Raw genomic sequence first — 41,368 nt, 5'->3', positions numbered from 1 at the left:
GTTCCGCTATGCGGTTGTCAATTTGCGAAAGAAATTATGCGTCACCAGCGCGTGAACGAGCTCATCTCTTGAGCTCCCAAGAAATTCGCGAGCGCATCAACTCGGGCGTGGCCACCCTGCTGGCCGCGCCCCTCTGCATCGCACTGCTGCTGGTTTTACCATTTCTGATTTGGGATAGGCACCTTCGCTAGCTCCATGCAAGTGAATTGTGGTCCCACGTGGATTCTTTGGGCCCGATCGCGAGCGCGGACCCGAAGGCTGTAGTAGCTGGCCCATGCCTGGCGCGACGGGTCGCAGACGCTTTCCTGGCTGCCGCCGTCCCAATAGGTGGGCACGTCCATGCGCGCCTTGGCCTGGGACGAGCCGTTGGTTTGGGTTACGTGGAAGGTCGTCGCGGTGCCCGCGGGGGCGTCGTTCCACGATACGGTGAAGGTGACGCCGTTTTGGCTTGCCGTGGCGGAGTGGGCGTAGGTGGTTTGTGACGTGGTGGAGATGGCCTCAGGCGTGGGGTTGGCTTGGGCTCGGAGGGATGGGGCGGGGGTGCCGGTTGCGGCGGCGGTGCCGTCGGCGCTTTCCGTGTTGACGGCGCTGGTGCCGGTGGATGTTGCGGTGCTGTCCTCTACGGTATCTGCTGTCGTGCTTGTGTTGGTGCCGTCTTCGGCCTTGCCTGCGTCGCTGCTCGTTGCGTCGGCTTGCGCCTGCTGCCCGGCGGTTTCTTGAGGCTGCATAGCTTCTGCGATGGCTGCCATAGGCAACGTCGCGCCGACCATGGACGTGCACGCGATCGCGCAGAGCAGGTAGTAAAGGGATCGTTTCATAGCGGAGCCTCTCGGTGAGCAGCCAATAGGGTCCGAAGGCAGCTCCAGGCCAGCACTCCGCACATATTTTGTTGGGGTTTATTTTACGGGAACCCCAGTCAACATCAGCGAACTTTCTGGGGAATGTTGGGGAGGGGGAGTCTTAGGAGACGGCTTGGTGCATGTAAACAACCTTCTTAGGACTACTCTTATGATTTACAAGCCTCTCGAAGTGGCTGTGCCTCAAGTTCAGTACAACACGAGGCGTGTTAGATTGTTGGAAGCCATAAAACCATAAAGGTCGGGAGGACGCATGAGGATCTCTAAACTGAGGATTGAGAACTATCGGAATCTCGATGGAGTGTCGATTAGTTTTGACGAGGACGTGAGCTATATTGTCGGCGAGAACAACCTCGGCAAAACGAATGTGCTTGACTTGCTCAATACAATTTTCAATCAAGCGACGATTAGCGAAGAGGATTTCGCTGACATTGAAAAGCGCGCAGGGGCTCTAGTAACTTTAAAGTTGGACGAGGACGAGATCGGAATAACGAGGCTCGACATCGATCCTACGACCGGAAACACTATTACCATCTGCGCTTTTGCTGACGACCCGGATTCTCGAATTGAATTTAAGGCCGAAGGGAGCGGAGAAAGTATTCCACCCTCTCTGATGCGATCCGTTCACATGTTCAGGTACTCGACTGCATCCTTTAATAGGGGAGACCTGGCGTTTGATGGTACCCGAGGTGTCGGTAAAGTTCTCTCCAAAGGTATCGCTCTTTATCTAGATAAGGAGGGTAAAGAGGTCTCCGATTTTCTGGATGGGAGCGAGCTCGAAGGTCTGGTTGCAGATCTCGGCGAAATCGTCGGCGACGTTCCGATCCTGTCATCATATGGTGTGAGGCCTGGCGTCGATTCATCGGATGGCGGAACGCTTGGAAGTTTGGTTACCTTGCTTGACAAGAGGGGCGTTCATTTTAAAAAGGCAGGGGTAGGCTTGCAGTACCTCGCTATTGCCTCGCTCTCGATAATCGAGAGCATTATGCGTCTTTCGCCTAAACGCCTTCAAGAGAGCCTTTGCTCAGATGATGATGACAGACGCGTGCTGCATGCCGTTCTGGCTTATGACGAACCCGAAGCCCACCTTCACCCGTATATGCAGAGGCGTCTCTCGAAGAGCTTGCATAGGATTTGCGAAGGGAAGGATGATAGATTTAATGCTCTTCTAAAGGACTATTTCGGAATTGATTCAATCAAAGCTCAGCTGATCATGGTGACGCATTCGCCTAACATTCTGGCTCGCGGCTATAAGAACATTGTGCGATTCGGGCAGGGCGAAAATTCGCCGAAGGTCATATGCGGTAGGGATATTGACCTGTCCGACAAGGTTGAAAAGCATCTTATGCTGAACTTTGAGTCGATACGAGAGGCCTTTTTCGCGCGGTCGGTTTTGGCTTTTGAGGGGCAGACAGAGTCTGGAGCCATTCCGGTGTTCGCTCGCAACCTTGGGATGGATCTGGATGATTATGGAGTTGTGCCTATCAGGGCCGGCGGGAAAAAGAACGTTAAACCACTCTGTGAACTTCTGGGCAAGTTCGAGATCCCAAATTATTCAATTGTCGACAGAGATGAGGATGAGCTGCAAGAAACTTCTGAAGACCATATAACGACAACCGAACGGGATTTCGAAGGTGAGGTCGTTGACTCGTTCTTCGCTAGCGATAACCAGGGTGCGTTTATTGCGCTTCTTGAGTCGATTGATCCTCTTCAGAGGGCAACTTGCATCAAGGGGAATAGTAAAGCTTTGAAAAGCGCCTGTGCTGTCTACGGCGTTAACTTGCGGGACCCTGAATACGATTTCCGGGGATCGGAGTTTGACGGGTTATTCGCAGACACGCCCAAATCACGTGCGCTTATGTATGCATGGCTTTCATCGAACAAGGGCGTCGTGTCTGGCGTCGCCCTCGCGGAGGCTCTTGGTGCTAATGGCGTTCCCACATGTTACAAAAGTATTATTCGCAAGGCCGTGGGGCTCGAATGCTGATGAGTCAGACTGACCTGCGGGATAGTGTTAGAGCCGAGATTGAGGCGCGCTGTGGTGGGGATGCGTCACAGTGCTCCGCGATTTTCTCGCCATCAAAGAGGGTGTTCGTGGAGGCGCCGGCAGGCTACGGGAAGACCACGGTGATGACTGGGCGGGCTTGCTGGCTGCTGGCATCTGGCGAAGTCCATCCGCCAAAAAGGATTTTGGCCCTGACCTTTAGCGTTGCCGCCGCGCGGAGGATGCGTATGAATTTGGGCATCACTATGTCGGCACTTCCTGGTCCCGTGGCCAAGCGTTTTGAGGACAGCGTCATGGCGACCAACTTCCACGGCTTTGCTTGGGCTCTGCTACGCAGATACTGGAAATCGCTCTCGCTCCCAGTGAACGTTGGCGAGCTCTCTATGGTTGATGACAACAGCGCCGTTAGCGAGCTGGTTTCGCGAGGTGGCAGGCTGACCTGGGATGAAAAGAATGCCGTTGACGACTTCCTCCGCTTCATGAGAAACGGTCAGGAAATGGACTTGAGGCGTGTGATGTTTTCCTTTAATAGGATCATCAAGGAAAGGTTTGCATCGAACGGTCTCTTGCCATACTCTGCAATGATTTCCCTTGCAATTGAATTGCTCGCTCATTTTCCCAAGTTAAGGTCCTATCTGTCGGCAGCATATCCTGTCGTGCTTGTCGACGAGGCGCAGGACACGAATGCGTTGTGCTATGTCTTCCTAAGGGGTCTGATTTCTGATGAGTCGGGGATCTGCATGTTCGGCGACCCCATTCAGCGTGTTTATGGTTTTATTGGTGCAATGGAAGGCTTAAAGGCAAAGGCCACTACCGACCTGCGTCTAACGCCGTTGGAACTCGAGCATAACCATAGGTTTTCTGGGAGATCTATCGTCGGAGAGCTCGGTGCTGCGATTCGCTCCAACATGAAGGGCACCATTGCCGGCGGTACGCCCCGACTTCCCATATTTGTTGGCTCTACTCAGCAAGACGAAGCGACTGCCATCGTTTCCAAGGTTACGGCGCTCGCTCAAAGCAGTGGCGGGAGGATTGCGATTCTTGTTCGTAAGCGTGGTGCCCTTGCCGATCTCATTATGGAAGAGCTTGCTAAAGAAGGTATCTCTTACTTCAACGGACTCTTCTCGGATACAAGTCGGGGGTTCATCGAATTCAATGCGTTTGCTTTATCCAGGATTACTGATGCAGTGTCTGGAGAAAAGGGCGTCAGCCGGTCTGCTGCGGACAAAATAATCGACTCCATCTCTGATGAACTGCTGACTGGCTCCAAGAGGTTCGAGTATGGGCGGTCCTATGCCATGCTTCTAGGAGCGCTGCGGAAACACCTTAAAAATGACTGCGTCGCGATGGGACCTTCGGAGCGCTTCGACTATATAGTTAGTATCTTTTCCGAGGGCTCCCTGCGACGTTTCTCCGATTACCTTGATGTGGGCATCTCCATGATGACCGCTCACTCCGCTAAGGGGCTCGAGTGGGACACCGTTTTCATTCCGGGCGTTACGCGTTTCGATTGGCCTGGAGGGATTTGCTCTCGTTGCGAAAATGCTGGTATATGCTTACGTTCTGCGCGAGGTTGCCAGATTGCTGATGCGAAGAAAATGCCAGATGGGCTTATTGAGGAAATAGGCCTGCTGTACGTCGGCGTCACTCGCGCCCGCAAAGCGGTATACGTCTCCGCTTCGATGCAGCGCAGAACAAATTACGGGAACTATCAGGTTGCCTGCCCCTCTTGCCTAACGTCTCTTCCGGGCATTGAGCCTGTGAGCTGGACGGTCATGGACGGGGAGGGGTGATTGCCGGTGGGATGGAGCGTGTCTGCTTCTGACGCGAGGTCCGGTTGCGGCCCTTACTATGGTCTCATGGAGTGTGCCCAAGCTGCTCTTTGACTAGAACGGCTTGGGCACTGGCGTCTTGGTAGGATGCGGTGTTTGTTTAATTAGCCACTGTTGAATATTGCGAAGTGGTACCGCAGCATTGCGCCTAGGCGCCGTGGCCGTCATGGGCCCTCGTTGCCTTTTTCTTGCTAACGTTCGGCTCTGCGGTGCTGCCGCGTGTTGTTTTTGCTCATGTTGGCGCGGGTCGTGTCGTGTGCGTCTTTGTCCGTGATGGTTGCTTCTTCTCGGATGAAGTGGTCGAGTGCCATTGCCTCGAGCCCGGATGCGGGCGTCATGGAGCTGTGCATAAGGCCACTGGACGGATCGCCGCCGCCCTACGATGGTGGCGTCAGGCGCTGATATAGCTGCTGATTGAAAGACATTCTGGTAAGTTCACAATTGCCCAGTTCTTTGACCCGTGGGTCCCTGTCATCGTTGCCGTATATCAACGCGCATAGATCTTCTACAATACGCTTGCGTCTATTTTCAATATCCTGCTTATAGGGAAGTTCATCCTTATTGGCTCCCCATACCGATTCAATCACTTCATCAAGATATTGGATGAAGCGATTGCTGTGTTTCGCAAGTTCGTAGACAGCCCCGAAGTCAGTGCTGGTTTTCATTTCGTGCCAGGCGAGCGGGTCATAGTAAGCAAGAATATTTATTACAGGAAGCAGGCCCTGGTCTTGGAAATGCTGAACCCTTCCATCCCCAAAGTGCTCCCAGTGGTTAGTAATGTATCCGGACAGACTTGTTATAGAGTCGATAAGCCTGTTGCAGGCTCTTAGTGAGGCATGTTTGTAGCTGAGCAAATCGACGGTTATATCCATGAAGGTATATCCATCCATTGTATTGATGCCTTTATACAGAAGGTAGTCAGCCGGCTTTATCGGATTTAGCTCTAGGCGCTTGTCGTAGAAGCGCTCGAGGTATTTTCTCCCTTCAAATCTTGGGCCATATACGCCTTGGAGGGAATGTGCAAGCTGCGTGATGCTGGTCGAATAAACCACAACAATGCTTTCTTGTTGAAACAGGGTTTTGGTCTGCTCGAGCACCTTTATAGCGAATTCGGGCCGGCAGCGGTCAAGCTCGTCGATAAAGATGATGGCTCGTTTGGCTACCTTGGGCAGATGGCTCTTTATGAGCTCGCCAATTTTGCTCCTAAGCTCTTTTCCGCTTTGTACTGTTCGAGAAAATCGGTGCCGCTGAAATTTTCAATGATGCCATTAATGTCAACGCCGTATCCAATAATGGAGGCGGCGGTTTCTATGACGCTAATGACTCCCTTGCCGAAATCCTTTCCTCCCTTGACGCTCTGTTCGTCTACGGCGTTAGCGATAGAGGCCAATATAGGCAAGATCGGATTGTCGAAATGGTCGTCTTCCCATGCGTTGAAATAAATGGGGAGGCATGGTGTCGCGGGGAGTTCTGTTGCGGTTTCTCCTAGTGTCGCGTTAAGTGTCTCGAAATCGTGGTTGAGAGTCGGATTTGCCATTTGCAGGACTCTAGCTACTTGTTTTACAAAGAATGTCTTACCAGATCCCCAAGGCGCGTCAATAACAAAGGTATACGGAGGCTCAACTGTAATGAGCATCTTTAGAAAGTCCTCAATTTCTCTCTTGCGGTGAAGCGGATCCTGGCTGAGGGCGTTGTCAATCGCTTTCGGCGTGGGCTCCTCATCGACTCGTTTCATGGTGGCCGCCTTCTTTCTGTGGTCTTAGATTGTGTTTCGGTCTTATTCTTTCCGTAAATAGGATCGGTAGGTCTCTTCTTATCTGGCTTCCATCCGTAGGTTTTACCCTTTTAATGTTTAACAATGCCTAGACCGTAAAATGGGCTTACTGGTTATGCTGATTGATTGGATGGTTTAGATGGCGCTTTCAATGAGTCAAATACACTGGGATTACTTCATTTTGCTCGAGGAAGATGTCATTCGTATATTGCATTACATCGAGCCAACCGAAGCGAACTATGGCACCTATGGCGCCGAGCTCGTCAAAGCCTATCTCTCGATTTGTTCCGAGATCGACGTCGCCTTTAAAGATCTTAACCACCTTGTTGGGCGTTACGAGAGCGTCAATTGGGGTGTGGTTAAAAACATTTCCGGAGCGCGTGAGATGGTTCACGCTCGCTTCTCGCAACAGTTTCGTTTTAGCTGGGTTGTTATTGATGCCAGCGAGATCGTTATTAACCCCTGGTCATCTTGGTGGGCAGATGATGGGACCGAATCCACCATGAATCCTGAATGGTGGATCTCGTATAACAATGTCAAACACCATCGCTTAGATAGCTATGCCGAAGCCAATCTTGGCAATGTGCTCCAGGCGCTTTCAGGATTGTTCGTTCTCCTTTCCTGTTTATATCGGTATGAGTATGAACACAATGCGGATGAGGCCCCTCGCTATCTGCCCGCCCCGCAGCGATTGAAGTTCTCGAGTCGGGGGATCGAAATCGGCTCGAGCGATCCGTTATATGTTATCGATACCGCGCTCTGCTCTTCTCCGGGCTTTCATGTTGACAAGCCACTGCAGCTGCCTTCATCAGGCGAGAGAGATTCTCGTGATGATTGCGAACGGGGCGTGAGTTCGATTCAAGTGAATGATTGAGTGTAGTTGCCGACTAGCAATTAGGCGAACCCGCTCCATTCCCGTCAAGTTCGATTAAGCAGTGACTCAAGAGTTGTGAGTTCGCGTGGCGATGTAACGTGAGTATTTTCTCGCTTGAGCTTGAGTCGTCTGCGGAGGGCGGCGGAGATTGCGCCGTGCCCCAGTTCCATTAGTTCCTTGCGGTATTGAGTAGGGTTCCATTGTGGCTTTTCGAGTGGTCGATTGCTTGCTCGTCGACTTGTTATTTAGCTAACGGCAGTTTAAGCATGAGGCCGCCTTTAACCTCCGTGAGGCTCGATACCGGCACCTTCCAGGAAAAGTCCATAAGGCTGCCGCCTAAGTCCAGTTCCGCATGTCCATACTCTTCGATTTTGTAGTCAGGGTTGTTCTTGTCGGGCTTAAGGCGCCACTTGACCGGTTGCGATCCGACGATTCGATACTCCCGTTGGTATGCAAATTTGGGTGTTTTGATAACAAGGTTGTCCGGGATGCCTTGGAATGCCTCGGCAGTTACGCTTGGACTAGGGGCGCCGTAAAAGACGGGGCCGTGCAGGGATACGCCATCTCCCGAATCAAACTTCCTATTTAGCAGCCGCTCAAAGCGGTCATACCGCACGATGCCGATCCAGCCGTCGGAACACCTGAACTCCTCGACCATTCGCTTGGTAATTACGACAGCGTTGTCAACGATGTCGCTCTCCCACACCGTGTACATGCAGTAGATCGGCAAGAGCCAATGGGCGTAGATGCCCATGCCGCATGCCAGAGACGCTTCTAGCGGATCGCCCTGCTCTCCGGGCAGACCGTGATAGTAGCCGGCGGCGTTCATATAGAGGCGCCCGTTCATCAGGTCGTCGATGTACGCCTCTTGGGGAGCGAACTTCAGTAGGTAGATGATTCCGTCTATTGGCATGGCGAGTCCTCTCGTTGGTTGATGTATCCCGAGCCTCGTCATGTGCTCAGGTTCTTAGTGCAAATATAAGAGCGTCTCCTCAAACCCGCGTGCCGGATTGGGTAATGTCGTGAAAGTTGACGTAGCGTCCGATCTAAAGCAATGCGTCTCGACGTTGAAGAACCTGGTATGCGGTTGATTCGATCATCCTCTAGCTTGTGGGCATTGATGCTTTCGTGGCGGGCGAACTGGGTATGATGCTTCACCTTATTGAGGTGTATAGTACGTAGTCATAGTACAAAAGCTCTTTGGGGCTTTAAGGGCGACGCTTTCAGTTAGAGGGTGTTGCCCTTTTTTATGCGTTTAAAGTCTGGCACGCCGGCCGTGTCCGCTTCGACGATGGACTCATTTTTACCGCACTTCCGTGTTCGGCGCCCTATACCTGTTGTCTTGGGAGTGGTAAACACTTGATTGATGTTTCTTAAAGTCTATAATCAAATAAAAACTCTGAAATATCTTTTCAAAACAATGAAAGGAATTTTGAGGACGATGCTTTGTCAGTTCACCTTCAGGAACTATAGATCCTATCGCGACGAGACCGAGCTTTCTATGCAGGCAACATCGATGAGGGAGTTCGAGCGCTCCCTCATAGAGTGCCCTGACGGGCAGAGTTTTCTTCCGGTGGCTGCGGTGTACGGACCTAACGCTGGCGGCAAGTCTAACCTGCTCGAGGCGCTTGACTACATTCGTTCGGCGGTGGCCAGGCCGATCAGATTGCTGTCTGCCAGCACTGATGCGCCAGAGGGTAACCGTCCTTCGATACCCCGTTGCTCTGCGTTTGAGTTCGATGACGTGTCTGCTGCCGAGCCCACCGAGTTCGAGCTCTACTATCGCGCGGGTGAGCACGAGTACCGCTATGCCCTGTCCGTGCATGCGGACGAGATCGTGTCCGAAGGCCTATGGCGGCGAAAATTGGGAGCGTCACGCACGGCGATGCTGTTCGAGCGTGAGGGCGCAGAGGTTGAGCTCGGTCCCACGCTGCGTAAGCTCGTGACGGCTGCGAGATTCAACCCGAGACTGCCGTACCTGTCGTTTCTCTGCATCAACTTTGACGCGCCGGTGGTCAAGGAGGCTGCCAGCTGGTTTCTTGACGGGGTGTTCCTGAACTATAACAGCTCCTATCTGGAGCAGATGCTCGAACAATTGCTCGATGAGGATGACTCACCCGAGGTCACGCGTTTTTTGCGCGCCGTTGATGTACGTATTGATGGCTTCAGAGTGGAGAGGGCGCCGGAGTGGCGCGGCCAGCGCGTCTTCGTGAGGCACGAGGTGGGCGGCAAGGCGTACGAGCTGCGTTTATCCGAGGAATCTGCCGGAACCCAGAAGCTCATGGGGTTGGCTGCGTATCTGATGACAGCGCTTGAGCGTGGTGGCACCGTTGTGGTAGACGAGCTCGACGCCAAACTGCACCCGAAGCTTCTTCGCTATGTGATTCTGCTGTTTAAGGATCCTGGGGTCAACAAGAGTGGCGCGCAGCTCATCTTCTCGTCCCAGGATGTGTCAACCATGCGAAACGATGTGTTCCGCCGTGATGAGATATGGTTCGCTGCGCGCGGCGAGGGGGAGGCGAGCCAACTGTGGTCTCTCGCCGACATCCACGAGGCAAACGGTAATCTGGTAAGCAAGAACGCGGCTTTTGACAAGCAATACCTGTCCGGTCGCTACGGCGCCGATCCATATCTCACCCGCATCGAGGAGTGGGATTAGCATGGTGGCGAAGAAGTCGAAGGGCTGGCGTAGCGGCAAGCGAGAGGGCCGCTCGCGCATGGTTCAGATGACGCGTCATCTTGTAGTGAGCGAGGGCAAGGAGACCGAGCCTCGCTACTTTGAGGGTGTGCGTGCGGCGTTGGGCGCGGCGAACGAGCGTAAGGTTGCCATTGTCGTTAAGGGGACCGGCAAACACACGCTTGACCTACTTGACTTCGCCGTCGAACACTGCCGCTATGCGCCCGAGACATTCGACCATGTGTGGCTCGTGTATGACAAGGATGACTTTCCTGCGTCCGACTTTGACGCGATGGAGCGCAAATGCAACGAGCTCTCCGACGGTTCGAGGACCTTCCATGCGTTGTGGTCGAACCCCTGCTTCGAGCTGTGGCCGCTTCTGCACTTTCGCTACACGACCGCGCATATGTCCGCGTCCGACTGCCAGCATGTCCTCGCGCAGGAGATGTCGAGAGACCTGGGCATCGAGTACCGCAAGAACTTGGACGGGCTGTTCGAGGTGGTGGACGGCAAACGAGGCGAGGCATTGCAGCGTGTTGGGCGCCTCGTCACATACCATAGGGGGCTGGGTAACGTTAAGCCATCTGCGCAAAACCCTGCAACCAAGGTGGGCGAAATTTTCGATGTAATCGGGCCGTATCTGGCTGGCTAGTCGAGTCTGTGGATTGGCTTTCCGGTTAGGGCGATTGGCGGATTATGATGCGCGATTGCAAATCCGGTGCGTAGGAGAAGTGCGGAGAAAAATCGAAACTCGCCGAGCATAGCCCGATTTCAGGCAACAAAACCGCAGGTCGCGGGTGCCCAAAACTAGGGTCTGGTCGACAGGTCTCGGTTTTTCACCCCACTTCCGAATTGGTCGCTCATTTAGCACTCTTGATGTCCCCACATCCTCTAAAAAAGTTCTTAAAACAGCCTTAAAGGCGTTCCAACTCGCGTTGACAGCGTAAAATACGCATGTTTGACTATGACAGAAGTGGATTTTAGGGGAGGAGTACGCCATGGAGGTGCTGGTTGTTGGCAACACCGCATATGTTGACGATGACTTTTGCGCCAAGGCATTCCCTGGGGACCACGTTAAGGTTGTCGCTGCAGCGGAAGCGCGCCGCGACGAGTCGTCGCCCCATGCCTCGTGGAAAGAGCTCCTCCAGCACCTGGATCAGGCCTACGAGTTCGACCGCGTGGTTTACCTGTCTAATTACCTTACCCCGCATACCGATTCCGTGGGCGATATCGAGCTGCTGCGCTCGGTCTTTCGTACGTGCGCGGGTCGCCGGGTCCAACTGCTGTATGTAGCGGGGCCCGCGGGTGCCGAGGGTGCCGCCGATGCCGCGGGGCGAACGGGCAAGGGCATTATCGCGCACGCAGCCAACGACCTGTGCCGCTACTACGCTGCTCGCGAGGGCGTTCAGACCAAGATCCTGCGCGTGCCGTTCCTCTATACCGCGTCTGCCGCGCTGGAGGACCCGTTTTTGGTGCCGATGTTCGACGCATGCTCAACCGGATCGGCCGCTCTGCAGGGCGCGCAGGATGCGGCGTTTCCCCTGCTGTGTGCCGAGGAGCTTTCGGTGCTGGTACGCCGTATCTTCGACAGCTGGAATGCTAACTTTGAGACGCTCGACGTAGTCGATACCTTCCATCACACGGTGGGTGAGGTGGGCGACGCCCTCAAGGCGCTGTTCCCAGGGCTCTCAGTTGCCTATGGCGATTCTGCCGGCTACGCCCTGCCCGCCAGCGACGTCGCTCGCGTGCGCTATGGCTGGTTTCAGCGCTACGACTTGCTGCGCGACCTCTCGACCATTCAGGCTCGCTGGGATGCTGGCCGTGCAAAGAAGGTCAACCCCTTGCGCGCGGCCATCGACCGCATTCAAATGCGCACGCTGCCTGTCAAATGCCTGGAGACGGCAGCCGCCTGGGTGCTCTTTGAAGTGCTGGAGCGCTTGTTCTCCCAATCGACCTAGCTCAACGTGCTCGATTATCGCCTGCTCTACGTGGTGCTGATCGGCACGCTGTATGGCTTGGACTTTGGCCTGGTTGCGGCGCTGCTGGCGTCGGTGGGTTTGGCTGCGAGTTACTTTACTCTGTACGGCTATACCTTCCAGGGCCTGTTCTACGAGCCGTCCAACTGGCTGCCGTTTATTGCGTACTTTGTTGTGGGTGCCGTGTGCGGCTATGTGCAGCTGCGCAACAGCGAAGCCATTAGGGCGGAGCGCGATCAAAACGAGCTCGTGCGCAACCGCAATACGTTCCTTACGCAGCTCTATCACGACGCGATCGAGGACAAGCGTGCGTACAGGCGCCAGATCGTGGGTCGCCACGACAGCTTTGGCAAGATCTTTGCCGTGACGCAGGAGCTCGACGTGCTCAACCCACGCGACATCTATCGCAAGTGCTGCGAGCTTCTGGGCGAGATCCTCGAGAACGATTCGGTGGCGATCTACCATGTTTCGGGCGGGGCATTTGCACGCCTGGTGGCGGCAAGTCCCGCGATTGCCGAAGATGCCGCACGTTCGTCACGCTTTGAGCAGCTTGCACCTCTTTTGAGCGACGGGGGTCGTTCGAACCTGTGGGTGAACCGCGAACTGATGCCGGGGCTTCCCATGTTTGGATATACGATCGAGCGCGATGGGGCACCCGCCGTGTTGATCTTTGTGCGTCGCGCGGCCGAAAACCAAATGACCCTCTATTACCAAAACCTGTTCCGCATCTTGTGTGGCCTGGTCGAAAGCGCGCTGGGCCGTGCCTTTGACTATGAGGCGGTGGCACAGGATAAACGCTGCGTTGACGGCACTTGCGTGCTCAAGCAGGCTGCCTTTGGCCAAGAGCTCGCGGCCGAGCAGGCGCTGGCAGATGGCAAGATGGGCAGCTTTTTGCTCCTGCGCGTGGTACCGGGCATGGAGTCTGTCGGCGAGCTGGCGGCCGCAATTGGGCCGGCAATCCGCGAGAGCGATGCGGCGGGCCTGGTCGATGGTGACATGCTCTACCTGCTTATGCGCCAGGCAAAGGCGTGCGATCTGCCCATTATCCGCGAGCGCCTGAGCGAAAAGCAGATTGCGGTGGAGCCCGTTGACGGCGAGGACATCGTGGCGCTGCTGCAGCACATCTCTTACACCGGTGACGGTGAGGGGGGTGCCGCTTGATCTCGCTTGTCGTTGCTGCCGTCTTGCTGCTGATTCATGCGCTGGTTTGCCTGATGCTGTGGACGCTCATGAAGTTGGGCCTGCTGCCGGTTCGCGGTCACATGCTGGCTGTGATTGTGCTGGTGCCGCTATGGGGCCCGTTGCTGGTGGTTCTGCTATCGGTCCGCGGTGCGTTGTTTGGCGAGGGGCTGAAAGAGTCTGCGCTGGAGTCGCTGCGCTTCAACGACGACCTGCATCGCAGCATCCTAGTGCACGAACGTGATGCCGATGCATGCGTAGTGCCGCTCGAGGAGGCGCTCATCGTCAACGACCCGGCAGACCGGCGCCGACTAATGCTCTCCATGCTCACCGAGGAGCCCGACGCGTACCTGGCGCAGCTGCAGGCGGCTAAGCTTAACGACGACGTTGAGGTGGCGCACTATGCCGCGACGGCGGTGGCGCAGATTTCTAAGGAGTCCGATCTTAAACTGCAGCAGCTGGAACGTGCTTTTAAGACCGACCCGAGCGCGCAAAACCTCAATGAATACTGCGATTTTCTTGGCGAGTACTTGGGCTCGGGCTTGGCCGAGGGGCGCGTGGCGCAGATTCAGCGCCAACAGTACGCGCGCCTGCTTGCGCGTCGCTGCGAGTGCGAGGACACCCTTGAGCTGCGCATTCGATACGCGACGGCGCTGGCCGATGTCGGACAGATCGACGAGGCGCAGGCCGTGATCGACCAGTTGGTGCTCGATGTGCCCGAGGAGCAGGAGGTTTGGATGCTTTGCCTGCGCCTGGCGGTGATGCGCCGCGACGGTGACGAGGTCCACCGCGTGATCGATGCGATTGACAAACAGCATGTATACTTGAGCGCCGCCAACCGCGAGGAACTGGCGTTTTGGCGCAACGGAGAGGAGGCCCGGTGAGCGTGGTACAGCATATCCGCGACCGTGCGGGCCATTTTCGCTGGATGGGGCTGCTTGTGGTGTGGGCGGTCTTTATTGCCATGGCCGCCGTGCTGCTGGTGGAACGTGCCGGCGTGCAGTACAGTGCGGGCCAGCATAAGCTGGGGATGCTTGCCGCCAACGATGCGGTGCCGGCCTCCTCGGCGATGTTTGGCCAAAAGCCCACGTGCCTGGTCATTACCGATTCCGACCAAGCTGGCGTCGAGGACGTAAAGGAGCAGTTTGACCAGATCCTGCTCGACATGAAGATCGCGCACCGCGACGTGGACCTTGCCCTGGACGGCGTGGGTGCCATTCCCTCGCTGACCTCCTTCGATCGCGTGATTTTGCTCATGCCGTCGCTCGATGGGCTCGGTACGCACCTGAGCGACATTATGAGTTGGGTGAGTGCCGGTGGTTCGCTTATGCTCGCCATGCCTCCGGATAACTCGAGCTATTTGCAAGTGATTGCCCCCAAGCTTGGCATTGAATCGGCCGGATATGACTATGTAAAAGCCGAAAGCATTGTGCCGAGCGAGGACTTTATGCTGGGCGGGGGAGAGCGCTACGAGCTCTCGGACCCCTTTGATTCGTCGCTTTCGGTTTCGCTGCGCGAGACGGCTCGTGTGTGGGCTAAGACCGGCGATGCGGGCGCCCCGCTCATTTGGTCGAATGACTGCGGTAGCGGTCGCACCGTGGTGTGCAATATCGGTATCTATGACAAGGTCATGCGCGGTTTTTACGCCGCGGCGATCAGCCTTCTGGGCAATGCCACGGCCTATCCGGTCATCAACAGCGCCGTCTTCTATCTGGACGACTTTCCCAGCCCCGTGCCCTCGGGCGACGGCACCTACATCAAGCGCGACTACGGGCTTTCTATCGCCGACTTTTATGCCAAGGTCTGGTGGCCCGATCTGCAAAAGCTCGCGCAAAAATATGGCGTTCGCTTTACCGGCGTGATGATCGAAAACTACGAGGACGCGGTCAACCAGACCGAGCCCGCGCGCCAGGCCGATACCACGCAGTTCCGCTACTTTGGCGGCATGCTGCTGCAGATGGGCGGAGAGCTGGGTTTCCACGGCTACAACCATCAGCCGCTGGCGCTCTGGGATACCGACTATGGCACACTGTACGACTACAAGACGTGGAAGAACAAGGAGACGCTCGTCGCATCGCTCAACGAGCTTATAGCCTTCCAGGACGAGGTACTGCCCAACGCGCACGGCTCGGTCTATGTGCCACCGTCGAATATCCTTTCGGCCCGTGCGCGCAAGCTTATTGGCACCGACGTTCCGCGCATTAAGACCATCGCCAGTACGTATTTTGAGGATGGCACCGACTTGCCCTATGTGCAGGAGTTTGGCGTGGCGAGCGATGGCATTGTGGAGCAGCCACGTATTGTCTCGGGCGGCATGGTCAACGATTCCTATATGCGTCTGGCAGCCGTGTCCGAGCTCAACATGCACTACGTGAGTACGCACTTTATGCATCCGGACGACCTACTGGATCCCGGTCGCGGAGCCAAGGAGGGCTGGGAGGTCTACAAGGGCGGTCTGACCAACTACCTGGAGTGGCTTACCAAGTCTGCGCCCGACCTGCGGCGCCAGACCGGTTCGGAATGCTCGGGCGCCATCCAGCGCTTTTCGTCCGTGACGGTGAGCGTGGATACAGACGCGAATGCCTGGACGCTCAGCCTGGGCAATTTCCACGACGAGGCGTGGCTCATGTTCCGCGCCAACAACGGCGAGCCGGGTGCAGTCACGGGTGGCGAGATTACGCATCTGACGGGCGATCTGTACCTGGTTAAAGCCACGGACAAGACGGTGACCATTGCACGCAAGGAGGGTGGCGACAAATGAGAATCTGTTTGGTACTCGAGGGTTGCTACCCCTATGTGCACGGCGGCGTATCTACCTGGATGCATGGCTACATACAGGCCATGCCCGAGCACGAGTTTGTGCTGTGGGTGATTGGCGCGCATGCTGCCGACCGCGGCAAGTTTGTCTACGAGCTGCCCGGCAACGTGGTCGAGGTACACGAGGTGTTTCTGGACGACGCCCTGCGGCTTTCGGGCGAGCAAGAAGAGGCCGACTTTAACGCTCACGAGCGCGAGGCGCTGCGCCGCCTGGTATCGCTCTCCAATCCGGACTGGGACGTGTTGTTCGATATCTTCCAGCGCCGTCGCGTGCATCCGCTCTCGTTTTTGCAGAGTCGCGCCTTTATGGATATCTTTCGCGACGTGTGCCTGGCCGAGTACCCATACACGCCCTTTGCCGATGCATTCCACACCATGCGCTCCATGCTGCTGCCCGTGCTCTACCTTCTGGGCAGCGAGGTGCCGGTGGCCGATGTGTACCACGCCATCTCGACCGGCTACGGTGGCCTGCTCGCCTGCCTGGGCTCAATCGTTCACCATGCGCCGGTGCTGCTGACCGAGCATGGCATTTATACTCGCGAGCGCGAGGAAGAGATCATTCGCGCCGACTGGGTGGTGCCGTCGTTTAAGGACCGCTGGATTCGCTTTTTCTACCTGCTTTCGGAGGAGATCTACCGCCGCTCCTTTCGCGTGACGAGCTTGTTTCATAACGCCCGCAAGACGCAGATCGATATGGGCTGCGATGCAGGTAAATGCCTGGTCATCCCCAACGGCATCCAGTTCGACCGCTTTAAGGACATTCCCTTAAAGCCCGATGACGGCTGGGTGGACATTGGCGCGGTGGTGCGCCTGGCGCCCATCAAGGACGTCAAGACCATGATCTATGCCTTCTTTGAGCTGCACGAGCGCCTTCCCAAGGTGCGTCTGCACATCATGGGCGGCGTGGACGACGAGGAGTACGGTGCCGAGTGCCACGCGCTGGTCGATACCCTGGGCGTGCGCGATCTGATCTTTACCGGGCGCGTCAACGTGGTCGAGTACATGGAAAAGCTCGACTTTACCATTTTGACGAGTATCTCCGAGGGCCAGCCGCTCAGTGTGCTGGAGTCGCTCGCCGCGCGTCGTCCCTGCGTGACGACCGAGGTGGGCTGCTGCCGTGAGCTGCTGGAAGGCGCCCCGGGCGACGATTTTGGCGTGGCGGGCTTTGTGAGCCCGCCCATGTATCGCAAGGGCTTGGCCGACGCCATGGAGCGCATGTGCGCGAGTCGCGCCCGCCGTATCGAGATGGGGGAGCGCGGCCAGCGCCGTGTTGCCACGTACTTTTTGCACGAGCAGATGCTCGCCAACTATCGCGCACTGTACGACGAGACGGCGCGTGCGTTCGACCTGCCCAGAGAGGGGGAGTAGCCGGTGGCCGGAATCGGTTTTGAGCTCAAGCGCCTGTTTAGGCGCAAGGGCCTGTTTGCCACGATGCGCGCCTATGGCTACGCCGGCATTGTGTGCACGGGCCCCATGCTGCTGGGCGTGCTACTCCAAGTGGGCATCTTGGTGCTGTGCGGCCTGTGGGGCGTCGGGCGCGCCAACCAGGATCTGCTGGTATGCATGGTGACCTATACGCTGCTGGCCTCACTCACGCTTACGAGCTTCTTTTCCATGCCCGTCACGCGCTTTTTGGCCGACATGCTTTTTGCCGAGCGCGAGGAAGAGATCTTGCCCTCGTTTTGGGGCTCCAACGCCATCATGCTCGTTGCGGGCACGGTGCTCTACGGCATCTTTTTGCTGTTCTCGGGCGCCACACTGCTGCAGGGGCTGCTGTGCCTGTGGCTGTTCAACATTATGATCGTCAACTGGAACGGCATGAGCTATCTCACGGCCATCAAGGACTATCGAGGGATCCTGTGCAGCTTTGCGGCTGCCATTGGCATGGCGTGCCTGTGCGCCCTGGCCGCTCTTGCGCTGGGTCTGCCGCCGGTCGAGGGCCTGCTGGCGTCCATCGCTCTGGGCTACGGCGTGATGCTTGCCTGGGACGTGGTGCTGCTGTACCGATATTTTCCGCAGAGCGATCGCAGCCCCTGGCTCTTTTTGCAGTGGCTCGATCAGTTTCTGCCGTTGGCGCTCACGGGCCTGTTTACCAACCTGGGGCTCTTCGCACATCTGGTGATCATTTGGGCCGGGCCCATCGGCGTGCAGGTCAAGGGCTTGTTTTACGGTGCGCCCTATCACGACGTGCCGGCGCTTATCGCGTTTTTGACCATTCTAGTCACGACCGTCAACTTTGTGGTCTCGGTCGAGGTCAACTTCTATCCGCGCTACCGCGACTACTACAGCCTGTTTAACGACGGCGGCGTGGTGGGCGACATTGTGGTGGCCGAGGAGGAGATGCTCTCCACGCTCAACCGCGAACTGCGTTTTTGTGCGCTCAAGCAGCTGTTTGTGACCGCGGCGGTCATTTCGCTCGAGACCACGGTGCTCTCGGCCCTGCCGCTGGGCTTTAATAACCTTATGCACGGGTATTTTCGCACGTTATGCGTGGGCTACGGACTGTATGCCGTGGGCAATACGGTGATGCTCATCTTGCTGTACTTTACCGACTACAAGGGGGCCGTGCTGGCCTCGGGCCTGTTTTCCGGCGTGGCCGGGCTGGCGACCCTCGTGTCGCTGTTGTTGCCGCAGCAGTTTTACGGCTTTGGCTTTTTGTTGGGCGCGGCGGTGTTTTTTGTTGTGGCGCTGCTGCGGCTCGATACCTATACCGCCAACTTGCCGTATCGTATCCTGAGCCAGCAGCCCATCGTGGCGACCGACAAAACGGGTCGCTTTACGCAGCTGGGTCGCTTGCTCGACCGTGCCGAGCAGCGCTATGAGGAGCTTCGCCATAACGGCGAGCCGCATGGCACGTTTGAGCGCACGGTGGTCCGCGTGTATCGCAACCATTGGGGAGGTTCTGATGACCGATAGGATGATGTCTCGTCGCCGTCTGCTTGAAGCGGCTGCCGGTGCGCTGCTACTTTCGGGCTGCTCGTCTCAGGACGAATCCTCGACCAAAAAGCCCAAAAAGCAGGGCAAGATCAAAAAGGCCGAGGCCTCGGGCGAAGCCAAGCACCTCCGCGATAAGGACGAGCTGTACGAGGTTTACGACGACTCGGGCATTGTGACCATGTACCTGACGGTCTCGCGCGGCAACAGCTCCGAGAACACCGACCACAGCTGGGCCGAGATCAACACGTACTCGGTCTACGACTACGCCGACATGGGCGTGACGCGTTATCAGGTTATGGGCCTGCTGCAGGCGGGCGACGAAAAGGGTCCCGTGGCCGGCGAAGTGGGCTATGGCGAGGAAGCGCCCAATGCCACCGTGCAGGTGCGCGGTCAGACGTCGAGTTCCAACACGCAAAAGAATTACAAGGTGGAGCTCAAAAAGGGCAAGGGTGCCTGGCGCCAGCAACGTGCGATTGCGCTCAACAAGCACATGGGCGAGGGCATGCGCTTTCGCAACAAGATGGCCTATGACCTTATTCGCGGGATTCCCCAGATGATGGGCCTGCGCACGCAGTTTGTGCATCTATGGGTGTGCGACCAGACCGAGAAATCCAACGACACCTTTGAGGACTATGGCCTGTTTACGCAGGTGGAGCAACTCAACAAAACGGCGCTCAAGGCACATGGCCTGGATAAGAACGGGCATCTGTACAAGGTGAACAGCTTCGATTTCCACCGCTACGAGGACACCATAAAACTTGCCGACGACCCCGACTACAACCAGGCTAATTTTGAGGGCATGCTCGAGATCAAAGGCGACTCGGACCACACCAAGCTCATCGAGATGCTCGACGCGCTCAACGATGAATCGCAAAAGATCGACGACGTGCTCGATACCTACTTTGATACCGAGAACCTGGTCTATTGGCTGGCGTTTCAGATCCTGACGGGCAACTGCGATACTCAGAACCGTAACTGTTATCTGTACAGCCCGCTCAACTCAAATACCTGGTACTTTTTAGATTGGGATAACGACGGAATGCTGCGTAAGCTGGAGCTTTCTCTTGCCGGGTTCTCGGACTATGCGAGCTGGGAGCGCGGCGTAAGTAACTATTGGGGCAACGTGCTATTCAATCGTGCGCTGCGCAGCAAATCGTTCCGCAGTGAGCTCGACCGCGCCGTCAAGGACCTGCGCTCGTATATGACCGAGGCACGCCTGGCCAAGATGATTAAACATTATCGCGAGGTGACCGAATCGCTGGTCTTTGCTTCGCCCGATATCGACAATCTGCCTGTCACCAAGGACCAATACGAGCAAATCGCCGCGGCGATTCCCTCCGAGATTGAGGAGAACTACAAGAGCTTTTGCGAGAGCTATAACAAGCCCATGCCGTTCTACATTGGCGTGCCGCAGATCGATAACGGTAAGCTGCGCATGAACTGGGATGCATCCTACGACTTTAAGGCGCGTGACATCCGCTATACCGTGGAGCTGGCGCGCGACTATGCCATAAGCGACGTGCTTTTTAAGGCCGAGGACGTGCTGCTTCCCGAGGTGACCTGCGATGCTCCCGATGCCGGCCAGTATTTTGTGCGCGTGCGCGCCACCAACTCAGATGGCTATACGCAAGATGCGTTTGACTACTATGTGACCGACGACGGCAAGCACTACGGCATGAAGTGTTTTTACGTGCAAGACGGCGGTAAGGTCGTGGAGGACACGTATGAGGAGGGCTAGCGCGCTGCTTGAGCGCCTGGCGGCACCTCCCGCGCGTACCACGCAGGAGCGTTACCGCCACGAGCTCAAATATCTTATTAACGAGGGCGAGCACGCCTCGCTTGCCTGTCGCATGGCGCCGGTGTTTAAGCTGGATAAGCATGCGCGGGCGGGCGGCTACACCATCCGCAGCCTGTACTTTGACGACTACTGCAACTCGGCCTACGAGGAAAAAGACGCCGGTATCCTTATGCGCAAAAAGTATCGCGTGCGCATCTATAACGGCAGCGACAAGGTGATTAAGCTCGAGCGTAAAAAGAAGTACGGCAGCTGGATCTACAAGGAGGACGCGCCGCTCACGCGTGGCGAGTTTGAGCAGATTCTGGCCGGCGACTACGACTTTTTGCTGAGGAGTCCGCACCAACTCTGCCGTGAGTTCTACATCGAGTGCATCTGCAATATGATGCGCCCGCGGACCATCGTGGACTACGAGCGCGAGCCGTGGGTGATGGACGAGGGAACCGTGCGCATTACCTTTGATAGCAACGTGCGTGCGGCGGTGGGGAGCTTTGACATCTTTGACGCGACGTTGCCCGCGTTGCCCGTGCTGGAGCCCGGCAAGCTGGTGATGGAGGTCAAGTTTACCGAGTTTTGCCCGCAGCTGGTGCGCGATATGGTGCCGCCAGGTGCGGCCGAGCTTACGGCGGTCTCCAAGTACTGCCTGTGTTACGAAAAGACCGCCTACCTGCGCGGATTTAATTACTGGGAATCGGATTTTGAGAACCGAGGGGATATTTAGACCATGAGCACCAGGGACTTTTTTAAGAACTCCGTCTTGGAGGCGTTTGGTCAGGTCGACCCTGCCAAGATTGGCCTGTCACTGCTCGTGGCGCTCGCCATGGGCATCCTGATCTATTACGTGTACAAGCGCTTTTTTACCGGCGTGGTGTATTCGCGCAGTTTTGCCGTAACGCTCGTTGGCATGTGCGTGCTCACCTGCATGGTCACGCTCGCGATCTCGACGAATGTGGTCATCTCGCTCGGTATGGTCGGTGCTCTGTCTATTGTCCGCTACCGCACGGCGGTCAAGGATCCGCTCGACCTGTTGTATCTGTTTTGGGCCATTACCACAGGCATTACTGCAGGCGCCGGTATGTATGCGCTCGTAGGACTCACGGCAGTGGTGATCGTGGTGATGATCGCCGGCTTTGCGAGCCACCAGGACAAGGCGCGCGTGTACATGATGGTCATCCACTACACGGGGCAGACCACCGGCGATGATATCGTTCGCGCGTTTGGACGCACCAAGTTCACCGTCAAATCCAAGACGATGCGCGGTGACAAGGTCGAGATGGCCGTCGAGGTCTTCTCGGACGGTGTGGACATGCCCTACGCCGACGCCATCCGCGCGCTCGATGGCGTGGAAGATCTAACGTTGATCCAATACAACGGCGAATATCACGGCTAATTTTGTTCCGGCGTTTTAACAAACGCCGGACCGCTCGACGCTGCGCGGACATCTGCCGGGCGATCTGCCGCTCAAACCGTCGCTCGCGTACATAAAGTACGCGTCGCTCCTCTTTCGCGGCACCTCGCCACGGCAGCTGCCCGCTCGCTGGCGTACGATCTTCATGGATGGTTTATTCGGTTCGGTTTTTGGGGACGGTGTTGCGTGGACGTGCAACAGTTAGAAGAGGACTGGGCTGTCAGGGCTGGTGCGCGTGAGGCGTGTCTTGTTGCGGCCTCGCATGTGCCGGCGGCGCTGTCGATGCTGGGGATTGTGCAGCCCGGCGATCGCTTGGTGGCCTTTGCGGATGACTTTGCCGATGCGTTTGCGCGCGGCTTTGATGCCTGCGACGTTGTGCTCGTGGGGGAGCCGTCGGTTGCGGCGTTTACCGCCGCGTCTGAGGGCTTTGATGCTTCGTTTGATGCTGGCGGGTCGCATCTGTGGTGGTTCGTCAATTCCATCGGCGGGTTTGGCCTACGTGTGCCCGACCTTCGCGCTCTGGGCCGCGCCGCTCGTGAGCCGCATGCGCTGCTCGTGGTTGATAACACTGCGTCAGGCGTCTTTGGGTGCGATCCGCTGCGTTTGGGTGCCGTCCTGTCGCTCGAGGCACTCGACCGTGTGTGTACCGGCGTTGCGCCGCGCAAGCTCGTCGCCGCTTCGGTGGCGCGCTCGCAGCTTAAGCGCCATCGCGTGGATGCCGCCGCCGAGTGTGCGCATGCGCTTCTTGCGGATTGCGGCGCGTCTGCACTCGACCTTTCTGCTAATGAGGCTTGCATGCTGGAGCGGGGGCTGTCTTCGCTCGACGCTCGCATGCAGGCCCACTTCGATCGCGCCCGTGCGCTGGCCGAGTATCTGGCCGCCAACGAGATGGTACGCAACGTGCGCTATCCCGGGCTGACCTCGCATCCCGACCATGCGGTTGCAACGGGAATCCTCGAGCACGGCTTTGGCCCGGCAGTTGAGTTTGACCTTATCGAGCGAAGTGCGGGTGAGCTGTTCGACACATTGCCGGGGGAGTTCCGCACGTCGCCCGCCGGCGGCTCAACAACGCGCCTTTCGGCCCCGCGTGGTAAGCAGGGGGGCGCCATCCGCCTCTTCGCCGGCACCGACGACCCTCTGCAGGTGGCTGCCACTCTCGATAACGCCCTTCGCAAGTAGCTAATCGGGGTCTGTGTCACGAAAACGGCCTATTTACTACGTTTAAGCAATAGGGGTCGACCGCACCCGCCTATTTTGAAAATTACCAAGCTGTTTACCAGCGGTTTTATTTTCATAATGTCCGGTATGGTCGTGGGTATTCAACTAAACGTAGTAGATGGGCCCGTTTTGTGGCGCGAGCCTCGACCCGAGGGCGCTGTGGGCTAAAAACGGCCTAAAAGGACTACTCTGCATTGATGCTGGCGATGAGGTCGTTGGCCTTTGCGGCAATTACTTGGTTGATGTCGGCCTGCAGCTCCTCGTAGACCGCTATGGCTCGCTCGCCGGCGGGGGTGAGCGATGATCCGCGGGCGCCGTCGCGCTCGATGAGCTTGCAGCCCAGCTGTCCTTCCGCCTCGTTCACAATGCGCCAGGCTTTGGAATACGCCATGCCCATGCTCTTGGCGGCGCGGTTGAGCGAGTGCTCGCGGGCGATGCCCTGCAGCAGCAAGACACAGCCATGGCCGAACACGCCCGGCAGGTCTTTGTCGCACGCTTGAATGACCAGCTTTGCCGTCGTCTTGTACTCCATGTGCTCCACGTCTCCCCACTAAAGTGTTTGCTGGGTAAACGCAAAGCCTGCGTCAAACCCTCGTGTGCTCTTCTTAAATCATGCATTGTAGCAGTCAAAGTGCGTTAAGATACTTCCCCAGTATTGGGCGCCCAAGGTTGGGCTGGGTCCTACGAGGCCTGCAGCCGACCGGTCGCATGGAAAAAGGAGAAACATGGCTACGTTCTTTCCCGGTGAGTCCCACACGTTTTCGGAGTATCTGCTGGTCCCTGGCTACTCGTCCTCGCAGTGCATCCCCAACAACGTCTCTCTTAAGACGCCGCTAACCCGCTTTAAGCGCGGTGAGAAGCCGGCAATCACCCTGAACATCCCCATGGTTTCCGCCATCATGCAGTCCGTCTCGGGCGTCGACATGGGTGTCGCGCTCGCTACCGAGGGTGGCCTGTCCTTCATTTACGGTTCTCAGACCCCCGAGTCCGAGGCTGCTATGGTTAAGGCCGTTAAGGATCACAAGGCTGGTTTCGTTCAGTCCGATTCCACGCTGACCCCCGACATGACCATGGAGCAGGTCATCGAGCTCAAGGAGAAGACCGGCCACTCCACCATGCCGGTCACCGACGATGGCACTCCCAAGGGCAAGCTCCTGGGCATCGTCACCAGCCGTGACTATCGCCCCAGCCGCGATGACCACCAGAAGAAGGTCTCCGAGTTCATGACCCCGCGTGAGCAGCTTATCGTGGGCGACAAGAACATCAGCCTCAAGGTTGCCAACGACGTCATCTGGGACAACAAGCTCAACGCTCTGCCTATCGTCGACGACAACGATCACCTTATGGGCATCGTCTTCCGCAAGGACTACGACAGCCACAAGACCAACCCCAACGAGCTGCTCGATAACGACAAGCGCTATATGGTCGGCGCCGGTATCAACACCCGCGACTATGCCGAGCGCGTGCCGCTGCTCATCGAGGCTGGCGCCGATGTCCTGTGCATCGACTCCTCCGAGGGCTTCAGTGAGTGGCAGAAGCGCACCATCGAGTGGATTCGCGCCAACTACGGCGAGGACGTCAAGGTCGGTGCCGGTAACGTCGTCGACGCCGAGGGCTTCCGCTTCTTGGCCGACTGCGGTGCCGACTTCATCAAGGTCGGTATCGGCGGCGGTTCCATCTGCATCACTCGCGAGACCAAGGGTATCGGTCGTGGCCAGGCCACCGCGCTGATCGACGTCTGCCGCGCCCGTGACGAGTACTACGAGGAGACCGGTGTTTACGTGCCCGTGTGCTCCGACGGCGGTATCGTATACGACTACCACATGACGCTCGCCCTTGCTATGGGTGCCGACTTTATGATGCTGGGTCGCTACTTCGCCCGCTTCGATGAGAGCCCGACCGAGCGCGTCAACGTCAACGGCCAGTACATGAAGGAGTACTGGGGCGAGGGTTCTGCGCGTGCTCGCAACTGGCAGCGCTACGACCTGGGCGGCGCGGCGAAGCTCAGCTTCGTCGAGGGCGTTGACTCCTACGTTCCCTATGCCGGTTCCCTCAAGGACGGCGTGGGCGGCACGCTCTACAAGGTCAAGTCCACGATGTGCAACTGCGGCGCCCTCTCGATCCCCGAGCTCCAGGAAAAGGCACGCCTGACCCTGGTCAGCTCCACCTCCATCGTCGAAGGCGGCGCCCACGACGTTGTGGTTAAGGACTCCCAGCAGTCCGTATCTTATCGATAAGCGGCTTTCCCAGGCACCGCACCTTGCCGTTCAAACCGTCGCTCGCGTACCAAAGTACGCCTCGCTCCTCTTTCACGGCAATCTGCGGCACTTGGAAAACCCGTTCGTTCTAGAACGGGTTGCACATAAAGGTTGAGTATCAACCACGTTATTTAGATAAAGCGAGATGCCTGCAAGTCGCAGACATCTCGCTTGTTGTATTTGCTATCATCAGTCAAGTTAACCTTAGGGTCGGGCGGCTTAGCTTTGTTCGCTACAAGTTCCGCACGCAAAGAAGAGCACTTAATGTGCTCTTCGTCTTGCGCAGGACTGTCCGCAGTAGCGAATAAAGCTAAGCCGACCGACCCCATTAAAGATTAAAGGAGCTGATATGTGCGATTGCACAGATCATAAGGATGAGATCCCTGCCTACGACGCGCAGGCCATTGAGTCCAAGTGGATGAAGGCCTGGGAGGACTCCAACCTTTTTGCCGTCGACACCGACGCCAGCAAGCCCAAGAAGTACGTGCTCGAGATGTTCCCGTATCCGTCGGGCGATCTGCACATGGGCCACGCGCGCAACTATACCATCGGCGATGCCATGGCCCGTCAGGCCCGCATGCGCGGCTACGATGTTCTGCACCCCATCGGCTTTGACGCCTTTGGCCTGCCTGCCGAGAACGCCGCCATCAAGCACAACACGCAGGCTGCCGCCTGGACGTATAAGAACATGGACCAGGCGCTCGCCACGATGAAGCGCATGGGCTTCTCCTACGATCTGGATCGCATGGTCAAGACCTGCAGCCCCGATTATTACCGTTGGGGTCAGTGGATCTTTGAGAAGTTGTGGGAAAAGGGCCTGGTCTACCGTAAGAAGAACCCGGTCAACTGGTGCCCCACCTGCAAGACCGTTCTGGCCAACGAGCAGGTCACCGAGGGCAAGTGCTGGCGCTGCGGCACCGAGCCCGAGAAGCGCGACCTTGAGCAGTGGTACTTCAAGATCACTGAGTACTCCCAGGAGCTGCTCGATGATCTGGAGAAGCTCCCCGGCTGGCCCGAGCGCGTCAAGCAGATGCAGGCCAACTGGATCGGTCGCTCCGAGGGCGCCGAGGTCGACTTTACCCTGTGCGACAAGGATGGCGAGCCCATCGAGGGCGACGAGGGCAAGATCACCGTCTTCACCACGCGTGCCGATACGCTCTTCGGTGTCTCCTTCTTTGTCCTGGCCCCCGAGTACGCTCGTCTGCACGAGCTCGTCGAGGGTACGGAGTACGAGGAGGCCGTGACCAAGATCGTCGAGGACTCCAAGCATATCTCCGCCGTCGAGCGTGCCCAGGGCACCCTCGAGAAGCACGGTGCCTTTACCGGCCGCTACGTGGTGAACCCGGTCAACGGCGAGAAGGTCCCCGTGTGGGTTGCCGACTACGTCGTTGCCGACTACGGCACCGGCGCCGTCATGGCCGTTCCCTGCGGCGACCAGCGCGACTTTGAGTTCGCCCGCAAGTACGACCTGCCTATTGTGCCGATTATCCTGGACGATGACGACCGCGCTGCCGTCGAGGCCAGCGGCGAGACCATTGATACCTTCCATGCCGAGACCGTCGACTGGGATTGCGCCCATGCTGCCGAGGGCACGCTCGTTCAGTCCGGCAAGTACACCGGCATGCGTGGCGGCAAGCACTCCGAGGGCGAGGCTGCGATTGTGGCCGACCTTGAGGCCATGGGCTGCGGCCGTCGCAAGGTCGAGTTCCGTCTGCGCGACTGGCTCATCAGCCGCCAGCGCTATTGGGGCAACCCCATCCCGGCTATCCACTGCGAGCACTGCGGCATCGTGCCCGTGCCCGAGGATCAGCTGCCGGTAACGCTGCCCGAGAACCTGGACCTGGGCGCCGGCGAGACCCTCGCCGAGTGCAAGGAGTTCTACGAGACCACCTGCCCGGTCTGCGGCCGCCCGGCCAAGCGCGAGACCGATACCATGGACACCTTCACTTGCTCCAGCTGGTATTACCTGCGCTATACGGACCCGCACAACACCGAGCTGCCCTTCTCCCGCGAGGCTGCCGATCGTTGGATGCCTGTCGATAACTACATCGGCGGCATCGAGCACGCCATTCTGCACCTGCTCTACAGCCGCTTCTTTACCAAGGCACTGCGCGACCTGGGCCTGCTGAGTGTGGACGAGCCCTTCACCAACCTGCTGTGCCAGGGCATGGTCAAGGACGAGAACGGCGACACCATGTCCAAGTCCAAGGGCAACGTCGTGCCCCCGAGCTCGGTCATCGAGCCCTACGGCGCCGACACCATGCGTCTGGCGATCCTGTTTATCGCCCCGCCCGAGAAGGACTTCGACTGGGACCCCAAGGCCGTTGAGGGCGCCAACCGCTTCATCAAGCGCGCCTGGCGTATCGTTTGGCAGCTCGTCCAGTCCGGCGACGCCAACGTGGCCTTCGACAAGTCCGCGCTCGACGAGGTCGCGATGAAGCTCTATCGCGAGCGTCACCGCACCATCGCCAAGTGCACCGAGGACTTCGATCGCGGCCAGTTCAACACCGCCATCTCGGCCGTCATGGAGCTCGTCAACGCGGCGAGCGCCTACCTCAACGCCACCGAGGGTGCCGCCCGCGACAAGGCGCTGTGCTACGGCGTGGCTAAGGATATCGTGAGCGTCCTTGCCCCCATCTGCCCGTTCTGGGCCGATGAACTGTGGCACGAGGCCCTCGGCTGCGAGGGCAACGCCTACACCGCCGCCTGGCCCGAGTTCGACTTGGCCGAGTCCATCGAGGACACGGTGCAGATCGTCGTCCAGGTGCTCGGCAAGGTCCGTGGCCGCATCGACGTCGCCCGCGACGCCTCCAACGAGGAGATGCAGGCTGCCGCCGAGGCCGCCGTCGCCAAGTGGCTCGAGGGTAAGACGGTCGTCAAGGCCATCTGCGTGCCCGGCAAGCTGGTCAACCTGGTGGTCAAGTAAGCACTGCGCACTTAACTGACGCATAAAAGACGAGGGGCGATCCGGTTGGGTCGTCCCTCGTTTTGTGTTGTATGACCTGCTTAGTCAGTGCGTCGCACCGTCTTCTACGGGATGTGTACCAGGTCCCTAAAGTAAACATTGCCCGTTTGCTCCTCGATCATCCAAATGTTGAGGTAGATGTCGTTGAGGTCGTTGTTCACATTAAAGTCCGGGTCGTCGAAGGTGCCTACAAAGGTGAGCATGGCGCGCGTTTCCTCGCCTGCTGCGACCTGCTGGCGCATGCGCACATCGCGGACCACGCCGTTGACGTAGGCATAGGAGTCCACATCGCCAAACATCATGTCGACACCGGTGTTGTTGGTTACCGTAAAGACGAGCGCGGCGTCGCCGTAGCCGTCGGTGTCCTTGCCCACGCAGGTAACATGGACGTTCTCGTCTGCCTCAAGGTCGATAGGGAACTGTTCTTGAGGGTCGGGACCTAAGCCCTGGGGATCGTCGATGTCTTCGTCTATTTTGTCGAAGCTTACCGGGGGTTCGGTTTTCTCGATGGCTTTGGTGCTGCCACGATCCGGTTCGCATGTTCCGGTTTTGCCATCGATGTTGTTGCAGCCCGTCAGAGCGAACGAGCAGGCAGCGACGACGAGCGCGGTCGCGCAGAGGGTGCCTAGGCGTTCCATGAATCCTCCTTGCCGTAGAGATGCTGGAAGGTTGTGCGGTCAATGCGTGCGGCAGGCTTTCTCGCTACAGAATGCCTCTCGGCTCTAGTCTGGCCGATGTGCGCCCAGGGATGGAATGCCCATAGGGCCCGATTCGGTCGGCACGCTGGGACGCATGGCCCGTTTTGGGGCTGTTGAGGTTGCTCCGCATGGGGCTCTTCGGTCAATTGCCCTCTTCTTGTGGAGAACCTGTGCGCACGCTGACCTGCAGATTCGTACTGTGCTTGCGCGTTTCCGCAGCTATTGGTATAGTTTGCTTGCAAATGAAGTTGTAATTGAAAGAAGTGGGGTTTCGGCCCCGCTTCTTTTTTGTATGGATGGAGGTGCCGCAATGGTCAAGACCAAGACCGAGCAGGCGATCATCGACGCGCTCGAGGCCGTCGCTCCCCAGCACGATGTCGACATCGTCGACGTCGAGCTCGTGGGCGCCACCAAGGCCCCCTGCGTGCGCGTGCGTATCGAGGGTGCCGAGGGCCAGAGCCTGTCGCTCAACGACGTCACGGCCAACACCAAGTGGGTCGGCGATGTGATTGAGGAGCTCGACCCTATCTCTTCGAGCTATACGCTTGAGGTGTCGAGCCCGGGCATGGCGCGCCCGCTGCGCCGCCCGTGCGACTTTGTCCGCTTTGTTGGCGAGAACTGTGAGCTCACCTCCACCGCTACCGAGGGCCGTCGCAAGTACGCCGGCAAGATTGCCGCCGCCACCGAGACGAACGTGACCCTCGAGCTCGAGGACGGCGAGTCCGTTACCCTCGATTTCTCTGATGTTAAAAAGTGCAAGTTGAAGCCCACCTATGACTTCAAGCCCGCGAAGGAAGGAAAGTAAGATGGCAGCATCCGACATGATGTCCGCCCTGATGGAGCTTTGCCAGGAGAAGCACATCGACCAGCTCTACCTGATCGACCGCCTGGAGCAGTCGCTTGCCAAGAGCTATGCCGAGATCCTGCATCTTGAGTGGGGCGCCAAGGTGACCATCGACCGCACCACCGGCAAGATCTACGTCTACCGCCTGGAGCCGATCGACGATTCCATGGACGAGGGGGGCAACTTCACCGAGTTCGAGGAGATCGACGTCACCCCCAAGAACACGAGCCGCATCGCCGCCCAGCACGCTAAGGCCGAGATCAACGCCATCGTGCGCAACTCCGCCCGCGAGCAGATCTACGAGGAGTTCTCCGGCCGCATCGGTGACCTCATCAGCGGTACCGTGCTGCAGTCCACGCCCGACTTCACGATCGTCAAGATCCGCGAGGGCGTCGAGGCCGAGCTGCCGCACTTCGATCAGCGTCGCTACGAGAACGAGCGCAACGAGCGTCCGATGGGCGAGCGCTACCTGCACAACCAGCATATCAAGGCCGTGATCATCGACGTTCGCGACCCCAACTCCAACCTGCAGCCGGTTCGTGGCGAGCACAGCCGTCCGCCGATTGTCATCTCCCGTACCCACCCCGAGCTCATGCGTCGTCTGTTTGAGCAGGAGGTGCCCGAGATCTATGAGGGCACCGTCCAGATCAAGTCAATCGCCCGCGAGCCCGGCCAGCGTTCCAAGGTCGCCGTCCACTCGCTCGACGACCGCCTGGATCCCGTGGGTGCCTGCGTCGGCCCCAAGGGCAGCCGTGTTCGCGCTGTCGTGGGCGAGCTCCGTGGCGAGCGCGTCGACGTCATCCTGTGGGATGCCGATCCTGCCGTCTACGTCGCCAACGCCCTTTCGCCCGCTAAGGTCACCCGCGTCCTCATCGACGAGGAGAAGGCCTACGCCGGCGTCATCGTGCCCGACGACCAGCTGTCCCTCGCCATCGGCAAGGAGGGCCAGAACGCCCGCCTCGCCGCGCGCCTGACCGGCTGGCACATCGACATCAAGTCGGAGACGCTTGCCGCCGACATCCTCAAGAACGTTCCCGTTCACGAGGAGCCCGCCGCCGACCTGATCGGTGACGAGGAGGACGAGGACGTCCGCCGCTGCGAGTACGTGTCCGAGGACGGCGTCCAGTGCCGCAACCAGGCTCGTCCCGGCTCCCGTTTCTGCGGTGTCCACGACACCGACGCCTTCGATGATGCGGAGGACCTGATCTAGCGCGCGGTCGCGCCGGGCGGGTCCCGGCGCGTCTCCCTCGCTCGTTCAGTCTCTAGGCACCCAAGGTGCCAGAAAGGGTAGGTGAAGTCATATGGCAAAAGTCCGTGTGTCCACCCTGGCCAAAGAGTTCGGCATGACCTCCAAGGAACTGATGGGTCATCTCGCCGAAATGAAGATTCCCGCTAAGTCCGCGTCCTCCACTTTGGAGGACGCCTATGTCGCCATGGTCCGCAAGCAGCTCGCCTCGGTGATCGAGGCCCGCGCTCAGGAAGTCGAGGCCGCCAAGCAGGCCGAGGAGCAGGCAGCTGCCGCCGAGGAGGCCGCTCGCGCCGCCGAGGCCGAGCGCGAGCGCATCGCCGCCGAGAAGGCACGCGAGGAGGAACGCCGCCAGTTTGCCGCAGCCCAGGCTGCCGAGGAGGCTGCCCGCGCCGAGGCCGAGGCCAAGAAGAAGGCCGAGCAGGAGCGCCTTGCCCGCGAGAAGGAGGAGGCTGCCCGCGAGGCCCAGCGCCGCGCCGTTCCCGCTTCCGACTCCGGTTCGCGCTTCCGTTCGCTGCTCGACCAGATCGCCGCACAGGAGACCGTGCTCAAGGAGAAGAAGGACGCCGAGGACAAGGCCAAGGCCGAGCGCGCCGCCGAGCGCGGTAACCGTCGTGGCGGCAACAATGATCGCCGCGGTGGCCGCCGTAACGATCGTAACGCCTCCGACAACAACTCCGAGCGCAACGCCTCCGAGAGCCGTCCGCACAGCCATCGCACCAACGCCAGCAACAACGTCGCTGCTGGCATGGACTTCCCCAACCCTGATAAGCAGGGCAAGGGCAAGAAGCGCAAGGGCGGTCACAACAACGAAGAGGACCACTACAGCCGTATGGCTCGCGAGGCCGAGGAGTACAGCCGCGAGAAGGTGCTCGAGGAGGCTCGTGCCGCCGTCGAGGAGGCCTCTCGCGAGTCCACCGGTCGCCGCAAGAAGCGCAAGGAGAAGCGCGAGCGCGAGGCTGCCAAGGCTCAGGAGGAGCGCAAGATAGAGGAAGCGCTGGCCCAGGGCGTGAACCCCGAGGAGCTCGACGCCATCAAGGTTTCCCAGGGCGTTACCGTCCAGGAGCTCGCCGAGGCGCTCGACGTTCCGGCCAACGACATCATCAAGCGCCTGTTCCTACTGGGTACGCCGCTCACCATGACGCAGTCCATGTCCGATGACCTCGTCGAGCTCGTTGCCGACGACCTGGGTCGTCAGATCAAGATCATCACCCCCGAGGAGGAGAACACCTTCTCGTTCTACGACGATCCCGCCGACCTTAAGCCGCGCGCCCCGGTCGTCACCGTCATGGGCCACGTCGACCACGGCAAGACGAGCCTCCTCGACGCCATCCGTCACACCGGTGTCGCTGCCGGCGAGGCGGGCGGCATCACGCAGGCCATCGGTGCTTCGCAGGTCATGATTAATGACCGCAAGATCACCTTCATCGATACCCCGGGTCATGCCACCTTTACGGCTATGCGTGCCCGTGGTGCCAAGGTGACCGACATCGTTATTCTGATCGTGGCTGCCGACGACGGCGTCATGCCCCAGACGGTCGAGTCGATCAACCACGCCAAGGCCGCCGCCGTACCCATCGTCGTCGCCGTCAACAAGATCGATAAGCCGGGTGCCAACCCCGACCGCGTGCGCCAGGAGCTCACCGAGTACGGCGTCATCCCCGAGGAGTGGGGCGGACAGAACATGTTCGTCAACATCTCGGCCAAGCAGAAGATCGGTATCGACGACCTTCTGGAGACCGTGCTGCTCCAGGCAGACGTGCTCGAGCTCAAGGCCAACCCGGACACCTTTGCCTCCGGCAACGTCCTCGAGGCCAAGCTCGACAAGGGCCGCGGCTCGGTCGCTACCGTGCTCGTGACCCGCGGTACCTTGCACGTGGGCGATACGCTGGTCGCCGGCCTTACCTACGGCCGCGTCCGTGCTATGCTCGACCCCAAGGGTCGCGCCGTCACCGAGGCCGGTCCCTCCGACGCCGTCGAGATCCTGGGCCTGCAGTCCGTGCCCAACGCCGGTGACGAGTTCCGCGTGTTCGAGGACGAGCGCGAGGCTCGCGCCCTCGCCGACGAGCGTTCGCTCAAGGCCCGTATCGAGGAGCAGAGCCGCGTCAAGCACGTCACGCTCGAGAACCTCTTCGAGACCATTGCCGACGCCGAGGTCAAGGAGCTCAACCTGATCATCAAGGCCGACGTCCAGGGTTCCATCGAGGCCCTTCAGGATTCGCTCGACAAGATGGATCAGTCCGAGGTCCGCATCAACACGATCCACTCCGCCGTTGGTGCCATCAACGAGACCGACGTCGTCCTGGCCGACGCCTCCAACGCCATCATCATCGGCTTTGGCGTCCGTCCCGACGGTAAGGCCCGCTCCGCCGCCGAGCGTGAGGGCGTCGAGATCCGTTGCTACGACGTCATCTACAAGTGCCTCGAGGAACTCGACGCTGCCCGTATCGGCATGCTTAAGCCCACCGAGGTCGAGGTCTCCACGGGTACCGCGACCGTCCTGGACACCTTCAAGGTGCCCAAAGTCGGTATCGCCGCCGGTGTCCGTGTCGAAGAGGGCGAGATCGCCGCGACCGATTCCGTGCGTCTGGTGCGCGACGGCATCGTGGTCTTCAACGGCAAGATCGCCTCGATGCGCCACTACAAGGACGAGGCCAAGAGCCTCAAGAGCGGTTCCGAGGGCGGCATTGGCCTGGAGAACTTCCAGGACATCAAGCCCGGCGACCAGATCGAGGGTTACCGCATCGACCAGGTTGCCCGTACCGAGTAGGGGGTAGCGCTATGAAGCAAACGCAGGCAACCCGCCGTCTGGGCGAGCAGCTTCGCGAGAAGCTTGGTTATATCCTGCTCTTTGAGGTTTCCGATCCGCGTCTCGACCTGGTTACTTTGACCGCGGTCGAGGTCGCGGTGGACCGTTCGTTTGCGCGTGTGTACGTGTCGTGCGATGCGAGCCGCTACGACGAGGTCATGGAGGCGCTCGCAAGCGCCAAGGGCCGTATTCGCAGCCTGTTGGCTCGCTCGCTCGATTGGCGTGTCACGCCCGAGCTCGATTTTCGCATCGATCGTTCGACCGATGAGGCCGAGCGCATCACGCGTGCGCTGGAAAACGTTCCCGCCACGCTTGCGATCGAAAAGGACGAGGACGGCTATCCGATAGCGGATGCCGCCCAGGAGGCAGCTTTAGATGACTAATTCCGCCGACCTTGCCTCGTGCGAGTCTGCAGATATTCAGCGACGCATCCTCGAGCTCATCGAGGGTGCGTCCTCCATTGCGATTTCGGGACATACTTCTCCCGATGGCGATGCCTTGGGCTCCGTGTTGGGTCTGGGCCTTTCGCTCATGAAGTTTTTCCCCAACAAGGACATTGCGCTGCTGCTGGCAGACGATGATCCGGTTCCGCGCATCTACCGCTTTATGGAAGGCTCCGATCGCCTGGTACCGGCATCTGCGTATACCGGCAATCCGGACCTGTTCATCTCGGTGGACGTGCCGGTCGTCGAGCGTCTCAATAATTCCGCCGAGGTGCTTCGTCGCTCCAAGCATGTGGTGTGCTTCGATCACCATCCGGCGCGCGAGGAGTTTGCCGAGCTCAGCCTGAGGCGCGTCGAAGCTGCAGCCTGCGCCATGATCATCGACCGCTTCTTGGACAATTGCGGCATTGTCGCACGTGATGGCGTTGCAACCTGCCTGCTGTGTGGCTTGGTTACCGATACCGGCCGTTTTCAGTACCAAAACGCCGACGCCGCCGCGTTCCATGCAGCCTCGCGTCTGGTTGCCCACGGTGCCGATCCGGCGCGTGTGGCACTCGAGGTCTACCAGAGCATGCGCGTTGAGTTTTTGCACCTCAAGTCCATCGTTATGGGCCGCATTAAGACGGTGGCCCACGGGCGCGTCGCGTATAGCTACGCGTACCAGAGTGACCTTGAGGCGTGCGGTGTCACCTCGGATGAGTGCGACGGTCTGGTTGACGTGGTGCGCTCGGTGATGGGCGTCGAGGTCTGCCTGTTCCTGAAGGGCATTGAGGGCGATACCAAGGTGCGCGGCAACCTGCGCTCCAAGGGTGATCTCAACGTGTCCGAGATCGCTGCTGCCTTTGGCGGAGGCGGACATTCTGCTGCCGCCGGTTTCTCCAACAACGGAACGATTCTCGAGACGCTCACCGTGGCACTTCCCATGCTGGCCGAACTGGTAGGGGAGGATCCCGCTTCGGTGACCGTCGAGCTTTAACTTTTTGGATGGTACATGGCTCGTCGTACGCCTTCTCAACTGAATATGCTGCTCGCCGTCGATAAGCCGGTGGGCTGCACGTCCCACGATGTGGTTTCGCAATGCCGGCGCGCCCTCCATGAGCGACGCGTCGGCCATGCCGGCACGCTCGACCCCATGGCATCGGGTGTCATGGTGGTGGGTGTGGGCCAGGCCACCCGTCTGCTGGGCATGCTCACGCTCGATACCAAAAGCTATGTCGCCGACATCTCGTTTGGCGCCGAGACCAATACCGATGATGCGGAGGGCGAGGCGGTCCGCACGGTGGCTGTTGCCAACGAGCTCCGCGATCCTGCCTATGCCCGTGAGCGCCTGGCCGCTATGCTGGGTCCGCAGATGCAGGTGCCGCCGGCGTTTTCGGCTATCTCGGTCAATGGCGTTCGCGCCTACAAGTCTGCTCGCGAGGGCAATGCGGTGGACCTACCTCCGCGCCCCGTCGAGGTCTATGCCGCCGACCTGATCGCCGTGGGAGGCGAAGGTGATACGTGTGTGTGGACCGTGGCGTTCTCGGTGAGCAAGGGTACCTATATCCGTGCGCTCGCTCGCGATTTGGGCCGCGCCTGCGAGAGCGCCGCGCACATTTCCGCGCTGCGCCGCACGGCCTCCGGTGTTGTTTCCATTGGCGCTTGTCATGCGGTCGAGGAGCTTTCTCCCGAGTCCGCGGCTGGCTTTGCCCTGGATCCCATTGCGGCCCTGGGCGCCACGCGTGTTGACTTGCCGGGCAATCTTGCCGACGACCTGCTCTGCGGCCGACGCATTCCCGTTGAGCGTGCGCTTGCCGATTTTGATGCCTCGAAGGCGCCGTTTGCGTTGGTGCTCGATGGGGGACTCAAGGCGCTCGCCCGCATCGAGGGTGGCCGCTTTGTCATGGAGCATGTCTTTCCGCAGGCCATCGGCGGTGTTCGATGATGTTGTCCGCTCACGAGCTCGCGCGTATTTTTTTCGCGGGCGAGTCGGACGAGGCTCACATCGTTACTGCCGATGCGTTTGATAAGTGTGAGCACCTGGGTGCTGCCTCGATCGCCGTTGGCGTGTTCGATGGCGTGCACCGTGGACACCAGGAGCTCATTGCGGCGCTTGTCCGTGACGCCCGTGCCCATGGCTGTAAGGCGGTCGTGGTCACTTTCGATCCCGATCCGGACGTTGTGGTGAGTCCTTCGCCCGCTCAAAAATTGATGACGACGTCCGACCGTCTACATGCCTTGGCTCAGACCGGGGTCGATGCGGTGGTGGCCGTTCCCTTTACGCCTGAGGTTGCGGCACTCGACCATGTCGGTTTTCTCGCACTGCTGTCACGCGTGGTCGACATTCGTTCGATTCGCGTTGGCAGCGACTTTAGGCTGGGTCGTGGCGGTGCTTCTGGTGTTGACGAGATGCGCACCTGGGGTGCCAAGCGCGGCGTTGACGTATACGGGCACGACCTGCTTTGCGAGGGCGGTGAGGCCATTTGCGCCACCCGCATTCGTCATGAGCTGGGACAGGGCCATGTGGAGCTTGCTGCTGAGTTACTCGGCCGCCCGTATATGGTGCGCGGCGGTGTTATTCGCGGCCGTCACGAGGGTTCTGGCATGGGCTTTCCCACGGCAAACCTACATGTTCCCGACGGCATTCAGGTGCCTGCCGATGGCGTGTATGAGGGCCTGGTGCTGGTCAACGACATCGTGTGGCCCGCTGCCGTCAACGTCGGACTGCCGCCGACGTATGCCGACGATGCGGCTTCTGCGCATCTCGAGGCTAACTTAATTGGTTATACGGGCGACCTGTACGGCGCTTCCGTTTCGCTGGCGTTTACGCGCTGGCTGCGTCCGTCGCGCGTGTTCGATTCGCTGGATGAGTTGATTGCGACCGTCGAGGGTAACATCGAGGACATTCGTCACAACTTGGGTGAGCAGGGGGTGGGCATCCGTGATTAGCGATGAGGAAAAAGACCAGGTACGCGCTGCGTCCGACCTAGTTGCTATCGTGCAGGAAACGGTTGAGCTCAAGCCCCGCGGCCATGAGTTTTGGGGCTGCTGCCCCTTTCATGGCGAAAAGACTCCGTCCTTCCACATTATTCCCGCCACGCAGGTGTGGCATTGCTTTGGCTGCGGCGAGGGTGGCGACGTCTTCACCTATATCATGAAGCGCGAGAACCTGAGCTTTCCCGAGTCAATCCGTTATTTGGCCGATCGCGCGGGTATTGAGCTGCACGACACCGGAGATCGCCGCGAGCGCGGTACCAAGCGTGCCCGCATCTACGATCTGTGTGCCGAGACCGCCCAGTTCTTCCACACCATGCTTATGCGCGGTAAGGATGGCCGTCCACGTGAGTACTTTGCCAGCCGCGGCATGGGTGGCGACGTCTGCCGCCGCTACTGCCTGGGCTTTGCGCCGGGTCGTAATATGCTGGTGGCTCATCTGTCGCAGGCGGGCTTTACTCCGCAGGAGATGATCGACGCCAACGTTGCCGTGAGTCGAGGGCGCGGGCAGCTTGCCGACCGCTTCTACGACCGCGTGATGTTCCCCATCTTTGACGAGCAGGGTCACAACATCGCCTTTGGCGGTCGCATCATGGGTGACGGCCAACCCAAGTACCTCAACACCGCCGAGACGAGCGTGTTCCATAAAAAGCGAAACCTCTATGGCTTTAACTGGGCCAAGGAGTTTATCGTCGCGCAGGATACGGCCATTGTGGTGGAGGGCTATACCGATTGCATCGCCTGCTGGGAGGCGGGGATCAAAAACGTTGTCGCCACGCTGGGCACCGCGCTCACGGAGCATCACGTCAAGACGCTCACCCGCTTTGCCAAGCGTATCGTGTATATGTTCGATGGCGATGCCGCGGGCCAGAAGGCCGCCCGTCGCGCGATTCAATTTATCGAGCAGGATTCGATGGACCTGCGCTGCGTGGTGCTGCCCGACGGCAACGACCCCATGGAGTTCATCACAGCGCATGGTGGACAGGAGCTTCAGGCGCGCATCGACGCTGCCGAGCCGCTCATGGACTTTGTCTACCGTTCGCTGCAGGAGTCGAGTGACATCACCACGCCGGGCGGTCGTGCCAAGGCGCTGGAAGATGCGCTGACGCTTATCTATCCGCTGCGCGATAGCTATATGATCGACACATACTTTATTCAGATTGCCGATCTGCTGGGTTTGGATCTGGAGACGGTTCGCGCGAGTTCGGGTCGCGTGTTTCGCGATGTCGCCAAGCGCGAAGATGCGGAACGACGTCGTGAGCAGAACTATGAACGCCAGCGGGCGCAAGAAGAGCGCTCTGGTAGCGCGGGCGGTCGGACGTCTGGTTCGCAGGGGGCATCTCGCGGTGCTTGGGCATCGGGCGCGACGCCGCCGGTGTCCGCGCCGGTCGAAGAAGAGCCGTATGACTACGTCCCGCTCGATGCCTACGGTGCCGCGCCCGTGGAGGTCGTCGACGACCTGCCGCCGATCGATGTGCCTGATGGTATGGGTGCTGTGCCTGTGACTGATGGTTCGGGCGCTCCGGCTGCGGCGGCGCCGATGGTTCTTACTGATCTTGAGCGCAAGTCCTTGGCAGGGGAGCGCGAGCTGTTGACGATGCTCACGAGCTACCCCGACCTGTTCCGCACGTATGCCGACCGCATCTGCTCTATCGAGTGGGTTGACCCACGTCACGAGTCCATCGCATGGGCCGTTCTGGCAACGCCGCCGGGAACCGATCCTGCAGCCTGCATGGATGCGGCGCGCTCGGTCTGTCCCGAGGCGGCAACGCTTGTGAGTGCCGGGCGCATCTCCGCGACGAGCAAGCACCCCACCGAGACGAACATCGTGTTCATGCTCGATACGCTCGAGCTCTACACCATCAAGCGCCGCATGCGTGCCGCACAGGCCAAGCTGCGCCAGGACCGTTCGCTCGATGATGAGGCCCGTCGCGCGCTGACCGTGCAGGCCGCGCAGGATTCGCAGCGTCAGCGCGAGCTGCAAAAGTCTATCGGCGGCGTGGCGGACCCGTTCCGTTTGATCGGTCTGGAGGCCGCAGGCACCGAACAGGCCTAGATGTTGTGGTCAACCAGCGTATTCTCGCCTATATCCAGCCCTCTTTTTGGGTATAGACGCCTATGTGTGTGCTAAAGTATTGAGTCCTGTGGACTATGAAGGGAGAATCTGTGCCAAAAAAGACTGAGAGCACGGGTACTGGGCTGGAATCCTACGTTGCAAAGCTCATGGGCAACGGCTCAAACAGGACTTCGGTAACCGAGGACGAGATTCAGGTCGCCCTGAAGGATATCGATGTTTCTGACGAGCAGCTCACCGCGGTGTATTCCGCGCTGCGCAACAGCGGCATCCAGATTATCTCCGCGAGCGGAAACGACGACGCCCCCATGGACGTCGACGATGACGATAACGATACCGATACTGACGATTTCGATGACGACGACGAGCACGATTCCGGCTCGCTCGACGATCACGAGCTCAAGATGGCCCGTCAGGCCGACGCCGAGATGGGTTCTTCCAAGAGCAAGAAGAAGCGCACCGTGCGCACGTCCCGTTCACGCTCCCGCGTGCGTGGCATCGATGCCTCCACGGTGATGCTGACCGGCGATCCGGTTCGTATGTACCTCAAGGAGATCGGCAAGGTCGACCTGCTGACCGCCTCCGAAGAGGTCGATTTGGCTATGAAGATCGAGGCCGGTCTCGAGGCCACCGAGAAGCTCGAGGCTGCCGATGCCGGCGAGCTCGAGCTCACGCGTGCCGAGATGCGTCGTCTTACGCGCATTGAGAACGTGGGCCTCGAAGCCAAGCAGGCACTCATCAGCGCAAACCTGCGTCTGGTCGTCTCCATCGCCAAACGCTATGTCGGCCGCGGCATGCTGTTCCTTGACCTGATCCAGGAGGGCAACCTCGGTCTGATCCGCGCTGTTGAGAAGTTCGACTACCAGAAGGGCTTTAAGTTCTCCACGTACGCCACGTGGTGGATCCGTCAGGCCATTACGCGCGCCATTGCCGATCAGGCCCGTACCATCCGTATTCCCGTGCATATGGTCGAGACCATCAACAAGCTCGTCCGCGTGCAGCGCCAGCTCCTTCAGGACCTGGGTCGCGACCCGACCCCTGAGGAGATCGGTGCCGAGATGGACATGAGCGCCGACCGCGTCCGCGAGATCCAGAAAATTTCGCAGGAGCCCGTGTCGCTCGAGACCCCCATCGGCGAGGAAGAGGATTCCCAGCTGGGCGACTTCATCGAGGACTCCCAGGCTATCGTTCCGCCCGATGCCGCCAGCTTCTCCATGCTGCAGGAGCAGCTCACCCAGGTGCTCGACTCGCTTGCCGATCGTGAGCGCAAGGTTATCGAGCTGCGCTTTGGCCTTGTCGACGGGCATCCCCGCACGCTCGAGGAAGTCGGCCGCGAGTTTGGCGTCACGCGCGAGCGTATCCGCCAGATCGAGTCCAAGACCTTGGCCAAGCTCCGCCACCCGAGCCGCAGCAGCAAGCTCAAAGACTATATCGAAAGCTAGTCAAGCAAGAAGCGCCCTCAAGCACATCCGCTTGGGGGCGCTTTCATGTGGTCATTGGGGACGTCCTCAATGACTAGGTCGGAAAAAATCTCAAAAAAGTTCTTGCCCTAAGCTGATTCGTCCGTATAATAAACTTCGTTGCTTGAGAGCACGCACCTATTCCTCGGTAGCTCAATGGTAGAGCACGCGGCTGTTAACCGCGCTGTTGTAGGTTCGAGTCCTACCCGGGGAGCCAGAATTTCTCAGCCCATTCCGCTGGGCTTTTAA

Annotated in this window: 32 protein-coding genes and 1 tRNA gene; 27 read left to right on the top strand and 6 right to left on the bottom strand. The window is 59.1% G+C overall.

Annotated elements, in window-relative coordinates:
- Positions 1 to 155: 155 nt before the first annotated feature.
- On the bottom strand, positions 156 to 818 hold the full coding sequence (locus DXD24_RS10310; RefSeq protein WP_117564834.1) for a hypothetical protein: 663 nt from the start codon (positions 816 to 818) through the stop codon (positions 156 to 158).
- 292 nt (positions 819 to 1,110) lie between these two features.
- Here DXD24_RS10310 and DXD24_RS09600 point away from each other — a divergent pair, with 292 nt between their 5' ends.
- Entirely contained in the window at positions 1,111 to 2,844 is a 1,734-nt protein-coding gene (locus DXD24_RS09600) for an ATP-dependent endonuclease (RefSeq protein ID WP_117564833.1), read from the top strand.
- On the top strand, positions 2,844 to 4,655 hold the full coding sequence (locus DXD24_RS09595; RefSeq protein WP_158548970.1) for a UvrD-helicase domain-containing protein: 1,812 nt from the start codon (positions 2,844 to 2,846) through the stop codon (positions 4,653 to 4,655). Before DXD24_RS09600 ends, DXD24_RS09595 begins: the two co-directional genes overlap by 1 nt.
- 416 nt (positions 4,656 to 5,071) lie before the next feature.
- On the opposite strand, the gene DXD24_RS09590 is transcribed toward DXD24_RS09595, so the two are convergent.
- Together DXD24_RS09590 and DXD24_RS09585 are read right to left on the bottom strand one after the other, a co-directional pair.
- Positions 5,072 to 5,842, bottom strand: coding sequence for a P-loop NTPase fold protein (locus DXD24_RS09590; protein ID WP_370446259.1), 771 nt, complete (start codon positions 5,840 to 5,842; stop codon positions 5,072 to 5,074).
- Between the two features lie 32 nt (positions 5,843 to 5,874).
- A complete protein-coding gene (locus tag DXD24_RS09585) occupies positions 5,875 to 6,429 on the bottom strand; it encodes a P-loop NTPase fold protein (protein WP_117564830.1) in 555 nt (184 codons plus the stop codon).
- A gap of 178 nt (positions 6,430 to 6,607) precedes the next feature.
- Here DXD24_RS09585 and DXD24_RS09580 point away from each other — a divergent pair, with 178 nt between their 5' ends.
- Positions 6,608 to 7,342, top strand: a complete 735-nt coding sequence (locus DXD24_RS09580) for a hypothetical protein (RefSeq protein WP_117646607.1) — start codon at positions 6,608 to 6,610, stop codon at positions 7,340 to 7,342.
- Between the two features lie 241 nt (positions 7,343 to 7,583).
- Here the strand turns inward: DXD24_RS09580 and DXD24_RS09575 are convergent, their stop codons facing one another.
- The gene (locus tag DXD24_RS09575) at positions 7,584 to 8,255 is read right to left on the bottom strand and encodes a hypothetical protein (protein ID WP_117564828.1); all 672 of its coding nucleotides are present in this window, start codon (positions 8,253 to 8,255) and stop codon (positions 7,584 to 7,586) included.
- 528 nt (positions 8,256 to 8,783) lie between these two features.
- Here DXD24_RS09575 and DXD24_RS09570 point away from each other — a divergent pair.
- From DXD24_RS09570 to DXD24_RS09515, 12 genes are all read left to right on the top strand, one after another.
- Complete coding sequence (locus tag DXD24_RS09570) at positions 8,784 to 10,001, top strand: ATP/GTP-binding protein (protein WP_158550181.1); 1,218 nt, start codon at positions 8,784 to 8,786, stop codon at positions 9,999 to 10,001.
- Between the two features lies 1 nt (position 10,002).
- Entirely contained in the window at positions 10,003 to 10,671 is a 669-nt protein-coding gene (locus tag DXD24_RS09565; RefSeq protein ID WP_117646605.1) for an RloB family protein, read from the top strand.
- Between the two features lie 346 nt (positions 10,672 to 11,017).
- Positions 11,018 to 11,977: a hypothetical protein gene (locus tag DXD24_RS09560; RefSeq protein WP_117646604.1), complete on the top strand. Its 960-nt coding sequence runs from the start codon at positions 11,018 to 11,020 to the stop codon at positions 11,975 to 11,977.
- A 6-nt stretch (positions 11,978 to 11,983) separates the two neighbouring features.
- A complete protein-coding gene (locus tag DXD24_RS09555) occupies positions 11,984 to 13,156 on the top strand; it encodes a DUF4118 domain-containing protein (RefSeq protein ID WP_117646603.1) in 1,173 nt (390 codons plus the stop codon).
- Positions 13,153 to 14,058, top strand: a complete 906-nt coding sequence (locus tag DXD24_RS09550) for a tetratricopeptide repeat protein (protein ID WP_117646602.1) — start codon at positions 13,153 to 13,155, stop codon at positions 14,056 to 14,058. Before DXD24_RS09555 ends, DXD24_RS09550 begins: the two co-directional genes overlap by 4 nt.
- Positions 14,055 to 15,935 (top strand): DUF2194 domain-containing protein, encoded by a 1,881-nt coding sequence (locus tag DXD24_RS09545; RefSeq protein ID WP_117646601.1) that lies wholly within the window; start codon positions 14,055 to 14,057, stop codon positions 15,933 to 15,935. Before DXD24_RS09550 ends, DXD24_RS09545 begins: the two co-directional genes overlap by 4 nt.
- Positions 15,932 to 17,359: a GT4 family glycosyltransferase PelF gene (gene pelF / locus DXD24_RS09540; protein ID WP_117564823.1), complete on the top strand. Its 1,428-nt coding sequence runs from the start codon at positions 15,932 to 15,934 to the stop codon at positions 17,357 to 17,359. The genes DXD24_RS09545 and pelF overlap by 4 nt, the downstream gene beginning before the upstream one ends.
- A 3-nt stretch (positions 17,360 to 17,362) precedes the next feature.
- Positions 17,363 to 18,907 (top strand): exopolysaccharide Pel transporter PelG, encoded by a 1,545-nt coding sequence (gene pelG / locus DXD24_RS09535; RefSeq protein ID WP_117564822.1) that lies wholly within the window; start codon positions 17,363 to 17,365, stop codon positions 18,905 to 18,907.
- Positions 18,897 to 20,666 (top strand): CotH kinase family protein, encoded by a 1,770-nt coding sequence (locus tag DXD24_RS09530; protein ID WP_117564821.1) that lies wholly within the window; start codon positions 18,897 to 18,899, stop codon positions 20,664 to 20,666. The genes pelG and DXD24_RS09530 overlap by 11 nt, the downstream gene beginning before the upstream one ends.
- The gene (locus DXD24_RS09525) at positions 20,653 to 21,444 is read left to right on the top strand and encodes a polyphosphate polymerase domain-containing protein (RefSeq protein WP_117564820.1); all 792 of its coding nucleotides are present in this window, start codon (positions 20,653 to 20,655) and stop codon (positions 21,442 to 21,444) included. Before DXD24_RS09530 ends, DXD24_RS09525 begins: the two co-directional genes overlap by 14 nt.
- Before the next feature lie 3 nt (positions 21,445 to 21,447).
- The gene (locus tag DXD24_RS09520; protein ID WP_089571688.1) at positions 21,448 to 22,113 is read left to right on the top strand and encodes a DUF4956 domain-containing protein; all 666 of its coding nucleotides are present in this window, start codon (positions 21,448 to 21,450) and stop codon (positions 22,111 to 22,113) included.
- Between the two features lie 204 nt (positions 22,114 to 22,317).
- Positions 22,318 to 23,310 (top strand): PLP-dependent transferase, encoded by a 993-nt coding sequence (locus DXD24_RS09515; protein WP_158550180.1) that lies wholly within the window; start codon positions 22,318 to 22,320, stop codon positions 23,308 to 23,310.
- 223 nt (positions 23,311 to 23,533) lie between these two features.
- Here the strand turns inward: DXD24_RS09515 and DXD24_RS09510 are convergent, their stop codons facing one another.
- Positions 23,534 to 23,881, bottom strand: coding sequence for a winged helix-turn-helix domain-containing protein (locus tag DXD24_RS09510; RefSeq protein ID WP_117646599.1), 348 nt, complete (start codon positions 23,879 to 23,881; stop codon positions 23,534 to 23,536).
- A 193-nt stretch (positions 23,882 to 24,074) separates the two neighbouring features.
- On the opposite strand from DXD24_RS09510, the gene DXD24_RS09505 reads away from it, so the two are divergent.
- Together DXD24_RS09505 and leuS are read left to right on the top strand one after the other, a co-directional pair.
- The gene (locus DXD24_RS09505) at positions 24,075 to 25,586 is read left to right on the top strand and encodes an IMP dehydrogenase (protein ID WP_089571691.1); all 1,512 of its coding nucleotides are present in this window, start codon (positions 24,075 to 24,077) and stop codon (positions 25,584 to 25,586) included.
- Between the two features lie 370 nt (positions 25,587 to 25,956).
- Positions 25,957 to 28,533 (top strand): leucine--tRNA ligase, encoded by a 2,577-nt coding sequence (leuS, locus tag DXD24_RS09500; protein ID WP_117646598.1) that lies wholly within the window; start codon positions 25,957 to 25,959, stop codon positions 28,531 to 28,533.
- Positions 28,534 to 28,637: 104 nt separating this feature from the next.
- Here the strand turns inward: leuS and DXD24_RS09495 are convergent, their stop codons facing one another.
- Positions 28,638 to 29,210 (bottom strand): hypothetical protein, encoded by a 573-nt coding sequence (locus DXD24_RS09495; RefSeq protein ID WP_117646597.1) that lies wholly within the window; start codon positions 29,208 to 29,210, stop codon positions 28,638 to 28,640.
- 370 nt (positions 29,211 to 29,580) lie between these two features.
- Between DXD24_RS09495 and rimP the strand changes: the two genes are divergently transcribed.
- From rimP to DXD24_RS09445, 10 genes are all read left to right on the top strand, one after another.
- A complete protein-coding gene (rimP, locus tag DXD24_RS09490) occupies positions 29,581 to 30,075 on the top strand; it encodes a ribosome maturation factor RimP (RefSeq protein ID WP_117646596.1) in 495 nt (164 codons plus the stop codon).
- A gap of 1 nt (position 30,076) precedes the next feature.
- Positions 30,077 to 31,324, top strand: coding sequence for a transcription termination factor NusA (gene nusA / locus DXD24_RS09485; RefSeq protein WP_117646595.1), 1,248 nt, complete (start codon positions 30,077 to 30,079; stop codon positions 31,322 to 31,324).
- Positions 31,325 to 31,415: 91 nt separating this feature from the next.
- Complete coding sequence (gene infB / locus DXD24_RS09480) at positions 31,416 to 34,130, top strand: translation initiation factor IF-2 (protein WP_117646594.1); 2,715 nt, start codon at positions 31,416 to 31,418, stop codon at positions 34,128 to 34,130.
- Between the two features lie 11 nt (positions 34,131 to 34,141).
- Entirely contained in the window at positions 34,142 to 34,552 is a 411-nt protein-coding gene (gene rbfA, locus DXD24_RS09475; RefSeq protein ID WP_006234038.1) for a 30S ribosome-binding factor RbfA, read from the top strand.
- Positions 34,545 to 35,588, top strand: coding sequence for a bifunctional oligoribonuclease/PAP phosphatase NrnA (locus DXD24_RS09470; protein WP_006234037.1), 1,044 nt, complete (start codon positions 34,545 to 34,547; stop codon positions 35,586 to 35,588). The genes rbfA and DXD24_RS09470 overlap by 8 nt, the downstream gene beginning before the upstream one ends.
- A gap of 15 nt (positions 35,589 to 35,603) precedes the next feature.
- Positions 35,604 to 36,536, top strand: a complete 933-nt coding sequence (gene truB / locus DXD24_RS09465; RefSeq protein ID WP_117564812.1) for a tRNA pseudouridine(55) synthase TruB — start codon at positions 35,604 to 35,606, stop codon at positions 36,534 to 36,536.
- On the top strand, positions 36,533 to 37,540 hold the full coding sequence (gene ribF, locus DXD24_RS09460) for a riboflavin biosynthesis protein RibF (protein WP_233502386.1): 1,008 nt from the start codon (positions 36,533 to 36,535) through the stop codon (positions 37,538 to 37,540). Before truB ends, ribF begins: the two co-directional genes overlap by 4 nt.
- Positions 37,533 to 39,641 carry a DNA primase gene (gene dnaG, locus DXD24_RS09455; RefSeq protein WP_117646593.1) on the top strand — a complete coding sequence of 703 codons (2,109 nt, stop codon included), beginning with the start codon at positions 37,533 to 37,535 and terminating at the stop codon, positions 39,639 to 39,641. Before ribF ends, dnaG begins: the two co-directional genes overlap by 8 nt.
- Before the next feature lie 110 nt (positions 39,642 to 39,751).
- The gene (rpoD, locus tag DXD24_RS09450; protein WP_055286388.1) at positions 39,752 to 41,101 is read left to right on the top strand and encodes an RNA polymerase sigma factor RpoD; all 1,350 of its coding nucleotides are present in this window, start codon (positions 39,752 to 39,754) and stop codon (positions 41,099 to 41,101) included.
- A 160-nt stretch (positions 41,102 to 41,261) separates the two neighbouring features.
- A tRNA-Asn gene (locus DXD24_RS09445) sits at positions 41,262 to 41,336 on the top strand.
- The last annotated feature ends 32 nt before the right edge of the window (positions 41,337 to 41,368 follow it).

It is taken from the genome of Collinsella sp. TF12-2AT (assembly GCF_003436735.1).
Lineage (GTDB): Bacteria > Actinomycetota > Coriobacteriia > Coriobacteriales > Coriobacteriaceae > Collinsella.
Note: the sequence above shows the minus strand (reverse complement) of the source record. Positions and strands in the feature narration are given on the sequence as shown.

Coding starts and splice junctions, on each gene's coding strand:
- DXD24_RS09525 (WP_117564820.1), top strand. CDS start 20,653: ATGAGGAGGGCTAGCGCGCTGCTTGAGCGCCTGGCGGCACCTCCCGCG.
- DXD24_RS09575 (WP_117564828.1), bottom strand. CDS start 8,255: ATGCCAATAGACGGAATCATCTACCTACTGAAGTTCGCTCCCCAAGAG.
- DXD24_RS09600 (WP_117564833.1), top strand. CDS start 1,111: ATGAGGATCTCTAAACTGAGGATTGAGAACTATCGGAATCTCGATGGA.
- DXD24_RS09570 (WP_158550181.1), top strand. CDS start 8,784: ATGCTTTGTCAGTTCACCTTCAGGAACTATAGATCCTATCGCGACGAG.
- DXD24_RS09565 (WP_117646605.1), top strand. CDS start 10,003: ATGGTGGCGAAGAAGTCGAAGGGCTGGCGTAGCGGCAAGCGAGAGGGC.
- rimP (WP_117646596.1), top strand. CDS start 29,581: ATGGTCAAGACCAAGACCGAGCAGGCGATCATCGACGCGCTCGAGGCC.
- DXD24_RS09560 (WP_117646604.1), top strand. CDS start 11,018: ATGGAGGTGCTGGTTGTTGGCAACACCGCATATGTTGACGATGACTTT.
- nusA (WP_117646595.1), top strand. CDS start 30,077: ATGGCAGCATCCGACATGATGTCCGCCCTGATGGAGCTTTGCCAGGAG.
- truB (WP_117564812.1), top strand. CDS start 35,604: ATGGCTCGTCGTACGCCTTCTCAACTGAATATGCTGCTCGCCGTCGAT.
- pelF (WP_117564823.1), top strand. CDS start 15,932: ATGAGAATCTGTTTGGTACTCGAGGGTTGCTACCCCTATGTGCACGGC.
- DXD24_RS09510 (WP_117646599.1), bottom strand. CDS start 23,881: ATGGAGTACAAGACGACGGCAAAGCTGGTCATTCAAGCGTGCGACAAA.
- DXD24_RS10310 (WP_117564834.1), bottom strand. CDS start 818: ATGAAACGATCCCTTTACTACCTGCTCTGCGCGATCGCGTGCACGTCC.
- DXD24_RS09495 (WP_117646597.1), bottom strand. CDS start 29,210: ATGGAACGCCTAGGCACCCTCTGCGCGACCGCGCTCGTCGTCGCTGCC.
- DXD24_RS09580 (WP_117646607.1), top strand. CDS start 6,608: ATGGCGCTTTCAATGAGTCAAATACACTGGGATTACTTCATTTTGCTC.
- DXD24_RS09595 (WP_158548970.1), top strand. CDS start 2,844: ATGAGTCAGACTGACCTGCGGGATAGTGTTAGAGCCGAGATTGAGGCG.
- DXD24_RS09530 (WP_117564821.1), top strand. CDS start 18,897: ATGACCGATAGGATGATGTCTCGTCGCCGTCTGCTTGAAGCGGCTGCC.
- DXD24_RS09505 (WP_089571691.1), top strand. CDS start 24,075: ATGGCTACGTTCTTTCCCGGTGAGTCCCACACGTTTTCGGAGTATCTG.
- infB (WP_117646594.1), top strand. CDS start 31,416: ATGGCAAAAGTCCGTGTGTCCACCCTGGCCAAAGAGTTCGGCATGACC.
- ribF (WP_233502386.1), top strand. CDS start 36,533: ATGATGTTGTCCGCTCACGAGCTCGCGCGTATTTTTTTCGCGGGCGAG.
- DXD24_RS09470 (WP_006234037.1), top strand. CDS start 34,545: ATGACTAATTCCGCCGACCTTGCCTCGTGCGAGTCTGCAGATATTCAG.
- leuS (WP_117646598.1), top strand. CDS start 25,957: ATGTGCGATTGCACAGATCATAAGGATGAGATCCCTGCCTACGACGCG.
- rbfA (WP_006234038.1), top strand. CDS start 34,142: ATGAAGCAAACGCAGGCAACCCGCCGTCTGGGCGAGCAGCTTCGCGAG.
- DXD24_RS09520 (WP_089571688.1), top strand. CDS start 21,448: ATGAGCACCAGGGACTTTTTTAAGAACTCCGTCTTGGAGGCGTTTGGT.
- DXD24_RS09585 (WP_117564830.1), bottom strand. CDS start 6,429: ATGAAACGAGTCGATGAGGAGCCCACGCCGAAAGCGATTGACAACGCC.